General features: G+C 42.1%; 67 protein-coding genes and 1 pseudogene (1 of these 68 running past the window's edge). 10 read left to right on the forward strand and 58 right to left on the reverse strand.

Translation table 11 applies throughout. The features are described from left to right. On the forward strand, window positions 1-25 hold the end of the coding sequence (locus tag V7L31_RS26630) for a DUF29 domain-containing protein (protein WP_334699046.1). The gene continues 419 nt to the left of window position 1, outside the view; the window shows 25 of its 444 coding nt (coding positions 420-444); its start codon lies beyond the left edge, outside the window; it ends in the stop codon at window positions 23-25. A 61-nt stretch (window positions 26-86) separates the two neighbouring features. Here V7L31_RS26630 and V7L31_RS26635 read toward each other — a convergent pair whose 3' ends face one another. The 7 genes from V7L31_RS26635 to V7L31_RS26665 form a co-directional block, all read right to left on the reverse strand. Beyond that, window positions 87-896: a peptidase gene (locus V7L31_RS26635; RefSeq protein WP_334699047.1), complete on the reverse strand. Its 810-nt coding sequence runs from the start codon at window positions 894-896 to the stop codon at window positions 87-89. 10 nt (window positions 897-906) lie between these two features. Continuing rightward, window positions 907-1,140, reverse strand: a complete 234-nt coding sequence (gene secG / locus V7L31_RS26640; protein WP_179066611.1) for a preprotein translocase subunit SecG — start codon at window positions 1,138-1,140, stop codon at window positions 907-909. Between the two features lie 105 nt (window positions 1,141-1,245). Next, the gene (gpmI, locus tag V7L31_RS26645) at window positions 1,246-2,844 is read right to left on the reverse strand and encodes a 2,3-bisphosphoglycerate-independent phosphoglycerate mutase (protein WP_334699048.1); all 1,599 of its coding nucleotides are present in this window, start codon (window positions 2,842-2,844) and stop codon (window positions 1,246-1,248) included. Between the two features lie 221 nt (window positions 2,845-3,065). Then, complete coding sequence (locus tag V7L31_RS26650) at window positions 3,066-4,751, reverse strand: ABC-F family ATP-binding cassette domain-containing protein (RefSeq protein ID WP_334699049.1); 1,686 nt, start codon at window positions 4,749-4,751, stop codon at window positions 3,066-3,068. A gap of 155 nt (window positions 4,752-4,906) precedes the next feature. After that, window positions 4,907-5,242, reverse strand: coding sequence for a hypothetical protein (locus tag V7L31_RS26655; protein WP_334699050.1), 336 nt, complete (start codon window positions 5,240-5,242; stop codon window positions 4,907-4,909). 27 nt (window positions 5,243-5,269) lie between these two features. Next, on the reverse strand, window positions 5,270-6,103 hold the full coding sequence (locus V7L31_RS26660) for an Rpn family recombination-promoting nuclease/putative transposase (RefSeq protein WP_334699051.1): 834 nt from the start codon (window positions 6,101-6,103) through the stop codon (window positions 5,270-5,272). A 49-nt stretch (window positions 6,104-6,152) separates the two neighbouring features. Continuing rightward, window positions 6,153-6,635 carry a hypothetical protein gene (locus V7L31_RS26665; RefSeq protein ID WP_099101143.1) on the reverse strand — a complete coding sequence of 161 codons (483 nt, stop codon included), beginning with the start codon at window positions 6,633-6,635 and terminating at the stop codon, window positions 6,153-6,155. Between the two features lie 354 nt (window positions 6,636-6,989). Between V7L31_RS26665 and V7L31_RS26670 the strand changes: the two genes are divergently transcribed. Continuing rightward, entirely contained in the window at window positions 6,990-9,020 is a 2,031-nt protein-coding gene (locus V7L31_RS26670) for a hypothetical protein (RefSeq protein ID WP_334699053.1), read from the forward strand. A 91-nt stretch (window positions 9,021-9,111) separates the two neighbouring features. Next, complete coding sequence (locus tag V7L31_RS26675) at window positions 9,112-9,849, forward strand: type I restriction enzyme HsdR N-terminal domain-containing protein (RefSeq protein ID WP_334699054.1); 738 nt, start codon at window positions 9,112-9,114, stop codon at window positions 9,847-9,849. A gap of 52 nt (window positions 9,850-9,901) precedes the next feature. Here the strand turns inward: V7L31_RS26675 and V7L31_RS26680 are convergent, their stop codons facing one another. Together V7L31_RS26680 and V7L31_RS26685 are read right to left on the reverse strand one after the other, a co-directional pair. After that, on the reverse strand, window positions 9,902-10,360 hold the full coding sequence (locus V7L31_RS26680; RefSeq protein WP_334699055.1) for a DUF29 domain-containing protein: 459 nt from the start codon (window positions 10,358-10,360) through the stop codon (window positions 9,902-9,904). 73 nt (window positions 10,361-10,433) lie between these two features. Next, a complete protein-coding gene (locus V7L31_RS26685; protein WP_104906418.1) occupies window positions 10,434-10,796 on the reverse strand; it encodes a helix-turn-helix domain-containing protein in 363 nt (120 codons plus the stop codon). Window positions 10,797-11,036: 240 nt separating this feature from the next. Here V7L31_RS26685 and V7L31_RS26690 point away from each other — a divergent pair. Next, a pseudogene (locus V7L31_RS26690) lies at window positions 11,037-11,488 on the forward strand (hypothetical protein). 88 nt (window positions 11,489-11,576) lie between these two features. Here V7L31_RS26690 and prfA read toward each other — a convergent pair. From prfA to rplC, 31 genes are all read right to left on the reverse strand, one after another. Continuing rightward, the gene (gene prfA, locus V7L31_RS26695; RefSeq protein ID WP_163927947.1) at window positions 11,577-12,674 is read right to left on the reverse strand and encodes a peptide chain release factor 1; all 1,098 of its coding nucleotides are present in this window, start codon (window positions 12,672-12,674) and stop codon (window positions 11,577-11,579) included. 104 nt (window positions 12,675-12,778) lie between these two features. After that, on the reverse strand, window positions 12,779-13,021 hold the full coding sequence (gene rpmE / locus V7L31_RS26700) for a 50S ribosomal protein L31 (RefSeq protein ID WP_069070756.1): 243 nt from the start codon (window positions 13,019-13,021) through the stop codon (window positions 12,779-12,781). Between the two features lie 102 nt (window positions 13,022-13,123). Next, window positions 13,124-13,540 carry a 30S ribosomal protein S9 gene (gene rpsI / locus V7L31_RS26705; protein ID WP_104906415.1) on the reverse strand — a complete coding sequence of 139 codons (417 nt, stop codon included), beginning with the start codon at window positions 13,538-13,540 and terminating at the stop codon, window positions 13,124-13,126. Then, window positions 13,540-14,001, reverse strand: a complete 462-nt coding sequence (rplM, locus tag V7L31_RS26710; protein ID WP_334699056.1) for a 50S ribosomal protein L13 — start codon at window positions 13,999-14,001, stop codon at window positions 13,540-13,542. The genes rpsI and rplM overlap by 1 nt, the downstream gene beginning before the upstream one ends. 65 nt (window positions 14,002-14,066) lie before the next feature. Next, window positions 14,067-14,915: a tRNA pseudouridine(38-40) synthase TruA gene (gene truA / locus V7L31_RS26715; protein ID WP_334699057.1), complete on the reverse strand. Its 849-nt coding sequence runs from the start codon at window positions 14,913-14,915 to the stop codon at window positions 14,067-14,069. Window positions 14,916-15,018: 103 nt separating this feature from the next. Then, window positions 15,019-15,369 (reverse strand): 50S ribosomal protein L17, encoded by a 351-nt coding sequence (gene rplQ / locus V7L31_RS26720; RefSeq protein WP_094349105.1) that lies wholly within the window; start codon window positions 15,367-15,369, stop codon window positions 15,019-15,021. Between the two features lie 31 nt (window positions 15,370-15,400). Next, window positions 15,401-16,348, reverse strand: a complete 948-nt coding sequence (locus V7L31_RS26725) for a DNA-directed RNA polymerase subunit alpha (RefSeq protein ID WP_334699058.1) — start codon at window positions 16,346-16,348, stop codon at window positions 15,401-15,403. Window positions 16,349-16,658: 310 nt separating this feature from the next. Then, window positions 16,659-17,054: a 30S ribosomal protein S11 gene (gene rpsK / locus V7L31_RS26730; protein WP_069070761.1), complete on the reverse strand. Its 396-nt coding sequence runs from the start codon at window positions 17,052-17,054 to the stop codon at window positions 16,659-16,661. A 54-nt stretch (window positions 17,055-17,108) separates the two neighbouring features. After that, a complete protein-coding gene (gene rpsM, locus V7L31_RS26735; protein WP_094349103.1) occupies window positions 17,109-17,489 on the reverse strand; it encodes a 30S ribosomal protein S13 in 381 nt (126 codons plus the stop codon). A gap of 115 nt (window positions 17,490-17,604) precedes the next feature. Further along, on the reverse strand, window positions 17,605-17,718 hold the full coding sequence (gene rpmJ / locus V7L31_RS26740; RefSeq protein ID WP_015129703.1) for a 50S ribosomal protein L36: 114 nt from the start codon (window positions 17,716-17,718) through the stop codon (window positions 17,605-17,607). Window positions 17,719-17,835: 117 nt separating this feature from the next. Continuing rightward, window positions 17,836-18,060: a translation initiation factor IF-1 gene (infA, locus tag V7L31_RS26745; protein WP_006276978.1), complete on the reverse strand. Its 225-nt coding sequence runs from the start codon at window positions 18,058-18,060 to the stop codon at window positions 17,836-17,838. Between the two features lie 170 nt (window positions 18,061-18,230). Beyond that, window positions 18,231-18,785 (reverse strand): adenylate kinase, encoded by a 555-nt coding sequence (locus V7L31_RS26750; RefSeq protein ID WP_334699059.1) that lies wholly within the window; start codon window positions 18,783-18,785, stop codon window positions 18,231-18,233. A gap of 2 nt (window positions 18,786-18,787) precedes the next feature. Continuing rightward, complete coding sequence (secY, locus tag V7L31_RS26755; protein WP_179068338.1) at window positions 18,788-20,098, reverse strand: preprotein translocase subunit SecY; 1,311 nt, start codon at window positions 20,096-20,098, stop codon at window positions 18,788-18,790. 74 nt (window positions 20,099-20,172) lie between these two features. Further along, window positions 20,173-20,616 (reverse strand): 50S ribosomal protein L15, encoded by a 444-nt coding sequence (rplO, locus tag V7L31_RS26760; RefSeq protein ID WP_069070765.1) that lies wholly within the window; start codon window positions 20,614-20,616, stop codon window positions 20,173-20,175. Window positions 20,617-20,706: 90 nt separating this feature from the next. Continuing rightward, on the reverse strand, window positions 20,707-21,234 hold the full coding sequence (rpsE, locus tag V7L31_RS26765; protein WP_094328453.1) for a 30S ribosomal protein S5: 528 nt from the start codon (window positions 21,232-21,234) through the stop codon (window positions 20,707-20,709). A 93-nt stretch (window positions 21,235-21,327) separates the two neighbouring features. Then, window positions 21,328-21,690 (reverse strand): 50S ribosomal protein L18, encoded by a 363-nt coding sequence (gene rplR / locus V7L31_RS26770; protein WP_334699060.1) that lies wholly within the window; start codon window positions 21,688-21,690, stop codon window positions 21,328-21,330. Between the two features lie 2 nt (window positions 21,691-21,692). Beyond that, on the reverse strand, window positions 21,693-22,241 hold the full coding sequence (gene rplF, locus V7L31_RS26775) for a 50S ribosomal protein L6 (RefSeq protein ID WP_334699061.1): 549 nt from the start codon (window positions 22,239-22,241) through the stop codon (window positions 21,693-21,695). A gap of 114 nt (window positions 22,242-22,355) precedes the next feature. Then, on the reverse strand, window positions 22,356-22,757 hold the full coding sequence (gene rpsH / locus V7L31_RS26780) for a 30S ribosomal protein S8 (RefSeq protein WP_094349096.1): 402 nt from the start codon (window positions 22,755-22,757) through the stop codon (window positions 22,356-22,358). Window positions 22,758-22,777: 20 nt separating this feature from the next. Then, window positions 22,778-23,326 (reverse strand): 50S ribosomal protein L5, encoded by a 549-nt coding sequence (gene rplE, locus V7L31_RS26785; protein ID WP_292848148.1) that lies wholly within the window; start codon window positions 23,324-23,326, stop codon window positions 22,778-22,780. A gap of 110 nt (window positions 23,327-23,436) precedes the next feature. Further along, window positions 23,437-23,790, reverse strand: a complete 354-nt coding sequence (gene rplX, locus V7L31_RS26790; protein ID WP_334699062.1) for a 50S ribosomal protein L24 — start codon at window positions 23,788-23,790, stop codon at window positions 23,437-23,439. Then, window positions 23,790-24,158: a 50S ribosomal protein L14 gene (rplN, locus tag V7L31_RS26795; protein WP_069070772.1), complete on the reverse strand. Its 369-nt coding sequence runs from the start codon at window positions 24,156-24,158 to the stop codon at window positions 23,790-23,792. The genes rplX and rplN overlap by 1 nt, the downstream gene beginning before the upstream one ends. Window positions 24,159-24,204: 46 nt before the next feature. Further along, window positions 24,205-24,453: a 30S ribosomal protein S17 gene (gene rpsQ / locus V7L31_RS26800; protein WP_094349093.1), complete on the reverse strand. Its 249-nt coding sequence runs from the start codon at window positions 24,451-24,453 to the stop codon at window positions 24,205-24,207. Between the two features lie 6 nt (window positions 24,454-24,459). Beyond that, window positions 24,460-24,687 carry a 50S ribosomal protein L29 gene (gene rpmC / locus V7L31_RS26805; protein ID WP_179068334.1) on the reverse strand — a complete coding sequence of 76 codons (228 nt, stop codon included), beginning with the start codon at window positions 24,685-24,687 and terminating at the stop codon, window positions 24,460-24,462. A 3-nt stretch (window positions 24,688-24,690) separates the two neighbouring features. Further along, window positions 24,691-25,116: a 50S ribosomal protein L16 gene (rplP, locus tag V7L31_RS26810; RefSeq protein ID WP_012410718.1), complete on the reverse strand. Its 426-nt coding sequence runs from the start codon at window positions 25,114-25,116 to the stop codon at window positions 24,691-24,693. A 104-nt stretch (window positions 25,117-25,220) separates the two neighbouring features. Then, window positions 25,221-26,003, reverse strand: a complete 783-nt coding sequence (rpsC, locus tag V7L31_RS26815; protein ID WP_179068332.1) for a 30S ribosomal protein S3 — start codon at window positions 26,001-26,003, stop codon at window positions 25,221-25,223. 53 nt (window positions 26,004-26,056) lie between these two features. Then, a complete protein-coding gene (gene rplV / locus V7L31_RS26820; protein WP_069070777.1) occupies window positions 26,057-26,413 on the reverse strand; it encodes a 50S ribosomal protein L22 in 357 nt (118 codons plus the stop codon). 94 nt (window positions 26,414-26,507) lie between these two features. Then, window positions 26,508-26,786: a 30S ribosomal protein S19 gene (gene rpsS / locus V7L31_RS26825; protein WP_012410721.1), complete on the reverse strand. Its 279-nt coding sequence runs from the start codon at window positions 26,784-26,786 to the stop codon at window positions 26,508-26,510. A 143-nt stretch (window positions 26,787-26,929) separates the two neighbouring features. Beyond that, window positions 26,930-27,793: a 50S ribosomal protein L2 gene (gene rplB, locus V7L31_RS26830; protein WP_292848153.1), complete on the reverse strand. Its 864-nt coding sequence runs from the start codon at window positions 27,791-27,793 to the stop codon at window positions 26,930-26,932. Window positions 27,794-27,892: 99 nt separating this feature from the next. Beyond that, entirely contained in the window at window positions 27,893-28,207 is a 315-nt protein-coding gene (locus V7L31_RS26835; protein ID WP_094349089.1) for a 50S ribosomal protein L23, read from the reverse strand. Continuing rightward, complete coding sequence (gene rplD / locus V7L31_RS26840) at window positions 28,200-28,838, reverse strand: 50S ribosomal protein L4 (protein WP_334699087.1); 639 nt, start codon at window positions 28,836-28,838, stop codon at window positions 28,200-28,202. The genes V7L31_RS26835 and rplD overlap by 8 nt, the downstream gene beginning before the upstream one ends. Window positions 28,839-28,989: 151 nt before the next feature. Then, window positions 28,990-29,622 carry a 50S ribosomal protein L3 gene (rplC, locus tag V7L31_RS26845; RefSeq protein ID WP_179068329.1) on the reverse strand — a complete coding sequence of 211 codons (633 nt, stop codon included), beginning with the start codon at window positions 29,620-29,622 and terminating at the stop codon, window positions 28,990-28,992. A gap of 1,010 nt (window positions 29,623-30,632) precedes the next feature. Here rplC and V7L31_RS26850 point away from each other — a divergent pair. Then, a complete protein-coding gene (locus V7L31_RS26850; protein WP_179068328.1) occupies window positions 30,633-31,109 on the forward strand; it encodes an NAD(P)H-quinone oxidoreductase subunit N in 477 nt (158 codons plus the stop codon). A 35-nt stretch (window positions 31,110-31,144) separates the two neighbouring features. On the opposite strand, the gene V7L31_RS26855 is transcribed toward V7L31_RS26850, so the two are convergent. The 3 genes from V7L31_RS26855 to V7L31_RS26865 all read right to left on the reverse strand — a co-directional run bounded on the left by V7L31_RS26855 (window position 31,145) and on the right by V7L31_RS26865 (window position 36,741). Further along, window positions 31,145-31,621, reverse strand: coding sequence for a GNAT family N-acetyltransferase (locus V7L31_RS26855; RefSeq protein WP_334699063.1), 477 nt, complete (start codon window positions 31,619-31,621; stop codon window positions 31,145-31,147). Window positions 31,622-31,939: 318 nt separating this feature from the next. Further along, a complete protein-coding gene (locus V7L31_RS26860) occupies window positions 31,940-35,224 on the reverse strand; it encodes an efflux RND transporter permease subunit (protein WP_334699064.1) in 3,285 nt (1,094 codons plus the stop codon). 68 nt (window positions 35,225-35,292) lie between these two features. Beyond that, window positions 35,293-36,741, reverse strand: a complete 1,449-nt coding sequence (locus V7L31_RS26865) for an efflux RND transporter periplasmic adaptor subunit (RefSeq protein WP_334699065.1) — start codon at window positions 36,739-36,741, stop codon at window positions 35,293-35,295. Between the two features lie 546 nt (window positions 36,742-37,287). Between V7L31_RS26865 and V7L31_RS26870 the strand changes: the two genes are divergently transcribed. After that, window positions 37,288-37,827 carry a phycobiliprotein lyase gene (locus V7L31_RS26870; protein WP_334699066.1) on the forward strand — a complete coding sequence of 180 codons (540 nt, stop codon included), beginning with the start codon at window positions 37,288-37,290 and terminating at the stop codon, window positions 37,825-37,827. A 259-nt stretch (window positions 37,828-38,086) separates the two neighbouring features. Beyond that, complete coding sequence (locus tag V7L31_RS26875; RefSeq protein ID WP_179068324.1) at window positions 38,087-38,404, forward strand: RNA recognition motif domain-containing protein; 318 nt, start codon at window positions 38,087-38,089, stop codon at window positions 38,402-38,404. A 124-nt stretch (window positions 38,405-38,528) separates the two neighbouring features. On the opposite strand, the gene V7L31_RS26880 is transcribed toward V7L31_RS26875, so the two are convergent. The 3 genes from V7L31_RS26880 to V7L31_RS26890 all read right to left on the reverse strand — a co-directional run bounded on the left by V7L31_RS26880 (window position 38,529) and on the right by V7L31_RS26890 (window position 40,255). Further along, window positions 38,529-38,909 (reverse strand): nuclear transport factor 2 family protein, encoded by a 381-nt coding sequence (locus tag V7L31_RS26880; protein WP_334699067.1) that lies wholly within the window; start codon window positions 38,907-38,909, stop codon window positions 38,529-38,531. Between the two features lie 171 nt (window positions 38,910-39,080). Next, complete coding sequence (locus tag V7L31_RS26885; RefSeq protein WP_179068322.1) at window positions 39,081-39,272, reverse strand: hypothetical protein; 192 nt, start codon at window positions 39,270-39,272, stop codon at window positions 39,081-39,083. A 224-nt stretch (window positions 39,273-39,496) separates the two neighbouring features. Continuing rightward, the gene (locus tag V7L31_RS26890; protein WP_334699068.1) at window positions 39,497-40,255 is read right to left on the reverse strand and encodes a YebC/PmpR family DNA-binding transcriptional regulator; all 759 of its coding nucleotides are present in this window, start codon (window positions 40,253-40,255) and stop codon (window positions 39,497-39,499) included. A 175-nt stretch (window positions 40,256-40,430) separates the two neighbouring features. Here V7L31_RS26890 and V7L31_RS26895 point away from each other — a divergent pair, with 175 nt between their 5' ends. Beyond that, a complete protein-coding gene (locus V7L31_RS26895; RefSeq protein ID WP_334699069.1) occupies window positions 40,431-41,777 on the forward strand; it encodes an ABC transporter substrate-binding protein in 1,347 nt (448 codons plus the stop codon). A gap of 117 nt (window positions 41,778-41,894) precedes the next feature. Here V7L31_RS26895 and V7L31_RS26900 read toward each other — a convergent pair whose 3' ends face one another. The 5 genes from V7L31_RS26900 to V7L31_RS26920 all read right to left on the reverse strand — a co-directional run bounded on the left by V7L31_RS26900 (window position 41,895) and on the right by V7L31_RS26920 (window position 47,784). Next, on the reverse strand, window positions 41,895-43,529 hold the full coding sequence (locus V7L31_RS26900) for a glycosyltransferase family 39 protein (RefSeq protein WP_334699070.1): 1,635 nt from the start codon (window positions 43,527-43,529) through the stop codon (window positions 41,895-41,897). A 461-nt stretch (window positions 43,530-43,990) separates the two neighbouring features. Further along, window positions 43,991-45,562 carry a metallophosphoesterase family protein gene (locus V7L31_RS26905; RefSeq protein WP_334699088.1) on the reverse strand — a complete coding sequence of 524 codons (1,572 nt, stop codon included), beginning with the start codon at window positions 45,560-45,562 and terminating at the stop codon, window positions 43,991-43,993. Window positions 45,563-45,779: 217 nt separating this feature from the next. Beyond that, entirely contained in the window at window positions 45,780-46,205 is a 426-nt protein-coding gene (locus V7L31_RS26910) for a type II toxin-antitoxin system VapC family toxin (RefSeq protein WP_334699071.1), read from the reverse strand. A 7-nt stretch (window positions 46,206-46,212) separates the two neighbouring features. Continuing rightward, entirely contained in the window at window positions 46,213-46,428 is a 216-nt protein-coding gene (locus V7L31_RS26915; RefSeq protein WP_179068317.1) for a hypothetical protein, read from the reverse strand. Between the two features lie 126 nt (window positions 46,429-46,554). Then, window positions 46,555-47,784, reverse strand: a complete 1,230-nt coding sequence (locus tag V7L31_RS26920) for a damage-control phosphatase ARMT1 family protein (protein ID WP_442944502.1) — start codon at window positions 47,782-47,784, stop codon at window positions 46,555-46,557. A gap of 102 nt (window positions 47,785-47,886) precedes the next feature. Between V7L31_RS26920 and V7L31_RS26925 the strand changes: the two genes are divergently transcribed. Beyond that, window positions 47,887-49,236 carry a glutamine synthetase family protein gene (locus tag V7L31_RS26925; RefSeq protein ID WP_334699073.1) on the forward strand — a complete coding sequence of 450 codons (1,350 nt, stop codon included), beginning with the start codon at window positions 47,887-47,889 and terminating at the stop codon, window positions 49,234-49,236. 89 nt (window positions 49,237-49,325) lie between these two features. Here V7L31_RS26925 and V7L31_RS26930 read toward each other — a convergent pair whose 3' ends face one another. The 3 genes from V7L31_RS26930 to V7L31_RS26940 all read right to left on the reverse strand — a co-directional run bounded on the left by V7L31_RS26930 (window position 49,326) and on the right by V7L31_RS26940 (window position 50,581). Then, window positions 49,326-49,694: a hypothetical protein gene (locus V7L31_RS26930; RefSeq protein ID WP_334699074.1), complete on the reverse strand. Its 369-nt coding sequence runs from the start codon at window positions 49,692-49,694 to the stop codon at window positions 49,326-49,328. 73 nt (window positions 49,695-49,767) lie between these two features. After that, entirely contained in the window at window positions 49,768-49,992 is a 225-nt protein-coding gene (locus V7L31_RS26935) for a hypothetical protein (protein WP_334699075.1), read from the reverse strand. Window positions 49,993-50,440: 448 nt separating this feature from the next. Further along, a complete protein-coding gene (locus V7L31_RS26940) occupies window positions 50,441-50,581 on the reverse strand; it encodes a hypothetical protein (RefSeq protein ID WP_334699076.1) in 141 nt (46 codons plus the stop codon). A gap of 130 nt (window positions 50,582-50,711) precedes the next feature. Here V7L31_RS26940 and V7L31_RS26945 point away from each other — a divergent pair, with 130 nt between their 5' ends. Further along, entirely contained in the window at window positions 50,712-50,996 is a 285-nt protein-coding gene (locus V7L31_RS26945) for a DUF427 domain-containing protein (protein ID WP_179068312.1), read from the forward strand. A 358-nt stretch (window positions 50,997-51,354) separates the two neighbouring features. On the opposite strand, the gene V7L31_RS26950 is transcribed toward V7L31_RS26945, so the two are convergent. From V7L31_RS26950 to V7L31_RS26965, 4 genes are all read right to left on the reverse strand, one after another. Next, window positions 51,355-51,927 (reverse strand): Uma2 family endonuclease, encoded by a 573-nt coding sequence (locus V7L31_RS26950; RefSeq protein WP_334699077.1) that lies wholly within the window; start codon window positions 51,925-51,927, stop codon window positions 51,355-51,357. A gap of 67 nt (window positions 51,928-51,994) precedes the next feature. After that, the gene (locus V7L31_RS26955) at window positions 51,995-52,360 is read right to left on the reverse strand and encodes a type II toxin-antitoxin system RelE/ParE family toxin (RefSeq protein ID WP_334699078.1); all 366 of its coding nucleotides are present in this window, start codon (window positions 52,358-52,360) and stop codon (window positions 51,995-51,997) included. Further along, the gene (locus V7L31_RS26960) at window positions 52,350-52,589 is read right to left on the reverse strand and encodes a type II toxin-antitoxin system RelN family antitoxin (protein ID WP_334699079.1); all 240 of its coding nucleotides are present in this window, start codon (window positions 52,587-52,589) and stop codon (window positions 52,350-52,352) included. The genes V7L31_RS26955 and V7L31_RS26960 overlap by 11 nt, the downstream gene beginning before the upstream one ends. 708 nt (window positions 52,590-53,297) lie before the next feature. Beyond that, the coding region (locus V7L31_RS26965) for a HEAT repeat domain-containing protein (RefSeq protein ID WP_334699080.1) at window positions 53,298-54,036 on the reverse strand (739 nt) is incomplete at its 5' end.

Genomic DNA, 54,036 nt, shown 5'->3' on the forward strand with positions numbered 1-54,036 from the left:
TTTGGATAAAAATTGGTTGCCTTAATCTTAAATTTTGATTTTTTATATAAAACATATTCATATTTTAACTCAGCAACACCATAAAATTAAGTCGCTGAATTATCCACTAAAGACCATCCCAAAGTAGTTGGCTGTTCATAAACCCGCTTTAGAGTATTTATATCTCTGGGAGAAATAGGCGGTGGGTTACGAACTTGAGAAAAATATAAGGCATCAGTTTGTAGCGGACTATGACCCCAAATTCCCAACGCATGGCCAAATTCGTGGCGGACTGCTGCAATGAGATACTCACCTGTTTGGCTAGGACTTAACAAGATGGTGAAGCGGTGGGATAAAACTTTGTTGCTGGTGTATAACTCGTAAGTAGTTTGTGCCGATCGCGCACGGGGTATATTACTACCAGGGGAAATTTGTAGAGGTGGCGCTTTTCGCGCGATCGTAATATCAGCAATTTCTGGCTGTTCGACTATTGTTAAAGGTAAATAAGTACTCCATTCTTGTACACCCTGCAAGACACCGTTAACCCATACTTGAGCCTGTTTTTCGTTGATGGCTTTTGGTGGTTCTACATAAACTCGAATGGGAAATTGCGACCAGACTAAATAACCAACTTGGGTTGTTTTGACTTGGGAAAAGTAGTCACCACTGTTAGTGTTATCTTGCCACTGTGCAAGTGTGGGCGGTAAGGGATGGGGTTTTGGGGAAGATGAGGGTAGAGAGATTCTTAAATCCGAATATACATATTCTGGTATTATTGTAAACCCATCACTCGACTCGATATTAGTAAAAACGACTAATAGCCCTGTGCCAAGAAACAAGGCAAGAGCTACAATTAACCGTCGTGAAATTAAATTTATTAGGGTGTTAAGTATCGGGTGTTGGGTTATTTTCCCCATTTACCTATCCTTATTTAGGCAGCCAACCAGCACTTAAAACTACTGTTAAACCGAGAAAAATTACTGTCAACGCCCAAGTAATTCGGTTTAAGGTGTTTTCTGCACTCTTGGTGCTGCTAAATAGCTGGGCTTGTCCGCCAATAGCGCCAACGCCATCACCTTTAGGGCTATGCAGCAAAACTAAGATAATCAAACCAGTGGCCGAAAATGCCCAAATGCCTTGCACGATATTACTAATTGTCATGGTAGGAATCTCATTTATAAAAAGTTTCAAAAAACAGAATTCAGAATTCAGAATTCAAAAGTTAGGAGTTCACTAAAAACTCCTAACTCAGCACTCAGCACTATTTTACAGCCCTACTTGCACGGGGGTACGAGTACGTTGCAGCTCATATTCTGCTGTTTTCAGCAGCGATCGCCCGGTCATTTCTGGTGGCTGAGGCAGCTGTAAAATCTCTAGAATTGTGGGGGCAATGTCGGATAGCTTGCCATCGCTTCGCAGTTCGACATTTGTACCGTATCCAGGGATTTTGACTTTCTCGCCTTCCACCAAGATAAAGGGGACTGGGTTAGTGGTGTGGGCTGTCCAGGGATTACCCCCATGATCTAGCATATACTCAGCGTTGCCGTGATCGGCAGTAATAATTGTTGTACCGCCGGCTTTGATAACGCTCTCTAACAAACGACCCAAACAGCGATCAACTGTTTCAACTGCTGTAATGGTAGCGTCGACTTGACCAGTATGCCCTACCATGTCTGGGTTAGCATAGTTAATCACAACTAAGGAATACGTACCCTTTTGAATCGCTGCGATCGCCACATCTGTAACTGCTACTGCTGACATCGCTGGGGCGTGATCGTAAGTTGCTACCATCGGGCTGCTTACTAGTTCCCGATCTTCTCCAACAAAAGGTTCCTCCAGACCCCCATTAAAGAAATAGGTGACGTGGGCATATTTTTCGGTTTCGGCAGTGCGGAACTGATTCAAACTATGATTGGCTATGACTTCTCCCAGAATGTTACTGAGATTCTGCGGCTCAAAGGCTACAGCCACGGGTAAGTCTGAATCATACTGCGTAAAGGTAACAAAAGATAGCGGTGTGATTTGCTGTCTTTCAAAACCGTTAAATGTGGGACTAACCAAAGCTTGAGTTAATTGTCTGGAGCGATCGGGGCGGAAGTTGAAAAATATCACCCCATCCCCTGGTTCTATTGCGCCGGGTGCAATTCTAATTGGGTTGACAAATTCATCTTTTACCCCTTCGGCGTAAGATGCTTGCAAGACTTCTACAGCAGTGCGATCGCCACCTGCACCATCTTGGGTCATCACGTCGTAGGCGCGCTTGACCCGATCCCAGCGGTGATCGCGATCCATCGCGTAGTAGCGACCGCTGAGGGTGACTATGCGCCCAATTCCGGCGCGGTCTATGTAATCTTGCAGCAGTGCGATCGCTTTTACCCCTTCTTTTGGGGCGGTGTCACGACCATCGGTGATCGCGTGAATACAAACTTCTGGAATTCGCTGGTCTTTGGCTAAGTCAAGTAGTCCGAATAGATGGGTGATATGTGAATGTACCCCTCCCTCAGAACAAAGCCCGACTAGATGCAGCTTACTATTCCGAGAACGAACTTCCTGGCAAATTTTGACAAGTGCTGGGTTGGAGGCAATAGAACCGTCTTCGACCGCATCGGAGATGCGTACCAGTTCTTGCGGTACAACTCGCCCAGCACCAATGTTCAAATGACCTACTTCCGAGTTGCCCATTTGACCTTCTGGCAACCCTACGGCTTTTCCTGATGTGCGGATGAGGGTATGCGGATAAGCTGCCCATAAACTGTCCACAATGGGAGTTTTAGCAGCAACAATAGCGTTTCCTCGCTTTTCCTCGCAGTAGCCCCATCCGTCTAAAATGACTAGCACCACAGGAGCAACAGGTGCTTTGGTCATAGTAAAATTGCCCTTTACTTTTTGTAATACCCGAATGATACCACTGCTAATCCACGCTGCAAGTGAATTTTTGCTTATTAACTTCTTTTATGAAGAACTTGCAGCTTTTTAAAAGATTTTTTAAATTTTAGTAATTTTTCTGTGATGTTTGAGAACGCTAATAAGGAGTGATTACTTAGTAGTAGTATTTTGGCGCTACTACTAAGCCCTTTTCTAGTTTCTCATTTCCTTTTCGCGGAAGCTTTAGCAGCTTTTTTTGCTGCTTTTTCGGCTTCTATTGCAGCTAATTTTGCCTGTTCTTTTTCTTCGGCAATTTTCTGGAGATAGTAATGATAATCTCCTAAGTAAACCCGGAATTCACCATCACGGATTTCGACGATCTTATTAGCTACTTGAGAAATAAAGTAGCGATCGTGGGAGACTACAATTGCCGTACCATCATAATTTTTCAGTGCTTCTTCCAGCATTTCTTTTGCTGGAATATCTAGGTGGTTTGTCGGCTCATCTAAAATTAGTAAGTTCGCTGGACGTAAGAGCATTTTTGCCAACGCCAGACGAGCTTTTTCTCCTCCACTTAATGCCCCAACTGCCTTAAATACTGTATCACCAGTAAATAAGAAGCGTCCCAAAAGTGTGCGGACTTCTTGATTATCCCAGTCGGGAACTTCATCATGAATAGTTTCCATGACAGTTTTCTTCAAGTCCAAAGCTTCAGCTTGATTTTGCTCAAAGTAACCGGGAATAACGTTGTGATCGCCTAATTGAACACTACCTTCAGTGGGTGGTTCCATACCCATAATTACGCGCAGAAGGGTAGATTTTCCAGCACCATTGGGGCCAAGAAAAGCAATGCGATCGCCTCTTTCAATTAGCAGATTTGCTGCCAAAAACAAGATTTTATCACCATAAAGATGAGTTAAATCTTTAATTTCCACTACCTCGCGTCCACTGCGCGGTGCAGGGGGAAAACGGAAGTGTAGAGTTCTCATACCACCAACGGGTGCTTCAATGCGCTCGATTTTATCGAGTTGCTTTTCCCGGCTTTTTGCCTGGGTACTGCGGGTAGCACTGGCGCGAAATCTATCAACAAAAGTTTGCTGTTTCTCTAATTCTTTTTGCTGGCGTTCGTAAGCACTCAGTTGTGCTGATTGACTTTCGGCTTTTTGTTCCAAATATGCCGAGTAGTTACCAAGGTAGGTACTAGAAACGCCACGTTCAGTTTCCACAATTTGGGTGCAGAGACGGTCAAGGAACTCCCGGTCATGGGAGACTATTACCATCGGCGTAATCAGCCCTCTGAGGTAATTTTCTAACCACTCAATGGTTTCTAAATCTAGGTGGTTAGTCGGTTCATCCAGCAGCAACAAGTCGGGTTTTTGGAGGAGAATTTTACCTAAACTCATCCGCATTTGCCAACCACCACTGAAGGCACTGACGAGGCGATCGCCATCTTCTAGCCCAAACCCCATCTCTGGTAAGATTTTCCCGATGCGTGCATCTAAGTTGTAGCCATCCAAGGCTTCAAATTTGCGCTGCAACCGATCCAACTTGTCGATCAGTCGATCCAGTTCGTCTGGGTTAGCCGTTTCCATCTCTTGTGGTATGTGCGCCAGAGATAACTGGACTTCGTTGGCTTCTTTAAAGACAGTCCAAAATTCTTCTCTAACGGTGCGGGTGGGGTCTACTTCAAACTCTTGGTTGAGGTAAGCTATATGTAAGCTATTAGGACGGATAATTTCGCCTGCGGTGGGTTCAATTTCCCCAGAGATGATTTTGAGTTGGGTAGATTTTCCAGCACCGTTGACACCGACTAAGCCAATGCGATCGCCTGGTTTAACTTCCCAGTTGATATCTTTGAGAACTTCGCCTGTGGGATAAATTTTACTTATATGTTCTAGTCGCAGCATTAAGTTTCTCTCAGGTAGGGAGTGGGTGGTTGAGGACGAAGTACTAACACCGCCTCTAATATTAACAAAAATTAACTATAAATTCGTCGTGATCAAGTTTGTAAGCCGCAAAGCAAATTTGGTTTAAGCCACGGATAAAATTTACCACATCTATCTTAAGGCTGACTTTGTGCTACTTGTCTGACTTCTTCGACACTGAAATCAAATGCCTCAGCTACTTGTTCCACTGTCACCCCCAATTTCAACAAGGTGGGTATTAATTTTAATTTGGCTATACGCTCCCCTATTTGGATGCCATCATGATAGAGTTTCGCGTTTTGAACTTGGTTTATAGTTAAACCTAATCCCTCCGCAACTTGCTCAATAGTTAACGCTAAATCTAATAGACGAGGTACTGATTGCCGTAAACCTTCCAAACGCCCTTCTTCAAATGCTTCTTGATAAATTTTTGTATCTTTGAAACTTCTAGTTCCTATGTTGTAGTCTACCAATTCCTCTACTCCTTGATCAGAAGAATCCTACTGCACGGCTTGTCTGACTTCTTCGACACTCAAATCTAGCGCCTGTGCTACTTGTTCTACAGTCAACCCGGCTGCTAACATTGCTGGTACTGCTTTGAGTTTACCTTCTTCAATGCCTTGAACCCTACCTTGTTCAATGCCTTGAACCTTACCTCGTTCAATACCTTGTTCAACACCTTCCTGAAAGGCTTCCTGATAAAATCTGGTTTGCTTTAACTCGCTTAAGCCAAACATTTGCTCCATCTCCTCCCTACTCATTGTGGGAAACTTGTAAGCCAAAATAGTCTCTATAAATTGTAATAATTGCTGCTGTTTTGGTGGTGAGCTTATCTCTGACTTAGTTCTGTCTATCAACTCCCTTGCTTGTGCGATCGCCATATCGTCGGTTGCAATTACTAATTTAGCAGTTGCAATGCCAATTGGAAGCGATGCACCTTCACCTAATTCATCCAAATAAATGCGCCTGACGCGCCCACTTGTGAAAAACTCACGGTAATGTTTGATATCGCCTGTATCTACATTCCTGTTTGGGTATAAAACCACAGCACCCCAATCATTTGATGGTTGATTCTGACGGAGATATAAACATATTTCTGCAATTAGCCGTGAATAAATTTCCCCATCAGCTTGAAATTGCACTTCAACAAAGTAAATCGGGTTCTCACTTCCTTGTGTAGGCAGAAATACACCATCGATTCTGAAGGCTGTTTGTTTGATTTCAACTGATGAGAACTGATAAAGGCTAGCTTCTTCTGGCGGATTACCAATAAGTTCAAAGAAGATATCAGGAAATTCTTGAAACAGGCGATAAAAGATGATGTCTGTTTTCACAAATTTAGTTCATTTGAAGATTTTGATTTGCTGTTCATGTGTTACTTTGTTATTCACAACCATCTCGCACTTTCAGCAATTGCTCTTTTGCTATCCCTAATATACGTGAAAGGGGTGCTAATAAACTATCATCAAATGCTTCTCCGGCATAAATATTATTCAGTTCGGTAGGGGATAATTTAAAGGTGTCGCAGAATTTAGCAAACTCCTGGTTACTTAAATCAAGCTCTTTTTGCCTATCCTGAAGTAAAACGGCGATCGCTCTAGTTCCATGCTTCGGACGCTCACTAGTTTTTACATATTTTTCCATTAAATAATTGACTTTTCTGGTATCGCCACCGATTTTTTTAATTAAATCAGTGCAAGCCATTTTCAGTGCTTTCTTTAAAACTTCTTCTTCATTTAAAATTTTAATAATTTCACTGGCATATTCTGGTTTAAAAAATCCCACCAAATTCCCTTGATGATAAACTGGTATATAAGGATTATTGGTTTCAAGTTGCCAATCTAAAGGCTCATTGCGTAGTGACATAACTGCACCCTCAATATTTTCAGATTGCACCATTTTAAAACCATTTATTCCTTAACTGCCAGTAAAATACCCTATCACTGGCGATTAGAAATCGCAGCTATACAGACAAAACCCACCACCGTGGGTTTCAACTTGCTGGAGTCCACGCAGACGGGCTTAGTTTGTGTAGGTGTTATGTATTTCTAGCAGAACCTCGAACTCAAACAAAATTAGCGATCGCTTTGCTCATCACCAAGTAGCTAAAGGCTCGCTACAGAAGGGGTTGGTAGTGTTATGAGGCTGTTGTTAGATATTCAAGCATAATGGGCATACTGTAAATATCAAGTAATTAAGCATCGAAATAGGGTAAACAGTATGTTGACGATAACGTGGCAAGAAGAGATTGCATCCTTGAAACAAGATTTGAGCAAGGAAATAAATAAAATTTCAGGTCATTCTGAGATTAATATAGCTAATCATATTTGCATTAATAACCTTAAATCCAAGCTAGAACGGTTAAATGAAATTGAAAAAATTCTTAGTATAGAAAAATATAAAATTGTTTTCATAGGTACTATTGGTCAAGGGAAGACGACAGCTATTTGTCACCTTTTTAATTTAATAAGCGACTTCAATATTTCTAAGACTATTGGTGGTAAAACTAAAGATGTAACCGAAACTAAAGAGTTATTATCAACGGGTGCAGGGAGAACTACTATATGTGAAGTAAATGTCAAACCATCTGAAAAAACTTACATAGAGATAGAGCCTTATACAGTTGATGAAATGGAAAATATTATTTTTGAATTTTGCGAGTATATTGCAAATAAAGATAATCCTCAACCAGATCAGAAGATAATTATTTCTAAAGAACTTGAAAGGGCTGTTAGGAATATCATAGAAATGAAGTTACGCTATAAAACAATTTATGATGGGGATAAGAAGAAAACTGAAATAATTGATCCTGCTAAGGAAGAATTTGAGAAACTAGGGTTAGATGAACTAAAAAGGTTGGCATTGAATAATGCAAAGCTTGAATGTCGAACCACGAATAGAATTGAATTTGATAATCAAAAAAGTGAGCAAGAATGGATCAAAAATACCTTCGCTGCAATCAATAATGTCGAGTTAAAAGAGTTTGCTATTCCAAGAGAAATATATCTTTCTGTGAGCTATAATGTTTTATCTGACTCAAATTTGTCTCAGTTCGATTCAGTTGTGGATACTAAAGGACTTGATGAAAATCCAATTCGTCAAGACTTGCAGAAATATATTGAGAATCAGGATACCATCTGCCTCTTTGTAACTCCCTTTTCTAATGCTCCTGAAGCTAATATTACTAAATTAATAGGTTATCACCTTACATCTAAATCCAAAGATTTTCATCATAGATTCGTAACTTTAGTATTACCTCACAAAAATGAACCTGAAAAAGTGAATGGATGTGATGGCGATTATGATACAGGAATTCAAATCAGAAAAGAAGAAGTTCAAGCTACATTCAGGAGTTTGAATTTAGATTTTTTCTTAGAAAACATTTTATTCTATGATGCTTTAAGGTACTACCGTGATGATATATTCAAGTTAAATGAAATTTACGATCAAGAAGATGTACAGGCAGATAAAAATGAATTTATCGAAGCTATAGTGGGTGTAGTAAAACGTAGGCGAAATATTTTATTGGACGAAATAAAGAATATCCAAGAAAACTTTACGAAAATAAAAAATGGTGATGCTTTGACAGGGGCAGAAATCAAGGCAATTGAAAATGCTATTAAGAAGATAAAGGATCTACGGGATTTAAGTAAAAGAGTACAAAGTTTTAATTATAAAGACCAAGGTACAGATAAAGGTTTTGTTACTAAATATGTTGAAGATTATCGTATCCATCCTAAGGCATGGAACACTAAACATGCTATCCATAGAAACTTCGGTTACTATGATCCAAAGAATATAGATATATATTACGATATGAGGGTTATTGCTGAGGGAAGAAATGAAGATGAAATGTTGAAGAAGTTTACCAAAGAACTAAAACAAGAATTAGAAAATATCCTTAATGAGCTTACATCTGCAAATGAATCTTTAAAAACATTTATCCCTGAATTAGTCATACAATTCAACTCATTTTATGACAATTTTATAAGTGAAGTAGGTGTAGAAATACAATATGAAGCTATAAGAAAATTATCACCTCAAAGTGAAGATTCTGAATTTTGGACGGCTCTAATTAACGAGAAAGGCAAGGTACAGCTTCCAGGTGAAACCTATACAAAGAACGTATGTAAGACATTGAAACACGAACTTGAAAGTGAGCAAAGCTTAAATACATTTTTAGAGATTAAAGCAGGACAGTATTGGGCAGAATTAGTTACTAAAATTTTAAGCTTTTTCGGAGAAAAATAGACAGAAAGCAATTTTAAATTGCATGGTAAATAATAAGGGATGCAATAACATTGCGTCCCAATAACCAGTTGATAAATAAACCTAACTATCTATGACTAGCTTAAGTGAAGAAATATCTAGAAAACTAAATATATATAAGAGAAACTATGCAGAATATACAAAGTGTTTGATTAAAGGCAGGGAAATTGTTCTAGATGGACGACCAGAAGAAAAAGTTAGACAATTGTTTATCTACTTTTTGGTAAATGAAAGTGGGTTATTTCCAGGCAAAATTGATATCAAAGTGGAATGTGATTATCATGATATAGAATTGTATAAAACTGTAAAAAATGAGTATTTTAAACCATATTCTCCTCCTCTAATGATTGTGGAAGTCAAGCGAGAAGAAGAAAACTTACGGAATCATGAGAAGCAGATTGAAAGATACCTCAAAAAATCTTGTTCTGAGATTGGTATTTTATACAATTATCACCAAATTATTGCTTATATCAAAAAAGATGGAGTATTTATGAGTAATACTCTCGATAATCTTGAAGATATACCAGCTTTAATCTTGCAAAGTTCTAATAAATTAGATAAAAATCTACTAGAATTTGAAAAAGCTGTAAATGGAAGTTTTGATAGTTTTATTTATCTTGTTAATCAATATGGAAAATATAAACTTAACAGAATAGTTTTCAGACTTAAAGGCGAGCAGCTGCCCATAGTAGGCTCTTTCTTCAAATTTCAAGAAAATAAGCTGTACTACAATATATATGTTCAAGATGTTCAAAAACAGCAAAGCTGTGATTTTCAAGATTTTGAAAAGCTAGTTTCTATTATTTATTGACAAATATAACTTGTCTCCAAATAAAAAATGATCGTAAGGAAAAAGGTAATAATTATCCTTCCCAGTCTTGACAAGTATCGCACAGAAAATTGTCTGCGATCGCATCATCAAATAAATATAGGCAATGTTCTGGAAAAGTTCGTAATGGTAAGTTAGTTTCTCGTAGCGCCAAATCAACTCCCGCTTCAAAGCCATCTAACAAAGCTTCTTCGATTCGAGACTTTAAGCTAGGGTTCTGTCGCAAATGCCTATGGATGGCGCGGCGCTGTTCTCGAATTGTTAAAAACCAACTGCGAGAGCGTTGTTCGGGTTGATACTCCCACTTCAAGAGATGACCAAGTAATACACTCAGACGACTCACGAGTTCCCGATACTCCTGTCTCCCCAAAGCTTGAATTTCCTCTTGCAGGTGTTGCCAGTCTAGTTCCATAACTAGCCTCTGTTCTAACGCTTTAGCCTGCTGCTGTGTCCAGCCATAGAAATCTTGGTCATACAAAAAAGGTTTGTCCATATTGAATCTTGACAGCAAGAAACCACGAGCTAGTTAAAAAAATTTAATTACGAATTACGAATTATTTTAATATTCAACTTGCCTTCGCCTCATCCCCCGATGCTTCAGCCACCGCAGCCAATCTATCTGCCGCAGCTTGGACGATTTGAGCCACTTGGGCCAAAGGCATGTGCTGGATTTGTCTAAGAATCAGACTCAAATCTGAAGTTTCTGGAATTGGTTTACCATCTATGCAGCTAATTAACTCTTCCATTGTGTAGCCTGCTTTTGATGCGATTTGAGCCAAATTCTCCGTATCTGGAACCTTCACACCTTTTTCCCACATCTGAACAGCAGTAGCAGATACCCCCAAAAGCTTACCAAATGCTCGCTGACTCATTGAACCGCGAGCTAGTTTAATGATCTCAATCAGTTTTTGTTTGCTTTCGATCTTCACTGCTTATATAGCTAGCCAACTTTATTTACAAGTCTACTTTCAATATTACAAGTTTACTTTTATATTGACAGCCTTGTGTTTTAGTATTAAACTATATCTCTGGTTGTAAATCAGCAACTACAGGCATCAAGCTAGTAGGCTAACCCATCTATCTTTAACCAACCCAAAAAACTTAGTTTGCTACGGCGCTTCAGCTAGTAGTTCAACTTTGCTGCGAAGAAATAATATCGAAGGTGCATCATGTTTCGCAAGCCACGCAAAATTAACCAATATCGCCGCAAAGGTAAAAACTTTATAGCCACTAATAAAATTAAACCAGAACAGTGGAACATTTCTGACGCAGAAACTAAAGAAGCTTTAAAAGTTAAAGGCTACGATGTTAAGCAAATCAAAAAAATCCACCTTCTGAAACATCAAGTGTGTATTTCCTACTGGGATGCAAAAGGCAATATATGCAGCAGCTTTTTTAGCTACAGGATTTTTGCGCGTTGGCAAAAAGAAATAGAAAGTTTAATTTATACCTGTCAAACATTGAAGGAATGGGCAAAGTTAAATTACCTTATGAAGTACGAATTTGCCTATTACCATTATCCGATCCGAGTGAAATAGAAGATACACTCCACGCGATATTAGAAAACCACCTGCCTGTGTTAAAAATAACAGAAGAACAAGTGGTTTTACAGAAGATTTAACAGCAAAAAGTATGACCATTTGTAGAGACGCGATTCATCGCGTCTTTATCCAACCAAAGATGTGTTGCAATCATTAATTGAATTGGTATTAGTTAGCGGCAGAAGTCGCTAACTCCGCGAGACGTTCTTGCTGGTCTAGAGATATACAAGACTGGATAAGTGTCTCTAAATCACCATCCAAAACAGGGGTAAGAGAATAATTCTGACCTAACCGATGATCGGTAGCGCGGTTATCTTTATAATTATAGGTGCGAATTTTTTCCGATCGCGATCCAGTACCAACCTGCGATCGCCGCATCGAAGTTACAGCTGCTTGTTGTTCGCTTAACTTGATGTCATACAACTTCGCCCGCAGAATTTGCATCGCCCGTTCTTTGTTTTGCAACTGGCTACGTTCTTCTGTACAGAAAATGCGTATTCCCGTTGGTTTGTGCATCAAGTCAACGGCAGTTTCCACCTTGTTGACGTTTTGTCCACCAGCACCACCAGAACGGGCTGTAGTCATTTCAATATCTTTCGGGTCAATATGAATTTCCACATCATCCACCTCTGGCATAATCGCCACGGTAGCTGTGGAAGTATGAACCCGTCCCCCAGATTCGGTTGCCGGCACGCGCTGCACACGATGCACTCCAGCTTCAAATTTTAACTGGCTATAAACGTCATTACCTTTAATTTCTAAAATGACCTCTTTCCAGCCACCCATTTCTCCACGAGATTCGCTCACTAGAGAAACTTTCCAACCTTGAGTCTGGGCATAGCGGGTGTACATCTGCATCAAATCGCCAGCCCAAATGCTTGCTTCATCGCCACCAGTGCCAGCGCGAATTTCCAACATGATATTCTTTTCATCATTGGGATCGCGTGGTAGCAGTAAGACTTTCAAGCGAGACTCTAAATGTTCGATTTTTTCTTCAAGTTCCTTTACTTCCAGTGATGCCATTTCTTGCAACTCTGGGTCACTTGCAGATTCTTTGTAAACCTGACGCGCTCCGATTAAGTCTTCTTGGGCTGTTTTCCAAATTTCATAAGTATTAACTACCTCTTCCAAAGAAGAACGAGACTTAGCAATTTCTTGATACTCATCAGGATTGCTAGCGGTATCGGGGTCGCCAAGACGACGGGTTAATTCATTAAAAGTTTGTTCAACGGATTTTAGTTTGTCCAGTAAGTATGATTCAGCCATGACGAGTGCGATCGCTCCTTAAAAAAATAACAAATTGGCTCGAGCATATAAATGAAAATCGACCCAGCTGATGCAGGGCCGTCGTTAACAGCAGAGCCAACTCGCTACTTTTTGTCTTGTTCGTCGCCAGATGTTTGAGTGCTGCTCATACCGTACTTACGGAGGAAGCGCTCTACTCGACCCTCAGTGTCAATAATCTTCTGAGTACCGGTGTAAAATGGGTGATTTCCAGACCAAACATCTACGTGCAATTCTGGCTTGGTAGAGCCAATGGTCATAACAACTTGACCGTTGCAGTAAACTTTAGCATCTGGATACCACTTGGGGTGAATATCAGCTTTAGCCATTGTTCTTTTTGTGATGAATCTATATAAATTATAACTTTCAGCGTTCAATTGCAGCTACAGAGTGGGGAGTGGGGAGATGCCCCATACCCACTTGCCCAATTTCTAACGCTTAGAGTACTGAGGCGCTTTCCGAGCTTTATGTAAACCATATTTCTTCCGCTCTTTTGCTCTGGGATCGCGAGTCAAATAACCTTCGGTTTTCAAAGGTGGGCGGTTATCTGGGTCTAGTTGGCACAAAGCACGAGCAACTCCCAAACGAACAGAATCAGCCTGTCCGGTCAAGCCGCCGCCTTCTGCTTTCACCAAAATGTCATATTCGTTTTCTAATCCCAGAGTTTCCAGTGGTGCTTTAATGACTCCCAGATAGTTAGGGTTAAATTGGAAATACAAGGTTCCATCTTTACCGTTCACAATCAGTTGACCAGTGCCTGGAACCAAGCGTACCCGTGCTACCGCATTCTTACGGCGGCCAGTACCCCAGTATACGGCGCGACCGCTATTAGCATCTGCTACTACCATTAATTTTCTTCTCCAGGAATTGTACTAATTTTTAGTTCTTTAGGTTTTTGAGCATCATGGGGATGCGTAGGCCCAGCATAAACTTTCAGCTTGGTGAACAACTGCTTACCGAGGCTATTTTTAGGTAGCATACCTTTAACAGCTTGTTCTAAAATCCGCTCTGGTATGCGGTCTTGTAGTTTAGCGAAAGTTTCGGTTTTCATCCCACCGGGACGACCAGAATGGCGGCGGTAAAGCTTTTGAGTGCGCTTTTTGCCTGTAACTGCTACTTTCTCGGCATTGATGATGATTACGAAATCACCTGTATCTAGATGAGGCGTATATTCGGGTTTCTTTTTGCCTCTCAATACCTGGGCGACTTCGCTGGCGAGGCGACCGAGGCGTTTATCGGTGGCATCTACTATGTACCACTCACGCTCAAGGGTTGCTTGAGAAGGAAGGTATGTTTTAACTGTTGTCATTTGTCATTTGTCCTTTGTCATTTTTAATTTGTCATTAGTCATTTGTCTTTTGTCATTTGTAGTTACTAAGAACCAATGACTAATGACTCTTGACTAGTGACGAACTTTGGCAAGGTGTCGTACCAAATCTCTTTCGGAAAGGGAAAATCGGGATAGCCGACTCGCAACAAACACAAGCCTTGAGGCGGTGCGGCATATTTCACTTCTTCCCGGCGTTCTTCTTTCCAGAGTTCGGTGAAGCTAGAAAGTGTTCGTTGTCCAGAACCTACTTCTACCAGCATCCCTACCAACAGCCGTACCATGCCATACAAAAATCCATCTGCCTGTATTTCAATATGGATAAATGGCCCACTGCGACGACACTCTGCTGCTTGCACCTCTACCCAGGAATGCGATCGCTTTGAGCCTGCACGGTGAAAAGCAGCTAAGTGATGCTTTCCTAAGAGAGGTTTCAAGGCAGCTTGGATTAAAGATTCATCCAGGGGTGCATAATAATAATGCCAACTGAAGGGTCTTACAAACAAGTTAAGCCGATCTTTAGTATATATTGTGTAGCGATACCGTCGATAGGCTGCACTAAAGCGAGCGTGCCAACGGTTATCGACACTAGCTGAAGCCCTGATTAATATATCTGGCGGCAGGTAGCTGTTGAGGATTGTTGCCCACTTGTGAGGCGGAATAAAACCTGTTGCTTCAAAATGGGCTACTTGAGCAGCAGCATGAACTCCAGAATCGGTTCGCCCAGCACCGTGTAGTGTTACATGATGCCCAAGAATAGTAGCGATCGCAATTTCAATCTCTTCTTGGACTGTCCGGTGTTGTTTTTGCCGTTGCCAGCCATGAAAATGAGTGCCTAGGTATTGGATTACCAAGGCTACTCGATGAGTTTGTGTAGGCTGGTGGCTTTCTAACATACAGATTTTGTCCTTTGTCTTTTGTCATTTGTCCTTTATCACTTGTCCTTAGTTATTCACTAATGACCAATGACTAATGACCAATGACTAATTGACCAATGACTTAAACCAATTCAATTATTGCCATTTTTGCATTATCACCCCGACGAGGTACGGTACGCAGGATGCGGGTATAACCGCCCTGGCGATCGCCATATCGAGTTGGAGCTTGCTCAAATAGAGCGTGAACCAGTTGTTTGTCGAAGATATAGCCAAGAGCTTCCCGACGTGCTGATAAAGAGCCATTTTTGGCTAGGGTAATCATTTTTTCCACTTCACTTCTGAGAACTTTCGCTCTAATTAAAGTGGTTGTGATCTTACCATGACGGATCAGCTCGGTGGCGAGCGATCGCAGTAAAGCACGGCGTTGATCGGCTGGTTTACTGAGTTTTTTGACGCGACAACGGTGACGCATAATTATGCACTATGAATTATGAAGGTTTTTCTTAAGGGTGTTTAGAGCCTCTTTCCATTGGCAGGGTGATGCCCAAGCGTCGCTGCAAAGCTTCCACGACTTCTTCTGCTGACTTCTGCCCAAAGTTCTTAATTTCTAAGAGGTCTTCTTGGGTATAATCCAACAAATCTGCCACAGAGTTAACTTGTGCCCGTTTGAGACAGTTATATGCCCGCACAGAAAGTTGCAACTCTTCGATGGGTATCTGGGCAGTTGGATCGTCTGGAATATCGGAACCTGTATCTGTTGGTTCTAGGGAGATATCTTTCAACGGGTTGAATAAATCTACCAAGATCGCAGCAGCAGAAGATAGTGCTTCTTGAGGAGAAATACTGCCATTTGTCCAAACTTCCAACAGTAGTCGGTCTTTTGGAATCAAGCCTTCCCCACGAGATTCTTCAACACTGTAGTTGACTTTTCGCACTGGCATAAATATCGAGTCGATTTGCAGAAAATCCAACGATGTGGCTTCCTCACGTCCTCGCTCTACAGTGCGATAGCCTTTGCCCTTCTCGATCCGAAATTCCATTTCCAGCTTTCCACCCTCAGCGATGGTAGCTACATACTGAGTCTGATCGATGACTTCTACTTCACTGGGTAAATCAAAATGTGCCGCAGTGATTGTTGCTGGGCCGCTAACGAGTAATCTACCAATCTGAGGCTGCGAAGAATAGTTTTTCAGGATAACTTCCTTCATTCTCATGAGGATTTCCAGCACATCTTCCCGCACGCCCGGAACTGTGGCGAACTCATGTGAAACGCCCGCAATCCGCACTGCTGTAACTGCTGTACCTTCTAAATTAGACAGTAAAACCCGCCGCAGTGCGTTGCCAACAGTTATCCCTTGACCGCGTTCGAGAGGTTCCAAAACAAATTTACTGTAATGGTTCCGACTTTCTTCGGTATTCGACTCTACACATTCAATTTGAAACTGCGCCACGGATGAGCCTCCCTTCTTCTAAGGTGCTGCTAGCAGACAAATCAATTGCCTCCCGAATTGAATTTATGTCCTGTAGATTATAGGTATATCAAACTACTAGTATAAAGTTACGGTATAGTTTGACACTTCTATTGAGCTTGCAGGTGCTAATAATATTTTGGGTAGCCCGAAGCCTAACAGCTTTCCCGGTGGGAAAATCTGACACGCTTCTGGTCGCCCAAGCTTTGACTCAATGACAGTTTGGACGTTAGACGCTCAAGCGGTCATTGCTGGCTGTCACTTTTTGCCCTCACTGCCCAAGTCTTAGTATTTAAACTCGACGGCGCTTGGGTGGACGACAACCATTGTGAGGAATCGGGGTAATATCCCGAATCAATGTAATTTCCAGTCCTGCTCCTTGAAGTGCCCGGATAGCGGTTTCTCTACCTGCTCCTGGCCCACTGACCATTACCTCAATTTGGCGCATTCCTTGATCGATAGCTCGACGGGCTGCACTTTCAGCTGCGGTTTGCGCTGCAAAGGGAGTTCCCTTTTTTGCTCCCTTAAAACCGCTAGAACCAGCGCTAGCCCAGGAGATGACATCTCCGTTTTGATCGGTAATGGTGACAATGCTATTGTTGAAAGTAGACTGGATGTAGGCCATTCCACTGGGTACATTCCGTTTCTGCTTCTTGCTCCCGGTTTTTTTAGTTGGTTGTCTCGCCATACTTGTTTAGTTGATTTAAGGTAAAACTTGCTCGAATTAGCAAGCGTTGCAAAATTATTTCCCTGGAGCCTTCTTCTTCCCTGCCACTGTCTGCCTTCTGCCTCGACGGGTTCTGGCATTGGTGCGAGTTCTTTGGCCTCTGACTGGTAAGCCCATGCGATGACGACGACCTCTGTAGGTACCAATGTCAACTAAGCGCTTGATGTTCAAAGACTCCAAGCGCCGCAAGTCGCCTTCAACTTGATAGTTGCTTTCTATTTCCCCTCTTAGGGCTGTCACATCGGCATCACTTAAGTCCTTAACGCGGATGTCTGGGTTCACACCAGTTGCCGCTATAATTTCTTGAGCGCGTGATAACCCAATTCCGTAGATGTAAGTCAGACCGATCTCGACGCGCTTATCGCGTGGAAGGTCTACTCCGGCAATACGTGCCACAATGAACTCTCCCTATTGTTCTCGCAATTACTGTTGGTTGGAAAAACGTGATTAATCGCGTCTTTTCGTTTTAATGATGATATGCGTGCTACAACTCACTCTGTTGGTAAGAGTGTTATCCTTGACGTTGTTTGTGCTTGGGGTTCACGCAAATCACCATGACGCGACCACGACGTTTGATCACGTTACACTTTTCACAAATTTTCTTGACTGAGGCTCTAACTTTCATGCCTTTTATTTTTTGACTCCAAATATAAAATTATAGCATTTATAGGGAAAATAATCCAGTTAAATGACTAGTAAACAGTCAAAAAAATGGTTTTATGGTAAAATTCTCTACATATACTTACTTCTTTCGTAGTCGATAGGTAATTCTGCCTTTGGTCAAGTCGTAGGGCGTTAACTCTACCTTGACGCGATCGCCGGGCAAAATCTTGATATAATTTCGGCGAATCTTGCCGGAAATGTGTGCTAGCACGTTAAAGCCATTGTCCAAGTCAACGCGAAACATCGCATTGGGCAAGGACTCTGTAACCGTGCCTTCCATTTCAATCAAATCTTGCTTAGACAATTTGTTTTTTCCTCAACTCAACAATTTCGTGTTCAGTTGCAGCGCTTCATCTGCAAAGAAACACATTTTAAGAAATATATCAACAGTTTATTAATATATCTTAGCTAAAATTGATCTTTTTCTTGGGAGTGGGGAGTCGGGAATTATCTAGTCCCTACTTCCCCTCGTTTTCAAGAAGCGATTACCTTTTGTAGTTCATCAGTGACATCTTCTTGGGACTGATTGCCATTGACTGTTAGGAGTTTTTGGCGATCGCCATAATAATCAATTAAAGGTGCAGTTTCAGCACGGTACACTTCTAAACGACGGCGAATCACCTCTTCGGTATCATCTTTTCGTCCTCTAGCTAGCAAGCGTGCGATGACAATTTCATCTGGTGCATCTAAATTGACTACCCTTTCGCCACCTTGATGTATTGCTTCCAGTAACTTCTCCAGAAAAGCTGCTTGGGTCACTTTTCGGGGAAAACCATCTAGAATCCAACCATTTTTGGCATCTGGTTGACTGAGGCGCTCCTGTACCAAGTCCTGCACTAGCTGGTCGGGTACTAACTCGCCGCTATCAACATAACTTTGAGCTTTGATTCCTAAAGGAGTCTGCTCTTTCATGGCTTGTCTTAATATTTCACCAGTAGAAATATGGGGAATATTCAAGTGTTCAGCCAAGGTTTGAGCTTGTGTTCCTTTACCCGCTCCAGGTGGCCCCAAGAAGATTAATCGCGTCACTATTATTTCACCATTCCTTCATAGCGCTGAGAGATGACATAAGTTTGGACTTGTTTGGCTGTCTCAATTGCCACACCAACTAAAATTAACAACGAGGTTGCACCTATTCCCCGGAAAGTTTTCACATTCAAAGCGCTTTCTACGGCAGTGGGGATAATAGCAACGAAGCCCAAAAAGATCGCACCCAAAAAAGTTAGTCGGTTGGAAACGCGTTCGATATACTCGCTAGTTGCCTTGCCGGGACGAATCCCAGGAATACTAGAACCCATTTTCTTCAAGTTCTGCGCCACATCTACCGGGTTGAGAATCAACGAAGAATAGAAGTAGCTGAAGAAAACAATGGAAATCATGTAGACCAAGGCATAGACCCAGGAGCTAGAACCGCTTGGACTCAAATAAGTGTTAACTATATTTGCCAAATCGGCATTTTTAGTAAAATTGGCGATTAGCAGTGGCAAACTGAGGATGGCAGCAGCAAAAATAATTGGCATTACGCCGCCTTGGTTTAGCCGCAGTGGCAGATAACTACGCTGCTCTGCCAAAACTCTTCGACCTACTTGGCGACGAGCCGAAATAATTGGGATGCGGCGCATTCCTTCCTGCACAATCACAATACCAACAATTGTTGCGAGGAAAACTAAGACCAACACGATCACCCGACCCACTGCTTCCCGACCGCCGACTTGCACCAAGTCGATGGTATCACCCAAAGCTTTTGGTAATGATGCAACAATGTTGACAAAAATCAACAATGATGCTCCGTTGCCAATACCTCGTTCTGTAATTAGTTCTGATGCCCACATAACGAACATCGAACCAGCTGTCAGAGCGATCGCAGTTTCAGCGACAAATATAGGCCCTGGCTTTAAGGCGAATTGTTGGAGGAATAATGCCGAAAAAGCTGTACTTTGAAGGATTGCCCAACCTACAGTGACATAGCGGGTAATTTGCGAGATTTTTCGGCGACCAGCTTCCCCTTCATTTTTCTGTAAATTTTCTAAAGTTGGAATCGCCGCCGTCAGTAATTGGATGATAATAGACGCATTAATGAAGGGCAAAATTCCTAAAGCAAAGACTCCCAAAGTCGAAAGTCCTCGCCCGGAAAATATATCCAATAAGCCGAATATGGAATTACTACCCGATATGGCTTCGGCAAATCTCGGTCTATCAATGCCTGGGACGGGTAAGAAAATACCCAAGCGAACCAAAATCAAAATACCGACGGTGACAAGCAGCCTACCTCTGAGGCCAGCTGCCTGCGCCATCTGCATAAAAGTTTCTTGAGCCGTTGGAGCTTTATCTCGACTGATCATAGAGTGCTACCTTTATAGTGAACCAAGCACTGGCAGCGAGTTGGCTTGCATTTAAGTGCGCTGTTCCGGCTCACTCATAAGACTTCACAACTACCACCAGCTGCCTCAATTTTGCTACGAGCTGAAACTGTAAAAGCTGCCGCTTGTACCTTGAGCGGAATGCTCAATTCCCCGTTACCTAAAACTTTCAATGGCCCTTTGACAGCAGTCAGGATACCTGCGGCTTTCAATGAGGTCAAAGTTACTTCTGTATTCGCGGGAAGGGAGGCTAGCTTCTCTACATTAATCGTAGTGTAAATCTTCTGATTAACAATCGGAAAGCCCTTCAGCTTAGGTAAGCGGCGGTACAATGGCTGTTGACCACCTTCAAAACCTGGTCGAGTCCCGCTACCAGAACGAGATTTTTGACCCCGCATACCTAAACCAGCACTAGCGCCTTGACCGGCAGAAATACCTCTAGCTACACGCTTCTTGCGTTTCTTTGAGCCTTTTTGCGGCTTAACATCATGGAGTCTCATAATTTATCAAGTTCTCATTTTTCGTTTGTCATTTGTCATTTGCCATTTGTCCTTTGTTATTCACTAATGACCAATGACTAATGACTAAATTTAGATGTAGAGATTTTGAATAGGAATACCGCGATCTTCGGCGACTTCAGAAAGGGTACGCAGTGTAGATAAGGCATTAACTGCGGCTCTAGCATTATTGAGCGGATTGTTGGAGCCAAGTTGCTTGGCTAAAACGTTACGAACTCCTGCTAATTCCAACACAGTTCGCACAGCACCACCAGCAATTACCCCAGTACCAGGTGAGGCTGGACGCATAATCACTTTTGCACCACCACCAACACCATCTATAGGATGGGGAATGGAGTTGGATTTGGTGATTGGGATATCAATGAGGTGTTTTTTGCCGTCGGCTACACCTTTTTTTACAGCGCCAATTACATCGGAAGCTTTGCCTACTCCGACTCCAACCTGACCGCGTTCGTTACCAACGACAACGATCGCTCGGAAGCTGAGTTTTTTACCACCTTTGACCACTTTACTTACGCGGCGGATTTGAATAACCCGCTCTTGCCAAGTGGTTTCTTCTTTTTTGGCACGCTTTGTTCTACTTTTACGCTCTGTTGCCATAATTTATGCTCTGGTGAACGTCATTTGTCAGTTGTCATTTGTCTTTTGTCATTTGTCCTTTGTCTAATAACTAATGACTAATGACCAATGACTTTAGAAATCTAAACCAGCTTCGCGGGCTGCATCAGCTAGTGCTTTGACACGACCATGATATAAGTTACCACCGCGATCGAAGACTACTTTGGTGATGCCTTTTTCGAGCGATCGCACTGCAATCAACTTACCAACTTGTACCGATGCATCGCGGTTTGCACCTGACGCTAAACTAGATTTCAACTCTGGTTCTACAGTCGATGCGGCTACGATGGTTTGATGCTGAGTATCATCAATCAGCTGAGCATAAATATGCTCATTGGAACGAAATACCGCTAAACGGGGACGTTCTGGGGAGCCAATAACTTTGCCACGGACGCGTCGATGACGACGGTTTTTTGATTCTCTACGAGTAAGTTTCATTTCTACTTCTTACCACCCTTACCAGTCTTACCAGCTTTCCGTCTGACCACTTCACCGGCATAGCGAATGCCTTTACCTTTGTAAGGTTCTGGTGGACGAACGGCACGAATTTTGGCGGCTGTGTTACCAACGATTTCTTTGTCATAGCCGCTAACAATAACGTTAGTGGGGCCTTCTACGGCAAACTGAATTCCTTCTGGTGGTTCAATTTGCACTTGATGGCTATAACCCATATTTAAAACTAGGTTACGCCCTTGAAGTTGTGCCCTGTAACCAACGCCTTGAATTTCCAAACGGCGCTGAAAACCTTGGGAAACTCCCTCGACCATGTTGGCAACTAAAGTGCGGCTCAAGCCGTGCAATTGCTTCGATGTCCGAGTTTCATCCCGACGATTTACGTGTAATATTTCTCCCTCTTGAGAGAGTGAGACATTATCTCTGAGAGTGCGAGAAAGTTCTCCTTTCGGGCCTTTCACCACAATATTCGTACCATCGATCGCCACTTGAACTTTGGCGGGAATAGTAATTGGACGTTTACCAATACGAGACATGACTTTTTGTCCTTTGTTATTTGTCCTTTGTCCTTTGTCTTTTGTCCTTCGTCCTTTGTATTTCACCAATAACAAATGACTAATGACCAATGACTAATGACCAATGACCAATGACTACCAAACGTAACAAAGTACTTCGCCACCCAAGTTCTGACGCCGCGCTTCGCGGTCAGTCATAATGCCACTGGATGTAGAAATAATGGCAATGCCAATGCCGCCTAGTACCCTTGGTAATTCTTTTCGATTTGAATAAACACGCAAGCCAGGCTTACTCACTCGCTTTAAGGCGGTGATCAAAGGCTGACGGTTTTTTCCCTTGTATTTCAGGGAAATCACCAGATTGCGTTTTACCCCTTCTTCTGCTTCTTCGATTTCAGCAATAAAGCCTTCCTCCCGTAGCACTTTGGCAATGCTCCGGGTTAATTTTGTCGCTGGCACTTGTGTAGTTTGATGCCGCGCCAGGTTGGCATTGCGGATGCGCGTCAGCATATCTGCAATTGTGTCGTTAGCCGCCATCGTTCCCTCTATAGATGAACTTATTGATCGCGAAAGGGCATTCCTAATTCTTTAAGTAAGGCGCGTCCCTCTTCGTCGTTTTTTGCTGTGGTGATGATGGAAATATCCATCCCACGTACTTGATCGATGCTGTCGTATTCGACTTCTGGAAAAATTAGCTGTTCTCTCACACCCAAAGTGTAGTTACCGCGTCCGTCAAAGCTTTTAGGGCTAACGCCACGAAAATCTCGAATTCTGGGTAATGACAGGCTAACTAGTCTGTCGAAAAAGGCATACATCCGTTCGGCTCTGAGAGTCACCATGATCCCTACAGGCATCCCTTGACGAATCTTAAAGCCAGCGATCGCCTTTTTCGCCCTTGTCACCACTGGTTTTTGACCTGTTACCAAGGCAATTTCGTTAATGGATGCCTCTAGAGACTTCGCATTTTGGGCTGCTTCACCCAAACCCCGGTTAATCGTAACCTTTACCAACTTCGGTACTTGATGAACGTTGGTATATTGAAACTGAGTGGTCAGTTTGGGGACGATTGTCTCTTGATATAAGGTTTTGAGTCTTGTTGTCGCCATAGTTTTTTGTCCTGATATCCCTGGGCTTTGTCAGGGAAACTTTAATTTTGGATTTTAGATTTTGGATTTTGGATTAAATTTAAAATCTAAAATTTCAAGTTGGCTAATTCTTATTTATCGAGAATTTCGCCAGTTTTCTTTAGTTTTCTGACTTTTTTACCTTCTGAGGTAAAGGTGTAACCAACACGACTAGCGACGTTTTGCTTGGTGGAATAAAGCATGACGTTGGAGCTATGAATTGGGAATTCTTGGGTAATAATTCGCCCTGATTCCCCTTCTTGCTGGGGTTTAACGTGCTTGGTTTTAATGTTGACACCTTTGACGATGACTTTACTCAGTTGGGGAAATGCCTGAGTAATTTCGCCAATTTTTCCTTTGTCTTTGCCAGCAATCACTTGTACAGTGTCGCCAGTTTTGACGTGCATTTTATGGAATACTTTGGGCGTACCTTGTTTGGTTGCCATTAAAGCACCTCCGGAGCCAGAGAAACAATTTTAGTAAAGTTTTTATCGCGCAGTTCCCGTGCAACTGGGCCAAAAACCCGTGTGCCTCTGGGATTACCGTCTTTGTTGATAATTACAGCAGCGTTATCATCAAAGCGAATACTCATACCACTGTCACGACTTACAGCTTTCCGAGTCCGAACAATTACTGCTTCTACAACATCAGACTTTTTAACAGCCATGTTGGGTGTAGCATCTTTGACAACTGCGATAATTTTATCGCCAATAAAACCATAACGACGATTGCCTCCGCCTAAGATGCGGATGCACATCAGTTTGCGGGCGCCGCTATTATCTGCGACATTCAGGTAAGTCTGGGGTTGAATCACAATTATTCTCCCTTGTAATGTTGTTAGTTTCTAACAACGATGAGGTTTAAGTAGGCTTGACGTTCAGGACTTCTGTGATTTTCCAGCGCTTAGTTTTGCTCAGGGGTCTAGTTTCCTGAATGCGAACGCGATCGCCTACTTTACACTGATTTTCTTCGTCGTGAACTTTATATCGTTGGGTGTTAACCACAATCTTGCCGTACTTGGGGTGAGGAGCGCGGTTTTCTATGGCGACTACCACAGTTTTTTGCATTTTATCGCTCACTACCAAGCCAACTCGTTCTTTAACTGCCATAATCTCCTACTTTTTTTCTTTAGCCGATTGACTTGCTGCCCGTTTGCGTTCTGTTTCTAGTGTCAGCAATTGGGCTAGGCGGTGGCGCAATTGTCGGAACTGGTGGGGCTTTTCTAGTTGTCTGGTGGCTTTTTGCAAGCGCAACTGAAATAGTTGTCTTTTAATTGCGACAATTTCATCAGAGAGCTTCTCGTCACTTAATTCTCTAGCTTCTGAAATCTTGGGAAGAGGCATAAGTTACTCCTGCTCCTGTGGTTGAGAGCGCACAATAAACTTAGTTTTGATGGGCAGTTTAAATGAAGCCAAACGCATCGCTTCACGGGCGATTTCTTCAGAAACCCCACCGATTTCAAACAAAATTCGTCCTGGCTTGACTACAGCTACCCAAAACTCTGGATTACCTTTACCAGAACCCATCCGGGTTTCAGCAGGACGCATGGTTACAGGTTTATCAGGGAAAATCCGAATCCAGATTTGTCCACCCCGACGAATATAACGAGTCATTGCCCGACGGGAAGCCTCGATTTGACGCGAGGTAATCCAAGCAGGTTCTTGAGCTTGGAGTGCAAAATCACCGAAGTTGAGGGTACTACCACGGGTGGCTAGTCCTTCCATCCGTCCCCGCTGTTGTTTGCGGAATTTAGTTCTTCTAGGGCTTAACATGATTAGCTACTGGGTACTAGGTACTGGGAATCAGGGATTGGGAATCAGGGATTGGGGATTGAGAATTCTTACCCAGTCCCCAGTCCCCATTTCCCAGTCCCCGTTTACCCTTCATTTGAGCGGTCTTCAAATTGCTGGCGACGACGTTGTTGTTGACGGCGACGGGGTTCACGATCGCGATCGCGGGGGTCACGTTCGCGATCGCGGCTTGCTGGTGGTAGTGGATCTGGTTCCTGTCCAGGAATAATTTCTCCCTTAAACACCCATACTTTGATACCCAAAATGCCGTAAACAGTTTTTGCTGTGCAATAAGAGTAGTCAATGTCAGCCCGTAAGGTATGTAAAGGTACTCTACCTTCACGAGTCCACTCTGTCCGGGCAATTTCTGCACCGTTGAGGCGACCGCTAACTTGGATTTTAATACCTTGGACACCCGCCCGTTGAGCGCGTTGAATCGATTGCCGCACTACCCGCCGAAAGGAAACCCGACGTTCCAATTGTTGAGCAATATATTCAGCAATTAGGTAGGCATCAGCATCAACTCGTTGCACTTCAACTACGTTAATGCGAATTTGGCGATTGCCACCCAACACTCCTTGGAGTCCGGTACGTAAGGATTCGATACCTTGTCCACCACGACCCACTACAACACCAGGTCTAGCTGTGCGTACTTCTAAGTCGATTTGGTCGGCTTTGCGCTCAATCCGTACCTCGGAAATTCCGGCGTTGTTTTGAGCCTGTCTACCCAGCTTTTGATCTATGTATTGACGGAGTTTGTAATCTTCTTGGAGAAGTTCTGGATAGCGATCAGGAACAGCAAACCAACGGGATTGATGTTCATGTGTAATACCCAGGCGAAAACCAACTGGATGAATCTTTTGTCCCACGAATGCTTCCTCTAAAATTTCTTACTTTACGCAATTTATTCGTGAAAACGTGCTTATTTTTCTGGGGCGGCTGCAACAGCTACAGTAATATGACACGTCGGCTTGCGAATTTGGTAAGCTCGACCTTGCGCTCTTGGTTGGAAGCGCTTCAACGGCGGCCCTTGATCGGCATAAGCCTGAGTAATAACTAGTTGAGTCCGATCTAACCCAGCGTTGTGTTCGGCATTAGCAGCAGCGCTTCTGAGAACCTTCAATATAGGTTCAGTAGCGCGATAGGGCATGAATTCCAGGATGATTAACGCTTCTCGGTAAGATCGCCCCCGAATTTGATCGAGTACCCGACGCACCTTGTAAGCCGAGATGCGGATAAAACGAGCGATCGCTTTTACTTCAGTAGTATTAGTAGCCATAATTTTCTCCAATTTTGTCCTTCGTCCTTTATCCTTTGTCCTTTGTCAAAAGCTAATAACTAATGACCAATGACAAATGACCAATGACTAATAACTACCTACCCGCTTTTTTGTCGCTTTTTCCATGACCCCTGTAGGTGCGTGTCGGGGCAAATTCACCCAATTTGTGTCCTACCATCTGTTCATTTACAAAAACTGGAACGTGTTGGCGTCCGTTGTGAACAGCGATAGTATGACCTACCATTAGAGGCAAAATTGTCGAAGCTCGTGACCAAGTTTTAATAACTTCTTTTCTGTTGTTGTCGTTGAGCTTTTCAATTTTCTTTAGAAGATGATCCGCAACGAAAGGACCTTTTTTTAGAGAACGACCCATAGTTCAATTTTGGCTTTAGGATTTAGGAATTAGGATTTAGAGTTTCGGATTTTGGATAATTAACGTGTCTGAATCAAGTTTCACAAATTTTCAATGTTCACAAGTAGACCCAATCTAAAATCCAAAATCTAAAATCTAAAATTCTATGATTCACGACCACCGCGACCGCGTTTAGAAGACTTACGACGACGACGTACAATCAACTTGCTGCTAAGTTTCTTGCGATTGCGTGTCTTCGCGCCCAATGTGGGTTTACCCCAAGGTGTAACAGGCCCCGATCTACCGATAGGCGCTCTACCTTCACCACCTCCATGTGGGTGATCCACTGGGTTCATAACGCTACCTCTAACCTTAGGACGGCGACCTTTCCAGCGATTTCGTCCGGCTTTACCTGCACTTAGGTTTCTCGCATCGGTGTTGCCCACTTGCCCAATGGTGGCGTAAGACTCGCGTCGAATCAAACGGACTTCTCCTGAAGGCAACTTGAGAGTTACATAATTACCTTCTTTTGCCACGACTTGAGCGCTAGCACCAGCAGCACGTACAATTTGACCACCTTTACCAGGAGTCAGCTCTACGTTGTGAACACTAGTACCCAAAGGAATCTTCCAGAGTGGTAAGGCATTACCATCTTCAAAGGGAGACTCAGGCCCAGAAATAATTATTGTTCCAACTTTCAACCCGTTGGGGTGAAGGATGTATCGTTTTTCGCCGTCTTGGTAATACAAGAGGGCAATTCTGGCATTCCGGTTAGGATCGTATTCAATTGCTGCGACTTTAGCAGGAATATTATGTTTATCCCTTTTAAAATCGATGATCCGATAAAGCTGTTTGTGTCCGCCACCCCGGCGACGACTAGTAATCCGTCCGTGATTATTCCGACCTTTGGCGCGATGCTTCGAGGTTGTTAAGGATTTTTCTGGCTCGGTTCTAGTAATTTCCGCAAAGTCAGAGATTGTAACTTGGCGAGTGCTGGGGGTATAAGGGCGATAAGAACGGGTACCCATATTTTTAAGTGCTGAGTGCTAAGTGCTGAGTTTGAAATTTTGAGTGCTGAGTTTTGAGCGTAGTAACTCCTAACTCTTAACTCCTAACTCCTAACTTTTTTAGACTTCTGGGAATAGAACTTGTCTAATCTTGTCTTCATCCCCAGGTGCGACAGTGACGATCGCTCGCTTATATTGGGGCTTATAACCAATAAATTTACCAACGCGCCGCTTTTTACGTGGTGGTAAGATGGTGTTGACTTTTACAACCTTGACCTGAAACAAGTCTTCGATCGCAGCCTTGATTTCTGGCTTTGATGCCTTGGGAATTACTTCAAAGGTGTACTTGTTTTGCTCCATCAAGATGGTCGCTTTTTCGGTGACGATTGGGCGACGTACTAAGTCGGCAAGGTCACGGGGGTCAAAGCTAGGCACTGTAGACCTCCTGAATTTTTTCTAGGGCTGATGCCGTAACTACAATTTTGTCAGCGTGCAGTAAATCAAAAACATTTAGCTGGTCGGCTGCAATTAGTTTTAAATTTTCAATGTTGCGGGCTGACAGATAGACGTTATCTGTATCCGCAATCTCAGACAAAATTAACAGTGCCTTGCTTTCTGGTACTACTCCCCAACGGTCAAGCGCTGCCACTAATTCTTTAGTCTTGGGGCGAGATAGCTCAGTGCTAAATTCTTCTACTACGATCAAGTCGTCAATGCGGCTGACAAATGCTGTTCGCAGTGCCAAACGTCGCTCTTTGCGGTTCAATTTGAGGTTGAAGTCTCTGGGTTTTGGCCCAAAGATCACACCACCACCACGCCACAATGGAGAACGAATAGACCCAGCACGAGCGCGACCAGTACCTTTTTGTCGCCAAGGTTTCCGACCGCCGCCTCTGACTTCAGCACGAGTTTTTGTACTGGCATTTCCTTGACGAGCATTAGTCAATTGCCGTACTAAGGCGCGATGCACAATATGAGACGCTGTTTCTTCTTTGGCAACGCGCAACTCGAAGGTCGTCTCACCGACCTGTTCTCCTTGCCAATTTTTAACTACGCTTTCAACCATCTTTGTTATCTGTCCTTTGTCCTTTGTCATTGGTGAGCCAGTACGGTCTTGGGGGTTTCCCCCATGAGTACCTGGCGAACCCGGAGGGTCTTTTGCCATTTGTCCTTAGCCAATGACTACTGACTAATGACTACTGACTAATGACTTCTGACTATCCCACTATTTTTGCAGGCACAACACTGACTAGAGCGCCTGGCTTACCAGGAATGGCTCCTTTAATTAGTAATATGTTGCGTTCTGGATCAACTCGCACTATGGTCAATTTACGGATTGTGATGCGTTTTCCACCTAAACGTCCTGCCATCCGCTTACCTGGATAGACACGACCTGGTGTTGTACCAGCACCAATTGATCCAGGCGCTCTGTGATTTTTGGAACCGTGTGACATGGGCCCACGAGCAAAGTTGTTGCGCTTCTGGTTTCCCGCAAAGCCGCGACCGATGCTTGTGCCGACGACATCGACAATTTGACCTGCACTAAAAATATCTGCTTTAATCTCTTGACCTAAAGCATAATCACTAGAGCTATCGGTGTGATATTCATTTAAGTGACGCAATGCTGGGGCGGATGATTTAGCCAAATGTCCCAGTAGTGGTCTGTTTAGTGCCTTGGGTTTAACTTCGCCATAACCAACTTGAATGGCAAAATAACCGTCGGTTTCTTTCGTTTTAACTTGTGTAACAGTGCATGGCCCTGCTTGAATGACAGTCACAGGAATAGCTACTCCTGCTTCGTCAAATATTTGGGTCATGCCCAGCTTGGTGCCGAGAATACCTACAGACACAATAACTGGTTCTCCTTTCTACTTGCTGACCTTGGAATTGGACTCTAGAGGACACGTTTTGTACGCATCAGTTTAGGCTGGGTTAGCCTGCGAAATTTGGAATGGCTTTAATAAACCGCTCCAAATGCTTTCGGACACAACAAACCGTGTCCGTACTGCTTGGTGAATCTGTTTAGCTTCACTCACTAGATCACCAGAGCAGCCACAAGTCTCTTCCCATTGGGAAGGAGTAACTTCTGGAATCAATGCAAGGCGCTACAGCTTTAAGCTGTGTGCAGCAATGCTTTTGTCCAAGCAATTGCTCTGGCACTTTCTGGAGGCAGCGCTGTCGGCGGGGTTTCCGATTTTTACACGCCTATGAGACGGGTTCCCGGAGATTGGCTACTGCCGTGTTGCAGTTGGACTTAAGCGGTTTTTACCGCCCAGTATCCGTTAACTGAGACTGACGTAATGCCATGAAACCAACATTGCTGCTCAGTTTTACTTCCTTAAATACCTTAAACTATTGTTTAAGACTTTGCCTACTTTTTCAGAGGCGCAGGAGTAAACTTACCCTGGAGCTTAGGATTTGCTTTGGTTATTCGTCCATCCGCTCCAATGTTGACCTGAAAGCTTTCTTAGTTTACCAGTCTATGATCAATCTGAGTTAGATTATCCAATTTGGATTAAGTCATCAGCTTTTGATGCTAACACTACCTCAGAATGACAGTAAAAAGCCAACCTAATTTGCGTTTTTGGTCACAATCTAATAATATAAATTATTTATTTATGTTTGTCCAGTAGTTTATAGAGTTATTTTTGGGGAATGGGGACTGGGGAAGAAGCAAGGGAGCAGGGCGCAGGGGGCAAGGGGGAGAAATCAATTCAAAATTCAAAATTCAAAAACTCTGCCTCCTCTTTCCCCTCTGCTCCCTGCCCCTCTGCCTCTTCTCAATGCTCAAAAAAATGCTTTTAATCTATCGGTTCAGGGTAAATAATAGAGATATCTAAGTGGGATAAGACGAAAATCTATGGCACTAATTACCACTGGCAACGGTTTAATCCGCGATCTGGAAAAATTTGGCGCTCTTGGTGTGTATGTACCTCTGGAAGGGGGTTATGAAGGTCGATATCAGCGCCGAATACGGGCGGCTGGCTATACTACCCTCCACATTACCGCTAAAGGACTGGGTGACGTAGCTGCGTATCTCACAAGAATTCATGGAGTCAGACCTCCTCATCTTGGGAAAAAAAGCACTGGTAGTGGTGCAGCAGTGGGTCAGGTTTACTATTTGCCGCCAATTCTCAATTCTCATCTAGAACAGTTACCACCAAAGTCAAAGGGGCTGGTCTTGTGGATTATTGAAGGGCATATTCTTTCTAATGAGGAGGTTGAGTATTTAACGAATTTGCCTCAGCTAGAACCACGAGTGAAAGTCATTATTGAGAGAGGTGGCGATCGCTCTTTCCGTTGGACTTCTCTAGAAAAAACTCTGTTAGCTAGTTAGTCCTTTGTCATTAGTCATTAGTCATAAGCTTATGACTAATGGCTCAATTCAATCAGCATTTCAATAATGCTGAAGCGAAAACCACAAGATGCAAATAACCGCCGTGAAGCCTCGTTAGCAATTGCTGTATCTAGACGAATTTGCTTGACGCCCATCTGATGAAAGCGTTCAACACTCAGCATCACCATCTGCCGCGCAATCCCCTTTTGGCGATATTCTGGCTCAACCCAGATATCATGAATAAAAGCAAATTCCTGTAACTGATAAATTGGTATTTCTCGCTCAATTGTTGCTACCAGAAACCCTACAATTTGCCCTTCATTTTCGGATACTAGAAATACACTACGTACATCGCTATTTGCCAAACGCGTCAACCATTGTTCATAACGCTGTTCTGGATGCGGTAGAAAACCATACTTGGCAGAATCCCAAGACTCATGCAAAGCACAAATTTTGGCAACCATTGGTAAAACTGCGGGTACGTCAGTGATTGTGGCGGGGCGGATCAGCATAAGCTTTCAAGCACAAAAAGCACAAACAAGAAAGAATGCCTTGCAGTGAGGTATTAGTTTTTATTCACTTACTCAGCCAAGATTATCGTTTTGTTCAGCCTAAGCGTCATAAACTTTGGAAAACTTTGTTTTTAGCATTGGGGAAGGGCTAGGTTAGTTAGAAGAGGGGTGATGTCTAAGTGGATGTCTGAAATGGTTATAAGGTTGAGAGACTATGACAAACGGTTCTCTATTTATAACCATCCCAGAAACAAACAGTAAGGGCGATCGCCATCACCAGCAAAATCGCTATTGTGCGATATGCAACTTAAATGCTGATTAGCTGGTAAGTTTTTTCGTAAATCCACGCAATCGGATTAACACTGGCTTTGCCCAATTTCCACCCAGCAAATCGTGCAGCAGAATGTAAAAACAAGGGATGATAAATAGTGTCAGCATTGTTGAGATCGCCATCCCAAAGAAAACTACAATCCCTAAAGGTTGCAAAAACTCCGAACCTTCGCCAATACCCAATGCCAAAGGAAACAGCCCCAAGATAGTGGTGACTGTGGTCATGATAATTGGGCGCAAGCGTTGAGGAGCAGCTTTGACGATTGCAATTTGGCGACTACAACTTTCTTCGTCCCGAATTTGGTTTGCTAGTTCCACCATAAGAATCCCTGCATTCACCACAATTCCTACTAGCAGGACGACACCAACAATTACAGTTGCACCAATTGCCGTTTGGGTAATGTAAAGTCCAAAAATTCCTCCAGCTAAGGCTAGTGGTACGGTGAACATAATTACTAATGGGTCAATCAGCGAATTGTATTGCACCGCCATAACGACAAAGATTAAGAACGTCGCCAACGCTCCCAAAGTTTTTAAAGCATCCTGAAGTTGCTGATTAGTTTCTTGAGCAGAACTAGGCACAATGGAAACGCCATCAGGTAAGTCTACATCCTTTAGTACTTCGTTGACTTCTGCGATCGCTTCACCAAGACTAGCTCCCTCGCTGAGATTTCCTGCGACAATAAAAGCTTGGCGCTGATTAATTCGTTGCACCTCACCAGGCGCTTGACCTTCTTGAATTTTCGCAACATCTGAAAGCCGGATTAGCTGATTATTTTCTGTAAATAGCGGTAATTGCTCTAGCTGAGAAGGACGCTGAATCGCTTCTTTATTTAGCTGTACCCGTACATCAACTAAACGATTACCGCGTTGAATTTGCGTGGGAACTGAACCTTCAATTGCTGTTTGAACTGTTGCACCAATTTGCCCGGCGCTCAACCCTAAAGCTGAAACCCGTTCCCAGTCAGGGCGAATTTGGATTTCCGGTTGTCGGGGGTCGGCATCTGGTCGGAATGTCGCTAATTTTGCCCTTTCTTGCAATGCTTGCAGCACTTGTGCGCCTGCTTGCGTTAAGTTTTCTTCATTCTCACCTTGCAGAATCACGTCAACTTCTGACCCTTGCACTGGAGAATTACTCAAGATTAAACCCCGCACCTGGCCAGGATTGAGGCGTAGCAAAATTCCTGCTAAGTTGAGTTTGTTAAATTCCTGAGTTACTTTTTTGACGAAAGCTTCGACATCTGTGCCTGGTTTTAGATTAATGGTGCTGCTGGCACGTAAAGGATTCTCTGTAGTATTGCTACCAAACAAAGAACCACCCACAGTTGTGAAAGCAGACTTGGTTTCTGGTTGTTTGAGCAAAATGTCATCGACAATTTGCATAACTTTTTCAGAAGTTGCTAAAGGTGTACCGGGAGGGAACTGCGCTCTCAAGTTAGCTTGACCAGTACTGATCCGGGGTAAAATTTCTTGGGGAATTTGACCAAACATCAAGAAGCTGCTGCCACCTAAAATTACCAAAGCAGCAGTTACTACAAACAATCGATACCGTAAAACCTTGGTTAAGAAGTTACCGTATCCCCGTGTCGCATCTTCAAATCGGTGATTAAACTGTCTAAGCAGCCAAAATTCACTAATCCGACTAGACCAGCGAATTCCCAAGAGTCGAGAAGACAGCATCGGTACTACTGTGATGGCGACGACAAGGGATGCTGCAACTGCGAAGCTAATTGTCAGAATCAGTTCATTAAATAGCAGTGCAATAAAGCCGCCAATTAAGAGGAATGGCACTACAGAAACTAAGTTTGCACCTGTAGCAGCAACTAAAGCAGATTCTACTTCTTGGGAAGCTGCGATCGCACTATCAATAAAAAATCTTGAATTTCTCCCCTTCCCCTCTGCTCCTCTGCTTCCCTGCTCCCCTGCCTCCATCTCCCTCTGATTGGGAGTCATGCCTGTTTTTTCGGAAATGTTTTCCAAAATCACAACCGATGTATCAATTGCTTGACCGACTCCTAATGTCAGACCTGCCAAACTAAAAACATTCAAGGTTAAACCAAATATTCTCATTAAAGCGATCGCTGCCAGAGTACACAGCGGTATCGTCAAACTGATAATAAATGTTTGCCTGAACGATCCCAAAAATAACAATACTGCTGCTGCTGCTAGCAATGCCCCAGAAATCCCTGAAAAGATGACATCATTTAAAGAATTGCGGATAAAAACAGATTCATCTGTGGTGGGACTAAAAGTCATGTCTGCTGGAATTAAACCCGATTGCCGTAATTGTTCAATTCGCCGCTTCACAGAATCTACAACATTGATTGTGTTGGCTTCAGGCTGCTTTTGAATTGAAAATTTCACCGCAGGCTGACGGTTGAGGTAAACAAATACTCGTTGTTCTTCTGTATCGTCAATTACCTCTGCAAAGTCTCGCAAGTAGACGCGGCGGGAAGGTGCAGGGGAGGTAGAGGAAGTAGAGGAGGCAGGGGAGGAAACTTCCAAGGAGAGGTTTTCAATTTCCTTGGCATTTTGGAAACGTCCGATAGTCCGAGTTAATGGCTCGGAATTTTGCCCCAGAATCCGACCACCAGAAGTATCTTGGTTACGGGCTGTTAATTCATTTAAGACATCATTTAACCCGACACCCAAAGCTTGCAATCGGTTTAAGTCAACAAGCACTCGTACTTCTTCTTCTGCACCGCCAGATACATCAACAGAAGCGACTCCCGGTACTACACTGAGTTCACGGTTTAACTCTTCATCAGCAAATACGCGTAAATCTTTACCTTGTAACGAAGCAGATGTCAGTGCCAATTCATAAACCGGCAATTGGGAAGGATCGACTTTAAATAAGCGCGGCTCCTCTATCGTATCTGGCAGTTGTCCTCGACCTCGGTTAAAAGCAGCAGTCGCATCATTTAGGGCTTGGTCAATATCGCCCCCTGGTTGGAAGTATAAATCGAGGCTTACCTGTCCTTCACGGGTGCGGGAAAAAACTTGGACTACATTCTCGGTTGCCCGTAAAGCTTCTTCTAAAGGTCTGGTGATTTCATCTACTGCTACTTCTGGTGAAATACCAGGGGCTTCTAGCCGAACCCCAATTCGCGGATAGGTAATAGCCGGTAGCAGATCGACTTGGATCGTTGTGAGAAAAAATACCCCAATGACAATTACTGCCACGGTGAGCATGAGTGTGCCAATGTGTTGGCGGATAGCGATCGCACTGAGGCTAAATCCGCCATTGCCATTATTATTGTTTGTCTGTTGCATGATACTAAGTGATAAGTGCTGACTACTGAGTACTTTTTTCTTTGAGATGGTGGTTATTGCTCACCCTACTACTGCTTTTCTGAAAGAATTGAAAGACTTACAGTGTCACCTTCTTTTAACGGCTTACCACTCCGAACAACGTAGCGCTCTCCTGCTTGCAAACCGGATAAAATTTCCACTCTCCCATCAGCTCTTTTTCCTAAAGTAACTGCACGCGTCGCTACTTTCGTCTTGCCTTCTGTGTCTTTCACGACAAATAGTGTCCCTGATGGGTTTTCTTGCTCTTTTTCTGCTCCCTTTGCTGCCCCTGCTTGTTTTTGAATCGCTGTTTGCGGCACGACTACGCGCTGTTGAGTCTGGGTTTGAAAATTGACTCGCGCCAGCAATCCGCTGCCAATCTTGGCTTGAGTGTTAGGAATCACTACTTCTACAGGTATCAAGCGAGCTGTGGCATCGGCAGCTGGAGAAATGCGCGTAACTCTGCCAATTAATGTTTCTTTGGGAAAAGCATCTAAGCGGACTTGTACAGACTGCCCAACTTGAATTTGTGCCAGTTCTAATTCGGAAACTTGCACAACGACTTTGACACGGTTAAAGTCGCCAATTTTCAAGACTTCGCTACCTGCTTGCAGTAGGTTGCCTGGTTCTGTCACCTTTTCTGTGACTATACCAGCGATCGGGGATGTCAATCGAGCATAAGAACTGCGCTCTTTCGTTTGGGCAACCAATGCCTGTTGGGCAAGTACTCTACCTTGGGCGGCGGCAACGGCTTGCTGTTCTGTCCGAACCTGCTCTTGGGCTGCGCGCAATGCTTGGGCAGCTGTTTTTGCCTGGGTACGTGCTTGCTGGGCAGTTTGTTCAGCGATCGCTCCAGCTTTGAATAGATTCTGTTGGCGTTCTGAGTCTGCTTGAGCTTGTACCACTTCTAACCGTGCCCGTTCAACGTCTGCACGGGCATTGCTTACCTGATTACTTGCCCTCGCTACTTCTGATTTCAGGGCTGCTAGTTCTGCTTCTGCTTGCTTTAATTGGGTCGAAAGGATGGCATCATCTAATTGCCCGACGTTTTGCCCCTGTTTAACTGTATCGCCTACATCAAGGTTCAAAGCCAACAATCGAGCCTCTACTTGCGATCGCACTGATACAATCCGAAAGGGTGTTGTATTACCTGTGTATTCTGGTTGTGTTTGCAGCGTATCAGTTCGAGCGATCGCTGCATCTACAGCCGTTGCACCACCACGTTGTCCACTACCCGGACTCTGAGATTGGGCATCAGCTGGTTCTTCTTTGGGCAGCGCTCCACAATTTGCTGTCAGCAGTCCGATGCCCAGCAAACAGGGAATCAATAATATGGATGCAAAAGGGGAAGACCCTTTTGAGTCAATGCTACTCTTTGTATCTACAACAGCCATATCAGTTTTTACAACTGAATCTAACTGGGCATTAATTACCTGGTTAGCGGCTGCGAAAGGTGAGATTTTCGCCTGCTTGTGCGGCTTCTTTCTGTCCAAAATCATTTATTTTTCTTGTATTTGGTGAGCTTTTTGGGTTAAACAGCCGTGCATTACCAAGTAATTTTGAGACATTATGAATAGTGAAAAGCGGCGAGAGTCAATTAGCTATCTTCTTGCAGAATTTTGTATCAAAAGTTACTTTTTATTCAAAAAAATTCTCACCACTTTAACTCATTAAATTGAGTCGGCAGCTTCCGATCTGCCGATGCAATTCTTAACTCAGTATAAATATTTTTAAATTTCTTGCAATCTGCCCTTAGTAGAAGACTTGCGTTTATTGAAGATACGGGATTTTCACACCCCTACTTCTAAAATGGGCAGTATTAAATAGCTATACTTAGGCGGACATAACCAAATTTGATATAGCAAAATGCTTAGTAATTTTTACGCTTGATCAAATATATTAAGAATAGTAAACATAAATTGCTTTTTTTGACGCTGTAATATTTCGATCAAGCGTAGGCGTAGCCCGTCGTAGACATCGCATATAAAGCCAAGAAAAAGACGATGTGTATTACAGCCACCAATATTAGGTCAGGAAAGTTACAAGTGACATCATTGCTAAAAATTGCACAAACTGCTGACGAAGCCCAGATTTCCGAATTTTTCCAGGAATCAGTGGGTAAGTGGCGATCGCAACGACGCTATTACAGCCTACCTGAGGGAGAAACCAAGGAGATGGAGAGTATAGTTACGATCAATTTTCTCAAGCAGGGCTGTGATGAATTGCAAAACCTAGCTCAGATGCACGATTTGTATGATACAAGCAGCTTAATCTGTGGTGCAGCAGTTACATGGGAAAGTACAGATGTACTGAAGGCCAGGAAAGAGTCGCAAGGTTCAACATTATTTGGGGCTGTGGGAAATATTTTATATCGCGATCGCGGTTTTGCCATATCCAAACCAGTTACCGCCTACTATTATTTCTCCAACCCAAAAACACTGTGTTTGCGAACTGAGTACAACGGTTCAGTGTTTGAAGAAGAGTTAAAGCTAATTGGCAGCAAATACCGCACCAGACAAACCATTATCTCTCGTGCTGGTGAGCAGTTGATGATTGGTCAATATTTAGAAAAGAGAGTGGATTAACTCGTGGGTGTGGTTCCCTATAGCCTCACCCATTTTGGCACTAGCCAGCACTTAGCTATCAACTGCTCATATAACTTTTTATAACAGTTTTTCAAACTTTTACGCAGAAAGTTAGTTGCTATGTCATCATGGAAAGTGAAATGAGAATTAATTCGGCGACAGTGTTTGTTTTTAGTATTGACAGGCTTTTTCCTTTTGGTATTACAGACTTCTCTCCGAAATCTAAATCTCTACAAACTTATGATTTTGGAGACATTTGATGTCAATTTACGTTGGTAACCTCTCCTATGATGTTACACAAGATGCGTTGAGTGCTGTATTTGCAGAGTATGGTACTGTTAAGCGTGTTCAATTACCCACAGACCGTGAAACAGGTCGTTTACGCGGCTTTGCTTTCGTAGAAATGAATTCGGAAGATGAAGAAACAAAAGCCATTGAAGCCCTTGATGGTGCTGAATGGCTTGGTCGTGACCTCAAAGTAAATAAAGCCAAGCCTAGAGAAGACAGAGGTGGTGGTTCCTTTGGTGGTGGCAATCGTGGCGGTGGCGGCGGCTACAACCGCAACAACCGCTACTAAGTGTAGGTAGACGAAAAGTAACTTAATTGAATCTAGAAAAGGCTCAAGCAGTAATGCTTGAGCCTTTTCTGTGCAAAACTTGACTCTAAATAATTTCGGGTAGTTATTTATCATACCGCCTATGTCATTCTCTGACTAAAGTGCCCTGATGATAGATCATTTTCCATTGATCGTTGTTCAATGTCCAGATAGAACTTCGCAATGAATGAACAAGCTGTTCGCCACATATATCTCTGACTATACGATAAGTTACTAAAATAACCCCTCTTGCTAAAACTAAAGTTTTAAATTCTGCGATCGATCTTTGAATCAGGGGTTCTATGGGTTCATTCTGCAAGCTTTCGATAATTTGCTGTTTATCGAAAACACGCCCTGAGCTTCCGATCTCAATGAACTCATCAGCAAGTAAGTCTATGATATCTTTAGCTGATTTTCGGACATCAGGTTGAAGCAAACGCTCCTCCAATTGACGAAGAAGTGATTCTTCTAAATAATCTGCTTTCATAATCTTAACTTTGATTTCTAGGCGATCGCGTCCTCATGAGCAAGTTAATAAAAAACCCCGCTGATTGGTAGGGATTCCAGCGGAGTTAAATAATACAATTATTTTTCAGATAAACCAACACTAAACTTTATTACGGAGCTACTAGAAACTTTTACAACTAATAGTAACTATTTATGCGTGAGTTTTATGAGTTAGGTTTTTAGCATGACGCTTGTGATGTGTCTTGTGATGTCTCTTGTGATGAACTTTAGCACTTTTTACACTAGCAACACGGACTTCTTTAGCTTGAGCTTGAGATGCAAAAACGGTTACAGGAGCAGCAAATACCAGAGCCAAAAGTAAAGCTTTAGCGAACTTATTCACTTAAAAATCCTCATCAGGTAATCAACAATCTAACTATCCAATAGGCGTATGTCATAAGTTTGTAATTGATATGAAGCTTTCATGTCTATTTTTACATCCGTAGATATAGGACTTAGGTGCAATACTATGGTAGGAATACTTGCTAGTATTTTTATACAAATGTACTATTTTTGACATCAGAACCAAGTAACTATAATTTTATCTGATGTTTGTGTTAATTTTGATTAATAAATGCTGATATCCATCAATTCTTCTGCTATGTCAAAGTTCGCTGTGACATTTTGCACGTCATCCAAGCCTTCTAGAGTATCAATTAACTTGAAAAGCGATCGCGCCTGATTGAGGTCGGTAACTTCTACACTATTACTAGGAATCCAGCGCAATTCGGCATCAACTACCTTAATACCTTGCTCTTTTAGTCTCTGGCTAAGGGTTTCTAAATTTCCGATGTCAGTAAATACCTCAGCCATCTCATCTTCAATCATCTCATAAGACTGGGCACCGCCTTCGAGGGATGCTTCTAAAAGCTGTTCTTCGTCAACCACACCCTGCACAACACAAACGCCTTTTTGGTCAAACATCCAGCTAACGCAACCTGTTTCACCAAGATTGCCACCATTTTTACTAAAAGCTACACGCAAGTCAGCAGCAGTACGATTGCGATTATCTGTAAGGGCTTCAATTAAAATCGCTACACCACCAGGGCCATAACCTTCATAGCGAATCGCTTCAAAAGTAGCATTATCGCCGCCAAAAGTGCCTGCACCTTTAGCGATCGCTCGTTCAATATTATCATTAGGGATACTCGCAGCCTTTGCCTTATCAATTGCTGTGCGAAGTTGAAAATTCAAAGCTGGATCTGGTACGCCGCTTCTAGCTGCAACAATAATCGCCCTGGATAACTGAGTGAAAGTTTTTCCCTTTTTTGCATCTACTACCGCCTTCTGGCGCTTAATATTTGCCCATTTACTATGTCCTGCCATAATTTGAAATTATCAAAACTCTATTCAAGATTAGGATATACCTAACTTTTACACCGATGCAAAGGTGCATTTGGTAAAAGTGAGTGAGGAGAAATCAATTAAAAATTAAAAATTAAAAATTAAAAATTTAAGAACTCCTGCCTCCTCCTTTGCCATAGCCAATCTAATGAATATTATGCACGATTTCTTTAACCCTCCTCGCCATGCCAAGCGAAAAATCAAGAAAGTGTCACGCTACTTTCGGAGCTTACTGCTTGTATTATTGGTGGGCATACTAGCTTTAGTTGGATGTCAAAGTATCTTACCTGGTATTAAGGAAGATAAAGTAATTCATTTAACTCTTTGGCAAGGTGTCAACCCGCCGCCAAATCGGGATGTGCTGCAAAAGCTGGTGGATAAGTTTAATCAATCCCACCCAGATATTCAAGTAGAGTCGCTTTATATTGGGCAACAGGATCAGCAAACGCCCAAAATTTTAGCGGCGGTGGTAGGAAATGCACCCCCAGATTTGTTGTGGTACAATCCGACGATCGCAGGTCAATTAGTAGAACTCGATGCGCTTTTACCTTTGGATGAAATGCTGAACAAATCTCCAGTAAAAGCCGAAATTGACCCGGCTTTGTATGGATCAATGAAATACAACGGTAAGATTTGGTCTGTACCCTTTGCGACGAATAACATTGGTATTTTTTACCGTCCGAGTTTGTTTAAGGCTGCGGGAATTACTGAATTACCCAGGACTTGGCAGGAGTTTGGGCAAGTTGCAAAAAAATTAACTCGTGATACCAATGGTGATGGTCGAACCGATCAATATGGGATGTTTCTGCCTTTGGGGAAGGGAGAATTTACAGTATTCACCTGGCTACCGTTTATGTGGAGTGGTGGCGGTGATTTGGTGAGTGGTGATTCACAAAATGCCGCAGCAGTAAATTTGGAAGATAATCAAGGGGCGATCGCAGCTTTGCAATTCTGGCGCAATTTAATTACGGATGGTTCCGCTATTTTATCTGGCCCGGAACGAGGTTATGAAACAGATGACTTACTGACTGGCAAAGTTGCAATGCAATTAAATGGCCCTTGGAATCTGGGAGAATTTCAAAAGACTGGTGTCGATTTTGATGTTTTTCCTATTCCAGTTGGGCAAAAACCTGCTACTATTATTGGCGGTGAGAATCTCTTCTTTTTTAAAACTACGCCGGAACGCCAAAGAGCAGCTTTTAAGTTTGTTGAATATGCTTTAAGTGAAGAATTTCAAACAGAATTAGCATTGGGAACTGGCTATTTACCAGTGAATTTGAAGTCTCGTGAAAGTCAAAAATATCAGAAATTTATCAAAAAAATCCCACAGGTGAAGGTATTTTTAGATCAAGCTAAATACGGGCGATCGCGTCCAATATTTCCCGGCTACAATCGGATTTCTGACAGTGTAGGTCGGGCAATTGAATCTGTATTGTTGGGCAAAAGTTCACCAGTAGAATCACTCAAAGTAACTCAGCAGCGTTTAGATTTGATTTTTAAGTAACATGGCTAACTTGTAGAGACGCGATTCATCGCGTTTGTTAATCGGGGTAGATATAGGATAGCTGACACCAGGGGTAAGATAGCTTCAAATACTTAAGTAAGCTTTTTGGTATATTATTCATTTATTCCCTGTACTTGATTTTAACTTCCATAGAGATTGACTATGCTTGAAAACTAAAGCTATGTTCCAGTCATGTTCTTTTTTCAAGGTATCTTGTAATTTTTCAGAAGCATTGAGGAAAAATACATCAGTAAAAATATCAGGAATTTGTTTAATATTTGTGCTAGGAAATAATTGAAATTTTGTTTGTGGTTCTAGAAGGTAACTTATAGATAATACATTTCCCCAACCCGAATCTTTACCGCACTCTAAACAAATAATTAAAGGATTTTTAAATTGCTTAATAATATTTGCCATTGGAATATTATCGGAACTATAAGCTTTATTCCACCAAGTTTTTTTCGGTAAAATAATCACACATGAAATGATTTGTAGAAAAATTAACCCAAGGAGTAATAACCTCCATAAATGCTTATGCATTTTCATCCCTGGAGATAAGATAGTTTTTTGAGCTAATAAATAAGCCATAGCTAAATGGCATCCTAAATAAACAGGAATTGAGTATCTCATAACCCCGGAACGAAGACCACCAAAAATTACATCGGGTATCGCTTGAGTTAGTGCTGTCAATGAAATTAATATTAAAACAAAAGACCAAGTTGACTTGGGCGTTTTACGAACAAGGAAATAAACTGCATAAAATAATAAAATTACTAAGAGTCTAATAATTAAAAACCAGAGACTATTTTGTAACTGATCTGGGTAACGATAATCCGATGTTATATCAAAAAAAATACGTGCCCAATGAATCTGCCATGCATCTACTAAATCATTTAGCGGCACAATACGCTTCGACCAATTTATTGTTTCTTGAACTTTATCTGATTGAGTAATTATTAAAAATAACCAGGGAATAAAAGCGAATATTCCAGCTAAGAATGCGCTCAGATAAGCAATCAATATTTTCCTGGCTCGGAGTCCTTTATTGACAGCTACATAAATACCTTGCCCAATTGCTACCAAACTAAACAAAAAATGTGTGTATAATCCCAGCAATAAAGTAACAGAATAAATACTCCAGCTTGGTTTTGTATTCAACCTCATTGCTCTGAGCAATGCAGCACTAGATAGCAAGATATTTAGTGTATACAAACTATACATTCTTGCTTCCTGAGCATACACAAGATAAAATGGCGATACAGCTATAATAGCAATTGCTACTAAACCGACAATTTTTGATTGAAATAATTCTTGGCATAGCCAATAGAGAGTAGGAAAAATTAATAAACTTATAAAGGCAGAAAAACTTCTTGTGGCTGCGACTGTACTTCCAAAGCATTGCACCCACAAATTTGTCATCACAAAATATAGGGGTGGATGTTTTGGATCTTCTACCGCTAACCCTTTAACAATATCAATTATACTTTTTCCAACACCAGGACTTTGATATTTTTGTAATAATGTTCCAGCAGTTAATATTTGGCTATTAACTACTTCCTGCATTAAATCTGATTTGGTGTTCCCGTAAATTCTTAAATAAGTAAATGTTTCATCTGCCCAAGTGATTTTTTCATCAATATTAATAAATCTCATCAATATCCCTATAAATATCAAAACAATAGTTAGCAGCTTGAAACTATTAAAGAATAAATCATCATGATTTTTTTGAATTGTTTTAGATGAGTTAGGCATAAAAGCAGAAGATTAATTATCATCAATAATAATTTTTAGTTTATCAGTTTATTGGACTTGCCTTTTATTCAGAAAATCCGTTGCATCTTTTGCCACTTGCTTCAAAACTTAACCGCCTTGGGATACACCTGTGGCGATTGGGGCATGCATACAGTTCCCAATGACACAAAGTGCAAACTAAACTCTATTTATCATTGAGCCAAGATAGACGTATTTATCAATTGATGACTATTTGTAATAACTTGGTAAGCTAAAACACATCTAATTTGCATATTAAAATTTTCTCAATATCTTGTGGGCTGGGCATCTTGCCCGCCCTGATCATGCAACTTGAATGCTGATTAGCTTAGTAGCTTGTCTGTTAACGAAATAATAGGCATTACAGCGTTGTAGACTATCTATAATAAATCGTGTCTGTGGTGTAAGGTGCGTAGTTTAAGACTGTAGGCATCACATCCCGTTTAAATCACAAAAGGCTCAAGTTCAGTGTTATGCCATTTATCTTCAACCCGTTCAGTAATCAACGGTCTGATGATAAACTTGGGCGGGCTACCATCCAGAACATCAATCCGCACACATGAGTAAGGTAGTCGGTTCTGGAAATTGTAGTCATGACGACCCACAAACAGCCTTGAATCTGCAACTTTCCGGCTGGGTTTACCTGCAATTTCCGTAAAAGTCTCCATCAATTCAGTCCCCCCTCGCCGTTGATAACGGGGACGATGACCACTACCACCAGAGATAATGCAGTTAATGTGAGAGTCCGCAAATCCGGTATCAGTTGTGCAAAGATGCTCCAAACAGTGAGCGTGACCGTTTAAAATCAAATCGACTATGGGACGTTCTTTAATTAAAGAACCAAGAGTTTCTGCTACTTGTTCAAACACCCAGCGCAAGCGGTGGCGAACCGCCAAGGTTTGCGCCTGATTCCACTTGGTAGCTTCTGTGACGTAGGGGGGATGGTGGAAAAAGATTACACGTCCGCGCACTTCAGAGTTATTCCAAGATTCGATTAGTCTGCTTCGCAACCATTCAAGTTGTTCAAAATCGATCGCAGGCATTTTCTGAGATGCCAATTGTTTTTCAATGTCGATTTTGATCTCGTTGATTTGGTCTAATTTGGCGCTAAGGTCATCGAGTTGTTCCGCTTCAGTGGGTTTATCAGGGTTGAGGCGATCGCATATTTTCAAAATCTGCAATTCTTCTCGATCGATCTCATGGCGACGCTTTTGCAATTCCTGACGGTAAATTTCTCCCTCTTGAGTTGCAGGTAGAGGTGACGGTGTATTAAAGGTATTAGAATCTAGTGCAAAAAAGTCAATCCCACCGTAACGAAAGGTGTAATAGCGATTGGGTAAGCGGGTAAACTGTCCAGGTTCGTAACGCAAACATCGCCCTGTGTCGGTCTTTGCGGTGTAGTGCCGATCTAAATGACGTTCTAACTCTTGTGGGGAAGCGATCGCCTGGGTGTAATCCATAAATGCCCGTGCATAGGCATTACCTTGATACGATCCATGCCAGCCAATCTCAATATCTTTGTAGCGGAACAGGTGACGTAGTGAGGATGTTGTACCAGTAACTAAACGGTACATCAACGGCACATCGTAGTAATCATGATTACCGAGTACTGGCAAAAACGGCAGATTAAACACCATGCGGTCATAAGGAATACTTTTCGGGTTGTCACCACCGACAAGAAATTCCCGATAAGGCTCAATAAAGTTTGTTGAATAATATTCTTGGGAACCCACCACATAGATAACATCGCCTGTGTGCAACACAAAACTGCAATCATCGCGGTGAGGAAGCATCAGTTCGGCAACTTTTCGTTGCGGATGGTGTCGAGAATGAGATTTAGTGCCAGAATCACCGATAACCATAAAGGAAAATTCTGGATTATCTTCTCTGCGATCGTCAATAACTATACTAGTTTGGTCAATTCCCCGTTGCACAAAACTTGGATGCATCCACCGCACCCGTTCCTTCATCTTTTGAATTTTTACAGGAATCGGTGGATCGGAAATCAATTTCATGGCTGATAACTCTTGAATGCCTAATGCACACGCCAATTGTAACGAAATAATAAGGATTGGGGAGTGGGGACTGGTGATTAGGGACTGGGGACAAGGGGAAATTATTGAACAAGTTTCTTCCTTATGCCCAATTCCTAATTCCCAATTCCCGATTCCCGATTCCCAATCCCCAATCCCCAATCCCCAATCCCCAGTCCCCAGTCCCCAATCCCCATCCCTACGGCAAATTTTCTCGCAATAATGCTCGAAAGCCTGCTTGTTGAAAATGCTCATCGGCGGTCAGTGCTTCAGTGATTCCGCTATATTGCATGACAATAAAAGATATGCAATCGACAAATCCCCATTCTTTCTCTGTTTGTTCGCGATATAGCTCAAAAGCACGTTCGTAGAGTTCCTGGGAAAGGGGGACAATTTCTACTTTAGAGTCTGCTACTAGAGAATTTAATAATATGATTGCCGCCTGACGATAAGGTTGTTGGGATAAGGCATTGCCAATTTCCAACATTACCGCCTGTGTTGTCACCAAACGAGTTTCTGCTGCTTGTAACATTTTAGCCAGATGCAAGGCTCGGTTATGCAGGCGATCGCTCGGTGCAGATAAGGCAATGGCAAATGATGTATCAAGAAAGACTTCAGAATGCATGTAAAGTTTACTTACTATACAAATATTTATCTATATTGCTAGACCAGTCAGGCGGCCCTTCGAGATTGAGCGATCGCGCCGTTTGCAAAAATGATACCGTTTCATGTTCGCTTGGCGATAAAATTTCGATACTCATTCGCACGCGGGTATTGATTGGCAGTGCGATCGGTTCAGCCGGATAGAACACTTTGCCATTAAACACAGCTGTAATTTTTTCTACCATTTACTTCAAAAATTGCTTCTAGTCTATCCTAAGCTGGTTGTTGTGCTACGGGTAGGGTAGACGACGCTATAAGTAGTGAAGATACGTATACTTCTCTTACAAATTATCTCGATTTTTCAAAATTGCCTAAACCACCAACTGAATTACACCCCACTGTCCATTTGTCAACCAAGAAGAGTCAGATTTTGCTACTTCTTCAATAACTTCTGGTTTTAAACCAACTACTACTTCTGATTTGAGGGTGCGTAAAGCTACCATTGGCACGGGTAAGTAACAGACTATATCTGCAATGTTAGTGGTAAAATCCCAGTGGCGATCGCCTAATAATCGGCGATAATTTGCATCTCCTTTAACTATAACCAAACTCGCATTGGCTAATTCATTTTTGAGGGAGTTGGGTATTTCCCAAAATGCTAAAGGCGATGTCCAAAAGTGATCTTCAGATAGTGCTAAACGCCCTGATGCAATATTTTCTTGCAATCTTTGGGCAAAAGATATAACTTGTTGATTTCCAGTAGCGGCTAAAAATTTTATTGTGTAATGTATATCTTTCATCATGGCATCAGATACAAAAGTCGGATGTGGCTTTAAGTGTAGGTAAACCTGATTAGCCAGTCCGCTACTTAATAAAAAATCCGCTAAAGATAAATCACAAACAAGTTCAAAGCCAGCATTGTCTACAACAAAATCAATTCGTCCACCATGAGAATTAGTTAATAATTCCGTGACTTGGGAGGCATCATTTACTAAAATGTGAGCTAGTTGAGTTTGAATATCAAAACGACTCCGGTCATTCTCAAATGCTGACCATAGACTCAAATCAACTCGATTTCCCCATAAAGTAAAATATAAAAGTGCGATTAAAGCTGTTTGGTTTGATTCTTCCCCTAATTGGGAATTATCTAACCAATTGTTGACTTGTTCGCATAGCAAAATAATCGAGTCTAGAGATGCTTCCAAACCTTGAGATTTTTGTAACTCAAATGGATCGACACCTTGCCATACACCAGGGCGAAAATAATTGGTAATTTCTAGAATTAATCGATAAAAATAAGTTTCGGCAAAAAACCAGGGAACATCTACCCAACGCTGACCCTTGTAGAATTTTAAATATGTATTCCAGGCAGAAAAATCTCCAGCAGTGTCATTTAAAAGAGGTTGCAAAAATCCTGTTGGCAGTTCTGTAGCCAGGTTTTCTAAGCTGGTATTAATCTCAGATGGAAAATTATTTTCTGCAATAACTCGGCGAGCGATCGCAGGCATTCGTTGAGTAACTGTAAACTCAGTAAAAGAACCGATTTCTGACCCCAAAAGAGATGGTGGTATGGGTAATTTGGGGATGTGGGATATATTCACCACAAACTTTTCTTGTCCTCATATTTCTAGTTATTCTAGCTTGAGCGTGAAAATGAGGTGGGAGAATTGTCAAATCAACTCAAAAGCGGGATAAATTGACCGATGGCTGCAAACAAAGCATTTAAAAAAGTCAAAAAATCTCTTCAGGAAGCTGGAGTTAGGTTTGTCCGTATCCTTTGGTGTGACAACGCCAACATCATTCGTGGCAAAGCTGTTCATATCGAGATGTTATCTCACTACTTTGACTATGGTGTAGGCATTTCTGTTGGACAACAGGGAATCCCTGTAATGTATGATACTGTCATCCCTGAAACTGGTCTAAGTCCAGTAGGCGAAATCCGGCTAGTACCAGATTGGTTTAGCTTCACTCCTTTACCTTACGCTCCGAGTCATGCTCGTGTAATGGGGAACATGGTACTTAATGGGAGTCCTTGGGCGTTGTGTCCCCGTAATTTTCTGGTACGGATGATTGAGGCGGCCAGACGCGAGGGGTTGGAAATTAAAGCTGCATTTGAAAATGAATTTTATTTATTACGGCAAACATCTGAGGGAATTATACCCGCAGATTCCACAGTTTTTGCTTCAACTCAAGCAATGGATATCCATCGAGAAATAATTGATGAGATAGTCGAAGCACTCATCGCCCAAAAAATTCCTGTTGAGCAATATTATCCCGAATCTGGCCCAGGTCAACAGGAAATCTCTATGCGATATACTGATGCTTTACGGGCAGCTGATTGGCAGATTAGCTTTAGAGAAACCGTGAGAGCGATCGCTCATCACCATAATCTTACAGCCTCTTTCTTACCCAAAATTTTCCCAGATGCGGCTGGTAGCGGTTGCCACATCCATCTTAGCCTCTGGCGTAACGGACAAAATATCCTACCAGATCCTCAAGATATCTGCGGTGTTTCCCAGATAGGCCAAGCATTTATTGCTGGTATACTCGATCATCTGCCAGCACTAATGACCTTAACTACTCCTAGTACTAATTCTTACCGCCGCATTCGTCCTCATAGCTGGAGTGGTGCTTTCCGTTGTTGGGGACTAGACAACCGTGAGGCCGCCGTGAGAGTGCCTAGCAATCCTGGATTCAACGGTTCCAGCCATTTTGAGTTAAAAACCGTTGATGCATCAGCCAATCCTTACCTCGCGTTGGGTGCGGTGATTGCAGCCGGACTAGATGGTGTACAACGAAGTTTAAAACCGGGGAATCCTGTTGCACAAGACCCCGGACACCTGCCAATTGAAGAACGTCATGCCAATGGTATTGACCTTTTACCCCAAAGTCTTGGCGAAGCTCTAGACTGCCTAAAACAGAATAATATTCTTTTAAATGCCTTAAATCCAGATTTATCGCAAGCATTTTTAGCAGTCCGTCAAGCTGAATGGTCAGCCATGAAAGATTGGGAATTAGAGGCAGAAGTAAAGCTTTTATTAGAGAAGTACTAAAGTTATTGGGAGATGCGAAGATTGATTTCAGCACTCCTGACAACTTAGTTCTTGCTCTAAATCCGTTACGAACTTGACAAACCTATATTCTAGTTACATGAATCATTAGTACTGCCCATTGATGTCAGCTGTAACTCAACCGCGTTGACGTAACTTGAATCATTCAAAACTTGCGCTGGTAACTTATTAGCTTTAACAGCAGCCTGAACCACATCTTTGGCAGTCAGGTTTCCGGTTTGGTATTTAAATAACAAAGTGCCCCCGCTGGGAATACCCTGCCCTTTTAAATAACCTTGATAAGCTAGAAAGGCAATATTGAAGGGTTGCAGATATTTGGCATCTGTATTTATTTGTCCACCACCATTGTTAGTATTAGCTGTTTGAGCGCCAGCAATTCCAGGGATAAAAGCAATAGAAGTAATGATAAGTGCAGAATTTAACCAGGTTGTGAGTTTCATAATTTTCTCCTCATTAGAGATTAATTAATGTTGTTATGTAAATTACAGATCGAAAGCATACAAGTAACTTAGATCATTTAAAATCACCAAGACCCATCATGTAATAGGCAATAAAAGCGGTATCAAAGGGTTTAAGGTGATTTACATTTGTAGAATTGTTAGGAAAATTGTTAGAGTTGACAACAGTGTTTATTGATGATTTATTGTGATTCTTAAGTGGATGAAGGCTAGTGATTTTAGGCATAGAATTAATCCAAGCAACAATATATGGAGAATTTATCAAGTTTGTGAGTTTCATAGAGTTATCCTCAATTAGAACAAAGTGTAATCAGTATTCTCTAGTCAGAGAGTCAACTGTTTTATTAATCTCAATCTTTTTAAGATCAGTTCACCTGACAGGTTGATTTGTTAATTACCAAAATGGGAATTCTGAGAAGGTTTAGTAATAACTTCAAAAACGCAAAGATATTCTAAATAAAATCCTCAATTTGAAATTATTTCTAGAAGGTGCATTAGCGTAGCTCGCCACAGGCATCGCTGATATATCTCTCTTCTAGACGTTTTTTATTCAAGCTATAAACGAGAATCCAACTTTTTTGGACTAATTAACTTTCCATATCAATATGCTATAAAATCTTCTTGTTATAAGCAAATGCTTTTAATTTTCAAATCCATAAATAAAAGTGATTGTAATTAATAGCTAAAAGGAAATCTGACAACCCATTACCTTGGATGTATCCGAGTTTTTATTTTATAATCAGAGAATAAATGTCATTGCGATCGCCTAGCGTCTGTAGAGAAGAGGAACGACTAAGCGATCGCATGGACTCACTCTTGTTGAAAATTTGGCGATCGCTGCACTTCGTTTTGCTCGCAATGATATGCAAGTGGGATGCTCCCCATTACCTTTTCGTGACTTCTGAACTCTTTTGGCAGGGTAGCAGGTTCTATAAATTCACTACAAATAAGCTGATAGTGTCAAAATGTTATGTGTATAGTTTATTTACAAAGTCATTTATGCCGAAAGCAATTTGGAATGGTGCTGTTTTAGCCGAGAGCGATAATACTGTAGTTGTGGAAGGCAACCATTATTTCCCTGTTGACACCATTAACAAACAGTACTTCGCAGAGAGTAACACCCACACGACTTGTCCTTGGAAAGGTGTTGCCAGTTACTACAGTATCGAAGTTGATGGACAAATCAATAAAGATGCTGCTTGGTATTATCCCAGCACCAAGGAGAAGGCTAAAAATATTGAAGGTTATGTGGCCTTCTGGAAGGGTGTAAAAGTTGAGGCTTAATAAAGTTTCCTGAAAGTATTTTCGTTTCAGGGAATTTATATTATGTCCTAATACAGTTCAGCTAAGAGTTGCTGGTGTAGATAATTGGTCTTTCAAGACGCGATAAATCGCGTCTCTACATGAGGGTTTTGTTGCTCACTCTGAACTGTATTGTATTACGTTCGACTAATTGCCCATAAAATAATTAGCCTGCACAGGCGGGCTAATTATTTAAACTATTTATGATATTTGCAAATTTATTTTAAATAGTGCGATCGCACTTGGTTCGGGTACTATTCTCAAAATTCGGATGAGTTTGTCAAAATTCAAAAAATTTGAGATATTAGTCTTACATCTTTTAACTGAATATTACTCATCTTTATTGACTAATTTTTGTTGGTTTTAGCCATGCAAAAATCCGTGTAACTATTAAATTAAGTTGCAAACAATCAGGTACAGGCAATACTTCATCCCCAGTCATCTCTATAGGTTGCTGTCCTGGCAAAAATACCAATACTAAGCGTTCATCGGGATCGAGCAACCACCCTAATTGAGTGCCGTGTTTTAGACAGTGAAGAATATTTATAATTACCTTGGTTGTATTCTGTTCTGGTGAAAGAATTTCAATTGTCCAATCAGGGTAAATTCCAAAGGTATTTTCAATTTCCCCATTAGCATCAAAAGGAATCCGTTCCCAAGCAAATACACTTACGTCTGGTACAATCGAACGTCCGCCAAAGGTGCAGCGTAATTCTGGAAAAGCCAAAGCAATTTCTTGTTCTTCAGAAATTTGGCTAATTGCGTTACAAAGTTTTAATTGTAGCCGAGAATGTTTGCCTTGTGGCATTGGTTTCTGGTAGATACGACCATCGATAAATTCATTAGCAGGCTTGGTTTCTGGCAGTTTGAGGAATTCTGCTAAGGAGATTGATTTGTGCAGCGTGGTTGCCATAGCTGTGCAAATGCCATATTTGATTAAAATCTTAGCATTTTCTGTCCTGGGATTTTAGGAAGCGAATCTATTCTCCTTGATGTTGCTGCTTAAAATCAGCTAATATTTGTTGAATTTCTTCTGCTGAAATGTCTTCTTGTTCAGATTTTGAGTAGATGGTTACTAAAATAATATTTGTATCTGTCTTTAAATAATAAATTACTCGATACCCACCACTTTTACCTTTTTGAATATCACTATTTTTGACCCGTAGCTTAAAAATTGTATATCCAACTCCGGGTATCTTATCTCCTGGTAATTCTCCTGATTGCAGTTGTTCTATTATTGGTTGAATATCATTACTAATATTCCGGTACTTTTTGGCTAATATACGCAGATTACGTTTAAATTTAGCAGTGGCTTCGACTTGAATCAAAGGTGGTTCACTCTGCATCAATACCTTCCCACAGTTGAGATACAGGTATAGTATTTCCAGTCATCGCATCGTACCAACCCTGACGAAAACTTTCACTGGCAGACTCAGCAAGTTCATTATCCTCTTCATTCTCTTCTGTGATTAGGACAATGACTCGGACGCGACTGTGTTTTGCTATAGTCAACGGCTTGTCTAAAGAAATTTGACCCAATTCGTTCACGGTTCCCTTGACTTCAATTGCTTTCATTGTCGTAAATCTAAGTTGTGCTGTTAATAGTATAAGACTTGGTTTATGGCAGAGAGAGGTTTGTCAAACTCACGAATCTACACTTACTGAAGCATGGCAATCGCTTGGTGTGCGGTCTACTGCAACTGATATAACTTTATAATTAAAGCTAACAAGCAAAATGCATGAGCTAAAAAAACCAAGCGGAGTTATTTGTTACGATAACTTCTATACTAATCAGGTTTGCTTAAGCATTTGCTAGAAATAAACAAACTGTTGTTACTAAAGTGCAAGTATTTATAACAAATAAGTACCTAAATACGATATTGGAGTACCCAAATACGATATTGAAGTACCCAAATACGATATTGAAGTACCTAAATACGATATTGAAGTACCCAAATACGATATTGAAGTACCTAAATACGATATTGGAGTACCCAAATACGATATTGGAGTACCCAAATACGATATCGGAGTACCCAAATACGATATTGAAGTACCAAATTATAATTAATGCTTAATTTGTTAGCTTAAATTTTAAGAATTTGTTATGGTAAGTACACGATCACAGCGATCGCAGCAAATGTGTATCCATTTACAATAAATGCTTAAGCTGTTGTTGCTAACAGACAAACATTCGTAACGTCTGCGTCTATCTTTGTAACGAGTGGACAAGCTGTTGTTACCAAGAGAACTTTATTTGTAACGTCGGTGGTGCAAAAGTACTTAAATTATTCTTGTGAAGAGGATTTTCTTGAAGCTTTGCATCGCACGAGTAGCAATATTGTGATGATGCCAAGCTTGATAGAAATCAGGGTAAGGCATATTCTGGGCGCATTTCCAGGCTAAATCGTAGTATTCACCATATAATGACCAATAATCACTTAAAGTTTTGACTACTGCAATGCGATACTGATGATCCTGTAGAATTTTCCCTAAACTTGATGCTGCCAGCCTACGGGTGGAGTCAGACACAGTTGTAGATTGCAGCAGTTGTACCAAGGTAGCGATCGCAAATTCATTGTCAGTGCCGATTTTCTCTAAGCTTGATGCTGCCAGCCTACGGGTGGAGTCAGACACAATTGTAGATTGCAGCAGTTGCACTAAGGTAGCGATCGCAAATTCATTGCCAGTGCCGATTTTCCCTAAGCTTTCTGCTGCCCGCCAACGGGTGGAATCATTCACATTCTTTGATTGCAGCAGTTGCACCAAGGCGGCGATCGCAATTTTATTGCCTGGGTCGATTTTTCCTAAGCTTTCTGCTACCAGCCTACGGGTGTCGTCATCCACATTCTTTGATTGCAGCAGTTGCACCAAGGCGGCGATCGCAATTTTATTGCCTGGGTCGATTTCCCCTAAGCTTAATGCTGCCAGCCTACGGGTGTCGTCATCCACATTCTTTGATTGCAGCAGTTGCACCAAGGCGGCGATCGCAATTTTATTGCCTGGGTCGATTTCCCCTAAG

This window comes from Nostoc sp. (assembly GCF_036916655.1).
Lineage (GTDB): Bacteria > Cyanobacteriota > Cyanobacteriia > Cyanobacteriales > Nostocaceae > Nostoc.

Coding starts and splice junctions, on each gene's coding strand:
- V7L31_RS26635 (WP_334699047.1), bottom strand. CDS start 896: ATGGGGAAAATAACCCAACACCCGATACTTAACACCCTAATAAATTTA.
- secG (WP_179066611.1), bottom strand. CDS start 1,140: ATGACAATTAGTAATATCGTGCAAGGCATTTGGGCATTTTCGGCCACT.
- gpmI (WP_334699048.1), bottom strand. CDS start 2,844: ATGACCAAAGCACCTGTTGCTCCTGTGGTGCTAGTCATTTTAGACGGA.
- V7L31_RS26650 (WP_334699049.1), bottom strand. CDS start 4,751: ATGCTGCGACTAGAACATATAAGTAAAATTTATCCCACAGGCGAAGTT.
- V7L31_RS26665 (WP_099101143.1), bottom strand. CDS start 6,635: ATGTCACTACGCAATGAGCCTTTAGATTGGCAACTTGAAACCAATAAT.
- V7L31_RS26670 (WP_334699053.1), top strand. CDS start 6,990: ATGTTGACGATAACGTGGCAAGAAGAGATTGCATCCTTGAAACAAGAT.
- V7L31_RS26675 (WP_334699054.1), top strand. CDS start 9,112: ATGACTAGCTTAAGTGAAGAAATATCTAGAAAACTAAATATATATAAG.
- V7L31_RS26680 (WP_334699055.1), bottom strand. CDS start 10,360: ATGGACAAACCTTTTTTGTATGACCAAGATTTCTATGGCTGGACACAG.
- prfA (WP_163927947.1), bottom strand. CDS start 12,674: ATGGCTGAATCATACTTACTGGACAAACTAAAATCCGTTGAACAAACT.
- rpmE (WP_069070756.1), bottom strand. CDS start 13,021: ATGGCTAAAGCTGATATTCACCCCAAGTGGTATCCAGATGCTAAAGTT.
- rpsI (WP_104906415.1), bottom strand. CDS start 13,540: ATGGTAGTAGCAGATGCTAATAGCGGTCGCGCCGTATACTGGGGTACT.
- rplM (WP_334699056.1), bottom strand. CDS start 14,001: ATGACAACAGTTAAAACATACCTTCCTTCTCAAGCAACCCTTGAGCGT.
- truA (WP_334699057.1), bottom strand. CDS start 14,915: ATGTTAGAAAGCCACCAGCCTACACAAACTCATCGAGTAGCCTTGGTA.
- rplQ (WP_094349105.1), bottom strand. CDS start 15,369: ATGCGTCACCGTTGTCGCGTCAAAAAACTCAGTAAACCAGCCGATCAA.
- rpsK (WP_069070761.1), bottom strand. CDS start 17,054: ATGGCGAGACAACCAACTAAAAAAACCGGGAGCAAGAAGCAGAAACGG.
- rpmJ (WP_015129703.1), bottom strand. CDS start 17,718: ATGAAAGTTAGAGCCTCAGTCAAGAAAATTTGTGAAAAGTGTAACGTG.
- secY (WP_179068338.1), bottom strand. CDS start 20,098: ATGATCAGTCGAGATAAAGCTCCAACGGCTCAAGAAACTTTTATGCAG.
- rplO (WP_069070765.1), bottom strand. CDS start 20,616: ATGAGACTCCATGATGTTAAGCCGCAAAAAGGCTCAAAGAAACGCAAG.
- rpsE (WP_094328453.1), bottom strand. CDS start 21,234: ATGGCAACAGAGCGTAAAAGTAGAACAAAGCGTGCCAAAAAAGAAGAA.
- rplR (WP_334699060.1), bottom strand. CDS start 21,690: ATGAAACTTACTCGTAGAGAATCAAAAAACCGTCGTCATCGACGCGTC.
- rplF (WP_334699061.1), bottom strand. CDS start 22,241: ATGTCTCGTATTGGTAAACGTCCAATTACTATTCCCGCCAAAGTTCAA.
- rpsH (WP_094349096.1), bottom strand. CDS start 22,757: ATGGCGGCTAACGACACAATTGCAGATATGCTGACGCGCATCCGCAAT.
- rplE (WP_292848148.1), bottom strand. CDS start 23,326: ATGGCGACAACAAGACTCAAAACCTTATATCAAGAGACAATCGTCCCC.
- rplX (WP_334699062.1), bottom strand. CDS start 23,790: ATGGCAACCAAACAAGGTACGCCCAAAGTATTCCATAAAATGCACGTC.
- rpsQ (WP_094349093.1), bottom strand. CDS start 24,453: ATGGCAGTTAAAGAACGAGTTGGCTTGGTAGTGAGCGATAAAATGCAA.
- rpmC (WP_179068334.1), bottom strand. CDS start 24,687: ATGCCTCTTCCCAAGATTTCAGAAGCTAGAGAATTAAGTGACGAGAAG.
- rplP (WP_012410718.1), bottom strand. CDS start 25,116: ATGTTAAGCCCTAGAAGAACTAAATTCCGCAAACAACAGCGGGGACGG.
- rplV (WP_069070777.1), bottom strand. CDS start 26,413: ATGGCTACTAATACTACTGAAGTAAAAGCGATCGCTCGTTTTATCCGC.
- rpsS (WP_012410721.1), bottom strand. CDS start 26,786: ATGGGTCGTTCTCTAAAAAAAGGTCCTTTCGTTGCGGATCATCTTCTA.
- rplB (WP_292848153.1), bottom strand. CDS start 27,793: ATGGGTACCCGTTCTTATCGCCCTTATACCCCCAGCACTCGCCAAGTT.
- rplD (WP_334699087.1), bottom strand. CDS start 28,838: ATGGTTGAAAGCGTAGTTAAAAATTGGCAAGGAGAACAGGTCGGTGAG.
- V7L31_RS26850 (WP_179068328.1), top strand. CDS start 30,633: ATGGCACTAATTACCACTGGCAACGGTTTAATCCGCGATCTGGAAAAA.
- V7L31_RS26855 (WP_334699063.1), bottom strand. CDS start 31,621: ATGCTGATCCGCCCCGCCACAATCACTGACGTACCCGCAGTTTTACCA.
- V7L31_RS26860 (WP_334699064.1), bottom strand. CDS start 35,224: ATGCAACAGACAAACAATAATAATGGCAATGGCGGATTTAGCCTCAGT.
- V7L31_RS26865 (WP_334699065.1), bottom strand. CDS start 36,741: ATGATTTTGGACAGAAAGAAGCCGCACAAGCAGGCGAAAATCTCACCT.
- V7L31_RS26875 (WP_179068324.1), top strand. CDS start 38,087: ATGTCAATTTACGTTGGTAACCTCTCCTATGATGTTACACAAGATGCG.
- V7L31_RS26880 (WP_334699067.1), bottom strand. CDS start 38,909: ATGAAAGCAGATTATTTAGAAGAATCACTTCTTCGTCAATTGGAGGAG.
- V7L31_RS26890 (WP_334699068.1), bottom strand. CDS start 40,255: ATGGCAGGACATAGTAAATGGGCAAATATTAAGCGCCAGAAGGCGGTA.
- V7L31_RS26895 (WP_334699069.1), top strand. CDS start 40,431: ATGCACGATTTCTTTAACCCTCCTCGCCATGCCAAGCGAAAAATCAAG.
- V7L31_RS26900 (WP_334699070.1), bottom strand. CDS start 43,529: ATGCCTAACTCATCTAAAACAATTCAAAAAAATCATGATGATTTATTC.
- V7L31_RS26905 (WP_334699088.1), bottom strand. CDS start 45,562: ATGAAATTGATTTCCGATCCACCGATTCCTGTAAAAATTCAAAAGATG.
- V7L31_RS26910 (WP_334699071.1), bottom strand. CDS start 46,205: ATGCATTCTGAAGTCTTTCTTGATACATCATTTGCCATTGCCTTATCT.
- V7L31_RS26915 (WP_179068317.1), bottom strand. CDS start 46,428: ATGGTAGAAAAAATTACAGCTGTGTTTAATGGCAAAGTGTTCTATCCG.
- V7L31_RS26925 (WP_334699073.1), top strand. CDS start 47,887: ATGGCTGCAAACAAAGCATTTAAAAAAGTCAAAAAATCTCTTCAGGAA.
- V7L31_RS26930 (WP_334699074.1), bottom strand. CDS start 49,694: ATGAAACTCACAACCTGGTTAAATTCTGCACTTATCATTACTTCTATT.
- V7L31_RS26935 (WP_334699075.1), bottom strand. CDS start 49,992: ATGAAACTCACAAACTTGATAAATTCTCCATATATTGTTGCTTGGATT.
- V7L31_RS26945 (WP_179068312.1), top strand. CDS start 50,712: ATGCCGAAAGCAATTTGGAATGGTGCTGTTTTAGCCGAGAGCGATAAT.
- V7L31_RS26950 (WP_334699077.1), bottom strand. CDS start 51,927: ATGGCAACCACGCTGCACAAATCAATCTCCTTAGCAGAATTCCTCAAA.
- V7L31_RS26955 (WP_334699078.1), bottom strand. CDS start 52,360: ATGCAGAGTGAACCACCTTTGATTCAAGTCGAAGCCACTGCTAAATTT.
- V7L31_RS26960 (WP_334699079.1), bottom strand. CDS start 52,589: ATGAAAGCAATTGAAGTCAAGGGAACCGTGAACGAATTGGGTCAAATT.